Genomic DNA, 55395 nt, shown 5'->3' with positions numbered 1-55395 from the left:
CCACGCTAATTTGATCGAGTATCAGGAACATTACATGATCGCTTGCCTGCGGCTGTTCTCTGCCCTCTGCCTCGCTGCTCTGTTGGCGGCTTGCGCCAGCTCGCCCTCCTCCAGCCTTGGCGAACTTCCACGGACTACGGATGCCAGTATCGAGCAACTGCTCGAACAGGCTACCTCCAGCAAAACGCCGGAGAAAGCCGCCCTGTTTCGCCTGAGCGCAGCAGACCTGGCCTACCGCCAGGGAAATGCCGGCCAGTCTGCACAAATTCTTCAGCAGGTCCCGATGGACCAGTTGAAACCCGGCCAACAGGTGTTCGCCAGCACCCTGGCCGCCGAACTGGCGCTGACTCGCAACCAGCCCAAGGCCGCACTGACCGCCTTGAGCCATCCGAGCCTGCAACACCTGGGCGAGATGCCGGTCGAGCAACAAGTGCGCACCGGCACCGTCCATGCCCGCGCCCTTGAAGCCGACGGCCAGACCCTGGCCGCCGCCCGCGAGCGCATCTTTATCGCCCCACTGCTCAAGGATGACGCGGCCAGCAAAAACCACGAGGCCATCTGGGCACTCATTTCGTCCCTGCCGGCCGACCAACTGCAACCCATCACCACCGACGACCTCGGCGGCTGGATGAGCCTGGCGGTGGCGGTGAAAAACGCCGCTACGCTGGAACAGCAGCAGGCCGCTATCGACAACTGGCGCGCACAGCACCCTAAACACCCGGCCGCACTGGTGCTGCCACTGCCTTTGACCAAGCTCAAGGAACTGGCCAGCCAACCGGTCAGCAAGATCGGCCTGCTGCTGCCACAAGACGGTCCGCTGGCGTCGGTCGCCAAGGCACTGCGCGAAGGGTTCATGGCCGCTCACTACCAGGCCCAACAAGCCGGACAGAAGCCGCCTGCCATCGAGTTCTATGACAGCTCGCACCTGACCTCGCTGGACGACTTCTATCGCAAGGCACAAGCCGACGGCGTGCAACTGGTCATCGGCCCGCTGGAAAAACCGCTGGTCAAACAACTCAGCACTCGCCCGCAATTGCCGATCACCACGCTGGCGCTGAACTACAGCGAAGGCGAGCAAGGTCCGGCCCAACTGTTCCAGTTCGGCCTGGCTGCCGAAGACGAAGCCCGCGAAGTTTCCCGTCGGGCACGCGCCGACGGCCTGCACCGCGCCGCCGCCCTGGTGCCGAAAGGCGAATGGGGCGATCGCGTGCTTAAAGCCTTCCGCCAGGATTGGGAAGCCAACGGCGGTACCGTCGTGGGCATTGAACGCGTTGATCAGCCAGTAGCCCTGGCTCAACAAATCGCCGACCTGTTCCAGCTGCGCCAGAGCGAAGGTCGCGCCAAGAGCCTGCAAAGCACCGTAGGCTCGCAAGTCGCTGCACAGCCTTCGCGCCGTCAGGATATCGAGTTCATTTTCCTCGCCTCGACACCCCAGCAAGCCCAGCAGATCAAGCCAACGCTGAACTTCCAATACGCAGGCGACGTACCGGTTTACGCCACGTCCCACGTGTTCAGCGCCAGCGGCGACCAGAACCAGTACAACGACATGAACGGCATTCGCTTCTGCGAAACCCCATGGCTGCTGGACGCCAACGATCCGTTGCGCAGACAAGTGACCGCTCAATGGCCACAAGCCGCAGGCAGCCTGGGCCGTCTCTACGCAATGGGTGTCGACGCCTATCGCCTGGCACCGCGCCTGGGCCAACTCAAGGCACTGCCAGACAGCTCCATCGAAGGTCAGTCGGGCACCCTGAGCATGACCTCCTCGCAACGCATTCAACGTCAGCTGCCGTGGGCACAGTTCATCAACGGCCAGGTTCAACGCCTGCCTGACACACCACGCTGATGCCCGACAGGTCAGGCCAACAAAGCGGTCGAGATGCTGAAAGCCAGGCGCTCAAGCATCTCCAGCAACAAGGTCTGCGCCTCCTGGCGCAGAACTGGTTGTGTAAACGCGGCGAGCTTGATCTGGTCATGCTTGACGGCGATACAGTAGTATTCGTCGAAGTCCGCTACAGACAAAACACCCAATGGGGTGGCGCGCTCGGCAGCATCGATGCGCGCAAGCGTCAGAAATTGATACTCGCCGCGCAGTATTTTCTGCAGCGCGAGTCGCGCTGGGCCAACTCCCCCTGCCGTTTCGACGTAGTTGCCATAGACGGCAGCGCGGCTCATTTGAACTGGCTAAGGAACGCCTTTGACAGCTGACTGCTCAAAGGCAAGGCCGATCTTCACTCAACACTTTTGCTCTTTGCTTTGCGGGCCGCACATTGCTGTGCCACCAAGCCGCGCTACTTAAGGTCACACAGATGGACATGCAATCGCGAATTCGCCAGCTTTTTCAGGCCAGTATCGATACCAAGCAACAGGCGATGGACGTACTTGCACCGCACATCGAGCAAGCCAGCCAGGTGATGGTCAACGCCCTGCTCAACGAAGGCAAAATGCTCTCGTGCGGCAACGGCGGTTCAGCCGGTGACGCACAACACTTCTCCTCCGAACTGCTCAACCGCTTCGAGCGCGAACGCCCGAGCCTGCCAGCCATTGCGCTGACGACCGACAGCTCGACGATTACCTCGATCGCCAACGACTACAGTTACAACGAGATCTTCTCCAAACAGATCCGCGCGCTCGGCCAGCCCGGCGACGTGCTGCTGGCGATTTCCACCAGTGGCAACTCGGCAAACATTATTCAAGCGATCCAGGCCGCACATGATCGCGAAATGATTGTCGTAGCATTGACCGGACGCGATGGCGGCGGCATGGCATCGCTGTTATTGCCCGAAGACGTCGAAATACGCGTCCCGGCCAATGTCACCGCACGTATTCAGGAAGTCCACCTGCTGGCGATCCATTGTCTTTGCGACTTGATCGACAGCCAATTGTTCGGGAGTGAAGAATGACCCTTAATCGCCTTGGCCTTCTGGCCTTGACTCTAAGCCTGGGCATCAGCGGCTGCACCTCGGTACTCACCGCGACCCGCGACGCCCCCATTGAAGACGATCGCGGCACTCGCACCTTCGGCAGCAAGATCGACGACTCCCTGATCGAAACCAAGGTCGGCGTGAACGTGGCCAAGGCCAGCCCGGACCTGGATAAAGGCTCGCGCATCATCGTCACCAGCTTCAACGGTGTGGTGCTGCTTGCCGGGCAAACGCCACGCCCCGACCTCAAGGAACTGGCCGGACAAGCCGCTGCTGCAGTTCAGCGGGTAAAGACCGTGCACAACGAACTGCAGGTGATGCAACCTTCGTCGATACTGGCCCGCAATAACGATGCCTGGCTGACCACCAAGATCAAAACCCAGATGATCGCCGACGCCAGCATCCCGGGCTCACGCATCAAGGTCGTGACCGAGAACGGCATCGTCTACTTGCTGGGCCTGCTGACCAAACAGGAAGCGGACCAGGCCACCAACCTGGTGCAGGGCGTTTCCGGCGTACAGAAGATTGTGAAGCTGTTCGAGTACATCGACTGATCCACAGCTCCTGCGCAACAAAAAAGGCGATCCTTGCGGATCGCCTTTTTTATTACTTCACAACCTTCAAGCTTGGCCGGCCGCTGGGACGCGGCGGCTCGCTGTCGGGTGGTGGAAGATCATCATCCGGCTCGATCTCTTCCTCGTCCTCCATAGGCGATTCCAGATCGAACACCATGCCTTGACCGTTCTCCCGGGCGTAAATGCCGAGGATCGCAGCGATAGGCACATACAGCGTATGCGGCACGCCACCGAAGCGCCCTTCAAAGCTGACCGCATCGTTGTCCATGTGCAGATGACGCACCGCCGCAGGCGATACGTTCAGGACAATCTGTCCGTCGCTGGCAAAGCCTTGCGGCACCTGCACCGACGGATATTCGGAATTGACCAGCAGGTGCGGGGTGCAATCGTTGTCCACAATCCACTCGTAGAGCGCGCGGACCATATAAGGTCGACTGGAGTTCATAGCGGCTCCTTAAGCCTTAGCGCATATCGCGTTCGACACCAGACAGACTCGCCTGGAAAGCCTCACGCGCAAACTGGCGCTCCATGTAATCAAGCAGCGGCTTGGCAGGCCGCGGCAGTTCAATACCCAGAATCGGTAAACGCCAGAGTATTGGCAGTAGGCAACAATCCACCAGACTTTGTTCCTCACTCAAGAAAAACGGCTTGTCGGCGAACAGCGGCGAAACGCCCGTCAGGCTTTCACGCAATTCCTTGCGAGCCTGCACACGCGCAGGCTCCTTGGTCCGCGAATCCAGAATCAGATCCACCAGAACACACCAGTCACGTTGAATACGGTGAATCAGCAGGCGACTGTTGGCACGCGCCACCGGATAAACCGGCAGCAACGGTGGATGCGGGTAACGCTCATCCAGATATTCCATCACCACGGTCGACTCCCACAACGCCAGGTCACGATCGACCAGGGTGGGCAAGCTGCCGTAAGGGTTCACTTCGATCAGCTTTGGCGGCTGACGGCCCGCCTCCACACTGATGATCTCGGCGCTGACACCCTTCTCTGCCAGTACGATACGCACTCGGTGGGAATAGTGGTCGGCGGGGTCGGAGTAACAGGCCAACCGATTGGTCACGCCCATGGCGGTCCTCCTCGCTTGTAGAAATTATCGGGAGCGGAAAAACGAGCGCGCCCAGAGGGCGCCTCCCGTAACGCCTGGCTGACCAGACTCGTTACACGTTCAGAGACGCCCTTGGGCGCGCGCGATTAACAGCAATTGCTTAAAGCTTTATCAATGCACGTCTTTCCAGTATTCACGCTTGAGCAAGTAAGCGAATACGAAGAAGAACGCCAGGTACAGCAACACATAGGTACCGATGCGCTGATGCTGCAGCTTCACCGGGTTGGCCGAATAGGCCAGGAAGGTCACCAGATTCTTGACCTTCTCGTCGAACTGCTCTTCGTTCAGTGCACCGGTTTTTGGCACGATGGTCAGCTGATCGCACGCTTCATGAGTCAGCTTCGCGCCGGTCAGCGGATCATACTGCTTCTTGCCGTCTTCGACGATTTGAACTTGTTTGCAGCCTACCACCTGACGACCCTGCAGGCCGACCAGAACGTTAGGCATACCGACGTTCGGGAACACCTTGTTGTTCACGCCCCAAGGACGACTCGGGTCTTCATAGAACGACCGCAGGTAGCCGTAGAGCCAGTCAGTACCACGAACGCGAGCCACCAGAGTCAAGTCGGGCGGCGCAGCGCCGAACCAGGTCTTGGCGTCTGCCGGCTGCATGCCGATGCTCATGTGGTCACCGATCTTGGCGCCCGTGAACACCAGGTTCTTCAGCATCAGATCATGAGGAATCCCCAGATCATCGGCAACGCGCTCATAGCGCTGGAACTTGGCACTGTGGCAGCCCATGCAATAGTTGGCGAACGTACGCGCGCCATCTTGCATTGCCGCTTTATCGGAGACGTCGATATCGACTTTTTCGAGCTCTGGACCACCGTGCTCGGCCGCGAAGGACAAGACAGGCAATGCAGCAAGAATCAGTACAGCAAATAGCTTTTTCATCAGCCAGTCACCCTTTCCGGAACCGGTTTGGTCTTCTCGAGCCTGGTGTAGAACGGCATCAGAATGAAGTAGGCGAAGTACAGGAAGGTACAGACCTGCGACAGCAACGTACGCTCCGGAGTAGGCGCCATGACGCCCAGCCAGCCTAGAATCACGAAGGAGATGCAGAACACCCAGAGCCAGATCCTGCTCAGCCAGCCCTTGTAGCGCATGGACTTGACCGGGCTACGGTCGAGCCACGGCAGGACGAACAGCAAGGCAATCGAAGCACCCATGGCCACAACGCCCAGGAGCTTGTCCGGAACCGCACGCAGAATCGCGTAGAACGGGGTGAAGTACCAGACCGGGGCAATGTGTTCCGGGGTCTTGAAGGCGTTCGCCACTTCGAAGTTCGGCTTCTCGAGGAAGTAACCGCCCATTTCCGGGAAGAAGAACACGATCGCGCAGAAGATGAACAGGAACACCACCACGCCGACGATATCTTTCACGGTGTAGTACGGGTGGAAGGCAATGCCGTCCAGCGGTACGCCGTTTTCGTCCTTGTGCTTCTTGATGTCCACGCCGTCCGGGTTGTTCGAACCGACTTCGTGCAGTGCCAGAACGTGCAGCACCACCAGACCGAGAATCACGATCGGCAAGGCCACGACGTGCAGGGCGAAGAAGCGGTTCAGGGTGATACCCGAAATCAGGTAGTCACCACGGATCCACTGGGTCAGGTCGTTACCGATGACCGGGATCGCACCGAACAGCGAGATGATCACTTGGGCGCCCCAGTAGGACATCTGGCCCCACGGCAGCAGGTAGCCCATGAAGGCTTCAGCCATCAGTGCCAGGTAGATCAGCATGCCGAAGACCCACACCAGCTCACGCGGCTTCTGGTACGAACCGTAGAGCAAGCCACGGAACATATGCAGGTAAACCACGATGAAGAACGCCGAAGCGCCGGTGGAGTGCAGCAGACGCAGGATCGAGCCGTACTCGACGTCGCGCATGATGTATTCGACGGAGGCGAATGCCTCTTCCGCCGACGGGGTGTAGCTCATGGTCAGCCAGACGCCAGTTACGATCTGGTTAACCAGAACCAACAGCGCCAGGGAGCCAAAGAAATAGAAGAAGTTGAAGTTCTTCGGGGCGTAGTACTTGCTGAGATGGTCTTCCCACATTTTAGTGGCGGGAAAGCGCGCATCAACCCAATCCATGAACTTGCTCATCACGCTTTCTCCGTATCGACGCCGATGACAATGATGTCGTTCGACTCATAGGAATGCGGGGGAACTGGCAGATTCAAAGGCGCGGGTTGCGACTTGAAGACGCGGCCAGCCAGATCGTAGTGGGAACCGTGGCAAGGGCAGAAATAACCACCTACCCATTTTGGGCCAAGATCGGCAGGCGCTACTTCTGGACGGAAGGTCGGAGAACAACCCAAGTGCGTGCAAATACCGATCAGCAGCAGAACTTCTGGCTTGATCGAACGCGTCTTGGGGTCCACGTAAGTTGGCTGTACCGAATTCTTGGAGTCTGGATCAGAGAGATCACCCTCGATCTTTGCAAGATTCCCCAAAATCTCCTGCGTACGGCGGACGATGAATACCGGCTGACCGCGCCATTCAGCAATCATCTGCTGACCTGGTTCGATTTTACTGACATTCACTTTCACCGGTGCACCTGCGGCTTTCGCCTTGGCACTGGGAAACCATGACCCCACGAACGGGACCGCAGCCCCCACCGCTCCTGCAGCACCCACCACGGATGTGGCTGCTACCAAGAAGCGACGCCGGCCTGCATTCACGCCGTCATTGCTCATTCAGTCCTCTCCCATCAGCTTTGTGGCCTGTTAAATCAGGCATCTACTAAGTAAAAATCTGAACTTATAAAAATTTTGCAGAATGGTAATGAAAAGCCCCAGTTCTGACAAGGTAATTACCATCCGGGGTCAGCGCTAAGCCTTGTAGTATAGGGGCTCTACGGATGTGGCAAGTTGTCACATCATAAATCTTTAAGCAAAAAAAACGCCCAGCTCCGTGAGGAGACTGGGCGCTTTTGAACGCAAAAGCGAATTAACGCTTCGAGTACTGCGGACGCTTACGCGCTTTACGCAGACCAACTTTCTTACGTTCAACTTCACGTGCATCGCGAGTAACGAAGCCCGCTTTGCGCAGAGCGCTGCGCAGAGTTTCGTCGTACTGCATCAGAGCGCGAGTGATACCGTGGCGGATTGCGCCAGCTTGACCACTTACACCACCACCGATCACGGTGACGTAGATGTCGAACTTCTCGACAGTCTCAGTCAATTCCAGCGGCTGACGAACTACCATGCGGGCAGTTTCGCGACCGAAGAAATTATCCAGGGAACGGTTGTTGATGGAGATGTTACCAGTGCCCGGACGCAGGAAAACGCGTGCGGTTGCGGTCTTGCGACGGCCAGTGCCGTAATTTTGAGTCGCCGACATAATGAACTATTCCGTTAAAACTTCAGTTCTTGGGGCTGCTGAGCAGTATGAGGGTGTGCAGCGCCCGCATAGACTTTCAGCTTACGATACATGTCGCGACCCAGCGGGTTCTTAGGCAGCATGCCTTTGACCGCGGTCTCGATCACGCGCTCAGGGGCTTTAGCGATCAGCTTTTCGAAGTTGATCGACTTGATGCCGCCCGGGAAACCGGAGTGGGAGTAGTAGATTTTGTCGGTGGTTTTAGCACCGGTCACACGAATCTGCTCGGCATTGATAACGACGATGTAGTCGCCGGTGTCAACGTGAGGAGTGTACTCAGGCTTGTGCTTGCCACGCAGACGGCTCGCGATCTCGGTGGCCAGACGACCCAGGGTCTGACCAGCAGCGTCGACGACAAACCAGTCGCGCTTTACTGTTTCCGGTTTAGCAGTAAAAGTTTTCATTCTTTATAGCCTCAGGGGCCGCCCTGTAAATTTAGACGGCGGATCTTACTGAATAGTGCGTACTTTGACAAGTCAAAGGCAGCCGGGTACAGACGCTATCGGGGGCTCGGGTCGGCGCGTCCGTTCAACGGCAAGATTCTTCGGCAGGCGGCGCATCACTTCCACTGCAGAAAGAGGTGCGCAATTATGCAGATTGCGAAAAAAAATTCAACCTGCTTTTATGATTGTTTCCCCCCAAGGACTACCCGATGGACTATCGACAGCTGGGCCGTACCAATCTGAACGTGAGCGCAATCTGCCTCGGGACCATGACCTGGGGTGAGCAAAACAGCGAGGCAGAGGCCTTCGCACAGATTGAACGGGCCAAGAGCGCCGGGATCAATTTCATCGACACCGCCGAAATGTACCCGGTGCCGCCCAAGGCTGAAACCTACGCCACCACCGAGCGCTACATCGGCAACTACTTCAAGAGCCGTGGCGATCGCGCCGACTGGATTCTGGCGAGCAAGATCGCCGGCCCCGGCAACACCATCGACTACATTCGCGACGGCCACCTCAAACACAACCGCGAACACATCGTCCAGGCCCTGGACGCCAGCCTCAAGCGCTTGCAGACCGACTATATCGACCTCTATCAACTGCACTGGCCGGAGCGCAGCACCAATTTCTTCGGTCAGCTGGGCTACACGCACAAGAGCGAAGTCAACCTGACCCCGCTGGAAGACACCCTCGAAGCACTCGACGAGCAGGTCAAGGCCGGCAAGATCCGCCACATTGGCCTGTCCAACGAAACGCCGTGGGGCACCATGAAATTCCTCGCACTGGCCGAAGCCCGCGGCTGGTCGCGTGCGGTGTCGATCCAGAACCCCTACAACCTGCTCAATCGCAGCTTTGAAATCGGCCTGTCGGAAATCGCCATCCGCGAACAATGCGGGCTGCTCGCCTATTCGCCGCTGGCGTTTGGTTTTCTGTCCGGCAAGTACGAAGGCGGGGCGCGCCCGGCAAAAGCTCGCCTGAGCCTTTACAGCCGCTTCAGCCGCTATTTCAACGCGCAGTCGGAAGCTGCGTGCAGCCGTTATGTGGCGCTGGCCCGTGAACACGGCCTGGACCCGGCACAAATGGCCCTGGCATTCGTGACCCGGCAATCGTTCGTCACCAGCAACATCATTGGCGCGACCACGCTGGAACAGCTGGACAGCAACATCGCCAGTTTCGATCTGAAACTGTCGGATGAAGTGCTGGCGGGGATCGAGGCGATTCACAAGGATCACCCGAACCCGGCACCTTGATCGACTCATAAACCCAATCGCGAGCAAGCTCCCACAGGTACAGCGTGATCCATGTGGGAGCGAGCTTGCTCGCGATGGCGTCCGCCCAGCCACCTCAGGTCAAAGCGACCGAGCAATGATCTCCTTCATGATTTCATTGGTCCCGGCATAAATCCGCTGCACCCGCGCATCCGCCCAGGCCCGGGCGATCGGGTATTCCCACATGAAACCGTAACCGCCATGCAGTTGCACGCACTCGTCGAGGACCTTGCATTGCAAGTCAGTGCCCCAGTATTTGGCCATCGCCGCCGTTGGCACATCGAGCTTGCCTTGCAGGTGCAGCTCCAGGCAGCGGTCGACGAAGACCCGACCAATCTGAATCTCCGTGGCCATCTCCGCCAGTTTGAAGCGGGCGTTCTGAAAGTCTGCAATCGCCTTGCCGAACGCCTTGCGCTCACGGGTGTAATCCAGGGTCCACTGCAACGCCGCCTCGGCTGAGGCCAAACCGCCGATGGCGACCGTCAGACGCTCCTGCGGCAATTCCTGCATCAGATAGGCGAAGCCCATCCCGGCCTGCCCCAAGAGGTTTTCCTTGGGCACACGGACGTCCTGGAAGAACAGCTCCGAGGTGTCCTGCGCTTTCATGCCGACCTTCTCCAGACGCTTGCCCTTTTCGAAGCCCGGGGTGTTCGCCTCCACCAGAAACAGGCTGGTGCCCTTGGCCCCGGCCTTGGGATCGGTCTTGGCCACGACAATCACCAGGTCCGCGAGAAAGCCGTTGGTGATGAAGGTTTTCGAACCGTTGATCACGTACTCATCACCGTCCAGCACCGCCGTGGTTTTCACCCCTTGCAGGTCGGACCCGGCACCCGGCTCGGTCATGGCAATCGCGGTAACCATTTCGCCGGAGACCAACTTCGGCAGGTACTTTTTCTTCAGCACTTCACTGCCGTAATGCAGGATGTACGGCGCCACGATGTCCGAATGCAGAGAGAAACCGATACCGGTCAACCCCAGTCGACCGACCTCCTCAATCACCACGGCACTGTAGAGGAAGTCCGCATCGAACCCACCGTACGCTTCCGGCAGATGGGAGCAGAGCATCCCCGCCTCCCCCGCCTTGTTCCACAGCTTGCGATCGATATGACCCTGCTTTTCCCACTGCGCATGAAACGGCACGGCCTCTTTTTCGAGGAAGGTTCGTACGCTGTCGCGAAACTGTTCGTGCTCGGAACTGAACAAGGTTCTGGGGATCATCGGGGCACCTGTGGTTATGGTCGATCGCTAATGATTCCCAGAGCCTAAGCCTCCCGCTGATAACAGGACACTGGACACATCAGACAAAAAATAAGACGATCCAGCCGCTTGGTGACCACTTTCCCCTATAAGAATAAATTGAATATGTCTATCCAACTCTCCACGCCCTTGCGGCGCGTCAGCATTCTGGCTATCGACCGGGTTTTTGCATCCACCCTCATGCAAGCCAAGGATTTCTTCCATCTGGCCAGCCTGCGTTACGGCAAACAACTGGGCCACGGCCTGACCCCGGTGTTCGAAACCCGTCTGGTCAGCCCCGACGGCAAACCGGTCAACAGCTTCAGTGATGTGATCATGCCGGTGGACGGCGGCCTGGAAAACGCCGACATCATCATCCTCCCGGCGTTCTGGGACGATTTCGACACCCTCTGCAAACGTTATCCACAGGTGCTGCCGTGGCTGCGCGAGCAACACGCACGCGGCGCGGTGCTCTGCGGTGAAGCCACCGGGGTGTTCTGGCTCGCCGAGGCCGGCCTGCTCGATGGCAAGGAAGCGACCACCTACTGGCGCTTCTTCAACACCTTCGAAGAGCGCTTCCCCAACGTCCAGCTCAATCAGGACAAGCACCTGACCGACGCCGACAACCTGTACTGCGCCGGCGGCACCACCTCGGCCTGCGACCTCTACATCTACTTGATCGAGCGCTTCTGCGGAGCGAACGTGGCCCAGGCCGTGGCCCGCGACATTCTGTATGAAGTGCAGCGCAGCTATTCGCCCGGGCGTATCGGTTTCGGCGGGCAGAAGCTGCATCAGGATGTGATCATCCTGCAGATCCAGCATTGGCTCGAAGAGCATTTTGCCGACAAGTTCCGCTTCGAAGACGTCGCCCGCGAACACGGCATGAGCATCCGCAACTTCATGCGGCGCTTCCAGACCGCCACTGGCGACAAGCCGCTGCACTACCTGCAACGGCTGCGCATCGAAACCGCCAAGGGCTTGCTGTCTGCCAGCCGCAAAAGCATCAAGACCATCAGCTACGAAGTCGGCTACGACGACGCGAGCTTCTTCGCGCGGCTGTTCCGCCAGCACACCGAGCTATCGCCGAACCAGTATCGGCAGCAGTTTCAGCAAGCCGCGTAGGAAACCGACTCAACACAAATCCCCTGTGGGAGCGAGCTTGCTCGCGATGACGACGGCACATCCAGCATTGATGTGACTGACACACCGCCATCGCGAGCAAGCTCGCTCCCACATTGGTTCCTCAGCGCACAAAAAAGGGCCTGCATTGCAGGCCCTTTTTTCGAGGTATTCGCGTTCGAGTCCGCCCTACCCCTCAATACCGCCCAAACTGCTGCCGGTACTCCAGCGGAGTCAGCGCTGTCAGCTCCTTGAACATCCGACGCAGGTTGGAGTCGCTGCTGAAACCCAACTCGGCACTGATCGTGTTGACTGCTACGGACGTGAGGATGAGGCGTTCGCTGACCTGATTCAGCTTGATGCAGCGAGCATAGGTTGCAACGGCAACACCGGTTTCACTGCTCACCTTACGCGACAGCGTGCGCTCGGACATACCGAGTTGCCCTGCCAAGCGCTGCACGGTTTTCTGCTCAGCCGGCAACTGCTCAACCAGCGCATGCAACTGACGCAGCAGCTTGCTCGACTGCTCAATCAGGCTCATGGCCGCAAAGGCGCTATGTGCCTGGGCCGGACGCGCAAGCACCATAAGCTTGGTAAGGTCGCGAAACACCTCCGGGCTGACATACCGCTCGATCAAGGCCTGAGCGATGGGCAAGTAACCGTTCACGCCGGACGCAGTGGCCGTCCGCTCGTTAATGACGCTGTGGCGTTCGCTTTGCCACTTCACGGCTTTATGCCGCTGCGCCATAACCTCTGCCAGCCACCACGTTACCGTTGCCGGCTGACCGTCCAGCTTCCCGCTTGCAGCCAGCAAACAGACACCACTGCAATAACTCCACAGCTGCTGTTTCTTCGAACGTGCCGACAGCGCCGCGACCAAAGGGGCATTGGTGGCTAGCGCATCGTCGACCTGCTGGGCTGACTCGGCCCAAAAACCAGGGATCAACAGCGCATCAAAATCAGACCCCACCAGGGTGCTGTCCACCTGTAACGACAAGCCTTGAGCACATTCAACCGCACCCGCCTGCACTGCCACGAAGCGCGTTTCAAAGAGCGTGCTGGAGGCACGACGATTGGCCGCATGCAACAAATCGGCAAACGCAAACAGCCCCGCCGGCATGCAACGAGGGAAAAGCAGCAAGCCGATTCGAAGAGGTAGAGTCATGGCTGAAATCGAATTAATTATGTCCGAGCCTGCCATTCTGTGGCGTAACCCGACTCGACACAATGGCGCCTCTCCCCCAGAGGAATCGCCATGAAGATTCATCAGCTACGCAACGCGACGATTATTGTCGAGCTCGGCCCTCATCGTATTTTGGTCGACCCGATGCTGGCGCGAAAACACACACTTCCGCCCTTGCGCATTTTCAGCGCACGAGACCGCAACCCACTGGTCGAGTTACCCGGCTCGGCAACGGCCGCACTGGAGTCCGTCACCCACTGCCTGATCACCCATTGCCAGAAAGGACACTTCGACCACCTCGATCGCGCCGCAAAGAAGTGGCTGCGCGAGACCCGAATTCCGGTCATCTGCACACCGCACGACGCCGCCCATCTGGCCGAGCAAGATTTGAATGTTCAGCCGTTACCGGCCGATCACGAGCAACCGAGCGCCTTCCTCGGCGGCCAGATCCGCACGATTCGCTGCACCCATGGTCGGGGGCTGGTAGGCAAGATGATGGAACATGGTGTGGGTTATTTGATTGAAATGCCCGGCGAGCCCAGCCTCTACCTGACGGGCGATACGCTGCTCACGCCTGCCGTTCAGGCGTTCGTTGCCCTGCATCGGCCAGACGTTTCGGTGGTGCCGGCTGGCGGTGCGCGTTTCGATTTGGGTGGGGACATCATCATGGGAATTGATGAGGTGCTGGCATTTACTCGGCAGTCGTCAGGCACAGTGATCGCCAATCACCTTGAAGCGCTCAGCCACTGCCCGGTGACACGCCAGTCACTGGCCAGCGCCGCCCGACAGGCCGGCGTCGAATCGCGCCTGCGGATTCCGAACGACGGGGACCTGCTGGATTTCCAGATCCCGCTCAATGAGGGCGCAACGTATCCATCAACGCTGAAATACGCTACTGGACTGCTTCCGTAGCAGCTGTCGAGCCTGCGAGGCTGCGTTCGGCTGCGAAGCAGTCGCCGAATCAGGTAACGCGTTCCTTCAGGCAAACCGCGTATGCCGGGTTTGCGAGGACTTCGTCCTCGAACGCAGCCTCGCAGGCTCGGCAGCTGCTACAGGGGGAAGTAGAACGACTAAGCCTTGTACAGACCGTTACGGCTTGTGCGCCCGCGAGAGGAACTCGTGGGACTGCATTTCCAGCAGACGGCTGAGGGTGCGCTGGAACTCGAAGTTCAGGCGACCGCCGGTGTAGAGGTCTTTGAGCTCGACTTCAGCGGAAATGATCAGCTTGACGTTACGGTCGTAGAACTCGTCGACCATGTTGATAAAGCGTCGGGCGATGTCGTCGGTGGTGACGCTCATCTGCTCTACACCGCTGAGCAACACGGCGTGGAAGATCTTGCCGAGTTCGATGTAGTCGTTCTGGCTACGCGGTCCGTCGCACAGTTCGCGGAAGTCGAACCAGGCCACGTCGTCGCACGTACGCACGGCACGAATCTCACGGTTCTCGATGATCAGCACATCATTTTCGATGGCCTGAGTGCATTCCGGCGTGAGGGCGCGGAAGCTTTTACGCAGGCTCTCGTGGGACGCTTCGTCGAGTGGAGAGTGAAACAGTTCGGCTTGCTCAAGGTGACGCAGACGGTAGTCGACGCCGCTGTCGACGTTGACGATGTCAGTGTTCTGCTTGATCAGCGCGATGGCTGGCAGGAACCGCGCACGTTGCAGACCGTCCTTGTACAGACCGTCCGGCACAATGTTCGACGTCGCGACCAGGGTCACGCCGTTCTTGAACAGCTCTTCCATCAAGGTGCCAAGGATCATCGCGTCGGTGATGTCGGACACGAAGAACTCATCGAAACAGATCACCCGCGCTTCGTCGGAGAAACGCTTGGCGATGATGGTCAGCGGGTTTTTCTCGCCGCCGAGAGTCTTCATCTCTTCGTGCACGCGCTTCATGAAGCGGTGGAAGTGAGTGCGGACCTTTTCCTTGAACGGCAGCGCTTCAAAGAAGGTGTCGACCAGGTAAGTCTTGCCGCGACCTACGCCGCCCCAGAAGTACAGGCCCTTGACCGGCGCCTGGTCTTTCTTGCCAAACAGCTTGCCGAGCAGGCCCGGTTTGTTCTGCGAGGCCGCGACCAGATCGTCGTACAGGCGCTGCAAATGGCGCACGGCAGTTTCCTGGGCGGCGTCATGGAAGAATTCCGGGCGTTTCAGATCAGCTTGATATCGTTCTAGGGGCGTCATAATTCGTTAGCAAGGCAACAAAAACGGGCCGACACTGTAGCGACGACCCTTGAGAATGGCAATCAGCCCTTGGTCGGGCCGAACCGATGATTATTCCTGAACAGGCGTCAGCGCAACCCGCAAGGCGTCGATGGCGACATCCCGCGCAGCGCTGTCAGCGAAGGCCGGGCTGTCGGCAACGCACTCGCCTTCAAGCCAGACGCTGAAGCTCAGGTCTTCACTGCGAACGTCCAGCGCTTGGCCGGATTGCAGTTGTTTGGTCACCTGGCCTGCGGTTTTGCCGTCAGCGAAGTTGCGCGACAACAGCAGTTGCTCACCATCGGCCGACAGCAGGCGGAAGCGGAAGCTGCCGTCGTCTTCACGGAAGCTGACGAAACGCGCGGCTTTCGCGGCTTTCTTCTTGGTGGTGGCTGCCACTTGCGTCTGCTTGACGAAAGAGCGCAGGCCGACCGCTTCACGCAGCTCGTTGAGGAACGGCGTGGCCACAGCGCGAGCCTTGGCGGCACCGTGCTGCAGAATGTCTTCGAGGTCTGCCGGGCGCTCGATCAGCTGGTAGTAACGCTCGCGGGATTCGCCCAGTTCGTTGTCGAGCAGTTGGAACAGACGATTCTTCGCCTCACCCCAACCCAGGCCCTGCAACAGTTCGCTGCGGAATTCGTCGGACTGCGCTGGAGTGGCGAAGGCCTGGAACAGCGTGAACAGGTGCGAATTGTCCGGATCTTTCGCTTCGCCCGGCGCACGGGAGTCGGTGACGATCCGCGAAATCGCATCCTTCATCTCTTTGGCGCTGGAGAACAACGGAATGGTGTTGTCGTAGCTTTTCGACATCTTCCGGCCATCGAGGCCCGGCAGCGTGGCGACGCTTTCTTCGATCAACGCCTCGGGCATGGTGAAGAATTCCTTGCCCTGACCAAACAGGTGGTTGAAGCGCTGGCCGATGTCGCGGGCCATTTCCACGTGCTGGATCTGATCGCGACCAACCGGGACCTTGTGCGCGTTGAACATCAGAATGTCCGCCGCCATCAGCACCGGGTAGCTGTACAAGCCCATGGTGATGCCGGCGTCCGGGTCTTCACCGGTTTCGACGTTCTTGTCCACCGACGCCTTGTAGGCGTGCGCACGGTTGAGCAGGCCCTTGGCGGCGACACAGGTCAGCAGCCAGGTCAGCTCAGGGATTTCCGGGATGTCGGACTGGCGATAAAACGTTACCCGATCCACATCCAGACCACCGGCCAGCCAGGTCGCGGCGATTTCCAGACGCGAGCGCTGAATGCGCAGCGGGTCATCGCACTTGATCAGGGCGTGGTAGTCGGCCAGAAAGTAGAACGAATCGGCATTGCTGTCGCGGCTGGCGAGGATCGCCGGACGGATCGCACCGGCGTAGTTGCCCAGATGCGGGGTGCCGGTGGTGGTGATGCCGGTGAGGATGCGCGTACGAGTAGTCATGGGTAATCGCTTATCAGACTGCAATCAATTCGAAAGGCGCGGCAGGATCAGATCCTTGAGATCGGTCAGCTTGCCGTGAAAAAAGTGTCCGCATTCTGCCACTTTCAGCAGCTCATGGGGGCGATCGAGGGCGTCAGACCAATCGTAAACCAGTTGCGGATCGATGACTTCGTCGGATTCTGGCTGGATCAACGTCAGTTCGCCGTGCTGCGGCAGCTGATCCTGATCGCCCAGACGCATCACCGCCGGCGCGACCATGAACACGTGTTTGAGCTGCTCGCCCTTGGCTTCCAGCCGTCCACCGAGACTGGCCGCGACGAAACCACCGAACGAGAAACCGAACAGGGTCATGGGCAAACCAGGGTGTTTGGCGCGGAACCATTCAGCCACGGCTTGAGCGTCATCGACTTCGCCGGTGCCCATGTCATGCGTGCCGGCACTCGCGCCAACGCCACGGTAATTAAATCTTAATGTGATCAAACCGGCGTCACGGGCCGTGCGCTGCAAAGTCGAAACGACTTTATTGAGCATGGTGCCGCCCTGCACCGGGTTGGGGTGACAGATCAGCGCCAGGCCACGTGGCTCGGGGGAGTCCAGGTACAAGGCTTCCAGTTGGCCCACCGGGCCATCAATCAATACAGGGGTTTCACGCATAAGCAAGGAAGGAACTCCGTGACCTCTCGAAGGGTCGACTCGTCTAGCTAAAAGTCTGTGCCTGGCATGATTGCGATCTCGTCGCGGTATACAGCGCAGGTCCGAGCCGTTAACGTAAAGCAAAGCCGTTTATAGAGGAAGGACTCGTGGAACACTCGCTCTTAGTTTGGTTGTTGCCGACTCTTGCCCTGGTTGCCGGTGTCGCCATTGGATTCCTGGTTGCCCGCCTTCTGCCGAATGCCGCGCCTAGCAGCACGCAACGTCAGCTGGATGACATTCAGGAACGTTTTGACAGCTATCAGAATGAAGTGGTCACCCACTTCAACAGCACCGCAACGCTGGTCAAGAAGCTCACTCAGAGCTATCAGGAAGTGCAAGACCACCTCGCCGAGGGTGCCAACCGCCTGGCCCTGGACGAACAGACTCGCCAACGCCTGCTGGCCTCCCTGCACTCCGACGCCGCCGTGCAAGCGCCACGGGAACGCCTGACGCCGCCACGCAATCAGGAGCCACCACGCGATTACGCGCCGAAAATGCCAAATTCTCCAGGCATGCTCGACGAGCATTACGGCTTGAAGAAGTAACCCGGTTTCACGCGATATAAAAAAGCCCTCGGACAGGTGATGTCCGAGGGCTTTTTTGTTGCTGAGGATTTGATCGCCTGTGGGGGCCTCATCGCGAGCAAGCTCGCTCCCACACTGGACCGCATAGGGCACAGATTTTGTGTCCACTGAAGATCAAATGTGGGAGCGAGCTTGCTCGCGATGAGGCCCCCACAGGCAACAAAAAAAAGCCCACCCGATCTGCTGAGAATCGGGCGGGCTTTTTACACCTGGGGTTCAGTCAGGTTTTTTGTTACTGGTACTGCTGACCTTGCTGCTGGGCAGGCTGGCCATACTGCTGACCCGGAATCGCCTTGAGGTTAACCTCCACACGACGGTTCTGCGCCCGACCATTCACATCGCCATTGCTGGCAATCGGGTTATCCGGACCGGCACCACGCGCCGACAGGTTGGCACCGCTGACACCTTGCGACGTCAGGTAGGTTGCCACGCTTTGAGCACGACGCTGGGACAGGTCCATGTTGTGCTGACGGCTGCCGGTGCTGTCAGTGTAGCCGACGATTTCAATCTGGTTCTGATTGAACTCTTTAAGCGAACCGGCCAGGTTGTTCAGTGGCTGGTAGAAGCTTGGAGCAATGTTCGCCGAGTCGGTACCGAAGGTGATGTTGCCCGGCATGATCAGCTTGATCTGATCGCCCTGACGCTGCACTTCAACCCCGGTGTTGGCCATGCTGGCGCGCAGTTTCTTTTCCTGCTGGTCGGCGTAGTAACCGTAACCGGCGGCGGAAGCACCACCGATAGCAGCACCAATCAGCGCGCCCTTGCCACGGTTGTTGTGGTTGATGGCAGCACCGGCCACCGCACCAGCCAGCGCACCCAGGCCACCGTATTTGGCGGTTTTGCTCATGCCCGTGGAGCCGCTGTCGGCCTGACCCTGGTTGTCATACGGGTTCTGGTTCGCACAGCCAGCCAGCATGGCCACGGCAGTAGCGACAATAATCAAACGACTCGAGGTGAACATGGAGGAGCTCCTACTTTTACATTCTGTGGTGCAACGGACGTTGGCAATAGCCCCCTGCGGGCGTTGGAACACGACCTGTGGCAAAAATTCCATCAGGTCCTTCCACAGCCTGGAAAATCAGGCCCGCACAAAAGGATTTTCACGCATTTCATCGCCCAGACGAGTATCGGGACCGTGTCCGGTTATGACTGTCGCCTCTTCATCAAGGGTGTACAAACGCTGCTTGATCGAACGCACGATGGTCGCCTGATCACCACCCCACAAGTCCGTACGCCCTACCCCGCGACGAAACAGCGTGTCGCCGGCAATCAGCAGCTTAGCCTCGGAAAACCAAAAGCTCATGGAACCCGGCGTATGCCCCGGCGTGTGCAACGCCACGCCACAACCGCAGGCCAGTTCTTCATCATCGGCCAACCAACGATCCGGCGACGGCACCGGCGTGTACGGCACACCGAACATCTGGCACTGCATCTCCAGATTGTCCCAAAGGAACTGATCCTCTTTATGCAGGTGCAACGTTGCGCCGGTTTTCTCCTTCAACTGACCCGAGGCCAGAAAGTGATCCAGGTGCGCGTGCGTATGAATGATGCTCACCACCTTCAACCCCAACGCATCGAGCCGCGCCAGAATCAACTCATGATTGCCACCCGGATCGACAACGATGGCCTTCTTGGTGATCGGATCACCGATGATCGTGCAGTTGCACTGCAACGGCCCAACGGGAAAGGTTTCGCGAATCAGAGCGGGTTTGGCAGCGTCCATGGGCGTTCCTGAAAAAATGGATCGCCTATTCTGGCACACCCCACCCATCCCGCCGATTGCCATCCTGTTACAAAACGGACAACCCGAATGGGGAATACCAAGCCCCCCAAAGACTGAACACCCAACCTGTAGCAGCTGCCGAGCCCGCGAGGCTGCGTTCGAGGACGAAGTCCTCGCAAATCCTGCCGACACGGAATGCCTGAAAGAACGCGCCGCCTGATTTTACGACTGCTTCGCAGCCGAACGCCGGCTTCGCCAGCTGCTACAAATCGCGTAACGGCCTAACTAACCGGCATCCGGACAACACGCGACTACGGCACCTCCGGCTGATCAAAACTATCCAACGCCCGATTCACCAACAACTCCCCCAACGAAATCATCTGCTGAATCGCCAACGCCACATGCCGACGCGTGCCCTCCAGCTCAAACGCCAAATCACTGGCCAGCACATTCAACGACGCCAACGTTTCCGAGGCATGCGCCAACAGCGTCTCGTTATCCAGATCAGGAATCACCGTAAAAATATTGGAAGGACGCTTATCGGACAGCGGCGCCTCAACAAACGGCGGCTTGAGGTAATGGTCCAGCGCCCGCTCGGCGGCGTCGTGGAGTTTTTTGGAGTCGCTGGAGGCGTAAGGGGAAGTGCCTGGGGTTTCTACGGAATCGGGAGTGACCTTGTGCATGGTGAAGCTCCTAAACAAAGTTATGGATGCTGTATCACCTATACCTGTTCAGGTCGCTAAACCCGATCGCTGAATTGCCAGCGACACCCGGAGGTTATCCGCAGACCTTCCCACTCGGCAACCTTGAAAAGGTGTCGGAAAATTCCTCCAAAATGGAGATCTTTGTAGCCGACTCCTAGGACTGAACCGTTAATACGGGTCCCGATATAGATTTAGCCAATCCGTTGCATCAACGGGTTGAATCCACAGCCCAAAGCAGACATTTGTCTTCCCTGCAAAGCGCCTGTATGAGGACTTCTGGCACGGTTGCTTTCCTTTCGTGCCCAGCGCTACCCTCAACACCTGTCGAATGTCACACGCAAAGGAGTTGCCGTCATGAACCGCCGTTCCTCCACACCTCCTTCGCAAATACCTCACTCGATAGCGGTAAAAAATCCTCATTCCGGAATATTACCTACTAAACCCGCACAAGTTCGTAGTGAAGGGCTTTGTATCTATTCTTAATTTAAATACAAACAAGAGAAAACAAAATGCCATTTAATGATTTTCTGACAGATATCGTGAGTTTACTCAAGCAAAATGGTGAATCTTTTGAGCAAGTCAAGGCCAGCGTTCAAAAGAACAAGATATTCATACACAGAGCCGACTTACTCATAGAGCCTGGTGATTTAATTAGGCGCTTCATGAGTAACGGTGCAGAAGAGACGTACAAGGTCATTGACCCAGGATTTCATGAACAATTTCACGGAATTCCTGCCGGTTATCAAATGGATGTTGTTAAACTTGGATTACCGGACGCAAAAAGTGCTATCCAGCACATCACTTACAACATATCTGGAGCCAACAATCGAATAAATCAAAATTCAACTGATAACTCAGTTAACATTGTGAATTCTAATCCTGACCTACAAGCACACATAGCGGAGCTACGCGAAGAGATCAAGAAACTAAAACTACAAAGCGAGGAGGCCACAGCCTCTTATGAAGTCATTGATGCAGTAGAAGCCCAGTTAAATAACAAAAACCCGAGCAAAGCGGTCATAAAAACTCTCTTAGCTGGACTACCAAGCGCAGGCAACATCGCCTCTATCGGCTCTCTTATAGCATCTTTCCTTGGATAAAAAATGAAACTAGATGATTTCGTTGCAGAGACTTTAAAGCAAATAATAAAAGGGGTTGTTTCTGCTCAAGAATTTGGTAGCGAATACAACGCAAAAATCAACCCTAACACAGCAAGATTCTATAAATCAGCAGAAGGTCAGGCTTACTGCTTAGAAACAGGAGTCCCATTACAACAAGTAGTATTCGACGTTGCGGTGACTGTTTCCGAAGAGCACACATCAAATGATGGAAATAAAACTGTAGGTTCCATCTCAGTTTCACCAACCGGCTCCAGCAGCGCGCAAAACAGCTCGACAAACAGAATAAAATTTCAAGTACCAGTGCTCCTACCAACAACTATTGGAAATCACAAAAAATAGTACACTGACAAGATATTTACTGCGAAAAATTAACGATTTTATTTATTCACCAAATTACCTTAGCAAACAATAGACCTGTCCCTTTCCGCTGTATAAACCAAGTGTGTTCCACCACTAAACAAAAGGAAATCAAAAATGGAACCTACAGTATTTATTTCTTATTCGCACGATGATCAATCTCACAAAGATTGGGTTTTACAGCTAGCCACAAGACTACGTTCAAATGGTGTAAATGTACTTCTAGACCGCTGGAATCTAAAGTTAGGTCAGGACCTAGCAGCGTTCATGGAACGAGGATTATCAAAATCAAATAGAGTTCTTTGCATCTGCTCTCAAACATATATTAAAAAAGCAAATGAAGGTCAAGGCGGAGTTGGTTATGAGAAGCAAATCATAACAGCAGAGTTACTTTCTGACCTTAACACGAACTGGGTTGTACCCATAATTAGAAATAACCCAACACAAAAAAAGGTTCCCACATTTCTAGGCGGCCGGCTTTACATAAGCTTTGAAGTTGAAAATCTGTATGAAAGTCAGTATGAAGAACTTTTGAGAGAGATTTTAGATGAGCCTGCATTGCCAATTCCTCCTATTGGAGCAAATCCATTTAAAACCGCCAAATACTTCGCAGAGCAAAAATTCATACCAAACAATGAAAAGTACGTTTCACCTGCAATGAAAGGCAGGGTTACTTTTGACTACTCCAACAATAATGGCCATTTCTGCATTGGTCAAAGCGAGTTACTGTTCGAGCTAGAGTTCATAAAATCAAGCGATAGCTGCATTCAGATTTATAATGACCCAGCGAGCATCAAGACAGTAGCAGTAGTAAAAGATAAAAACATTATTACAGATATTGATGACGCAAGAAACTACGATAGCTCATCGAGATCAAGACGTCCGAAAACCAATCAGATCGCGATCTTACAGAACGTCAATGGATTTTATGCGGCAATCAAGATCCAAGACATCAAAGATGATACTCGCGGCGCAGACTTTGATGAGATAACTTTTGAATACATCATCCAGACCAATGGAAGCCCTAACTTCACATCTTTACGTTAGTTTGTTAAAAAGAGGAAGATATGAGGAGAGACCACAATTATATTTTTAACAAACCATGATCTACCCCAAAGACTTTCAAGGTAGTAGCTAGAAACCACCGGAAAACTAATATGGATAAAGAAGTTTATGCTTTTGATCTGAAAATGATTTGTGGTGGGTATGTGTACTTCTCCACATATACGTCATTTGAGCGATTCGGCAAAAATCATCGTGAATTCAGGAAGCCCTGCACCGTTTCTAAGGAGCTTTTTTCAGAAGCTGCACGAGAACTGGGCCATAACCCTATAAAAATTGAAAATGATCACTCCTTTAACATCTGGCTTAACGCCAGAGGATGGGCAATTATAGAAGAAAATTTTGTTCGCAAGTCAATGCAGCAATGGCTGAAATCTAAAGAGTGCATAAACTCTGCAACCGGTGTTTTTACAGATATTGAGATTTCGTCACCTAGCACATTGAAGAGAACTTATTCAGGAGTAAAAAAGAAGCAAATATTGGCCCGAGATGGCGGGAGATGTTTAAGATGCGGCGCAGAAACAAAACTAACAATGCAGCATGTGATACCTTATTCAAAGGGAGGGGAAAGCACATCAAGAAACCTAGTCACCCTTTGCGAACCTTGCAATCAGTCACTTGCAGACGAGATGGATTTGAGTCTTTTTTCTGCCGCTGGGTTGCACTATGACTACGACAGGGCACTGATAAATCATCGGTGGTTTTCGGATGAGCAAAGATTTAAAGCATCGCTGATCTCAGATAATCTCATGCAAACTAGGTGTGAGGTATGGTAGTAGCTAATAAAGGATTAAAAACGTCCACTCGGGATACCAGCAACAAAAGGCATCCCCATTAGATTACCGCTACAGAGATGAAAGGTCAGGTTAAAATATAAAAAGGTCGCAACATACCGCCCCTCCTTCAACCTACTCAGATAACTTCCCAGGGAAAACAAGATATGCTGAAAATCTTTCTAAGCTATGCCAAAGAAGACTACGAGCGCGTCAATCCCTTCTATAAAAAGTTGCTATCGCTTGGTTTTGAACCTTGGATTGATGCAGCAAAACTTATGCCCGGTCAGAACTGGGAGGTTGAAATCGAACGAGCTTTCTCTGAAGCAAATGTAGTATTTCTTTTTTTAAGCAAATGCAGCGTAAACAAGCGAGGTTTTGTACAAAGAGAAGCAAGCCAAGCTTTTGACAACTTGAGATACAAACTCCCATCAGACATCTACATAATCCCAATCCTATTAGAACAATGCGAGGTCCCTGTAAACATCAGTAAACGCCTACAGTTTATTAACGCTTCTATTCCAGATTTATGGGAGAAAATATCCATATCGCTCAATCAAGCGGCTATTGAGCAGGAGATAATTCTACAGCAAGGCGGTATTTATGGACCATTTCGCGTCTTCGACAATGAAATAAAAGAGGAATGGGTAGGTAGACCAGGACATAAAGTTCAAATCCCCTACCCCAGCTTTTCTTCCGAGCAATATCCAGAAATTGCAACCACTCTTTCAAAACTCTTTGAAGGAAGAGCTCATAACGCTTTGATCGAAAGCAGGTCAACACCTTGGACACAAGATGCCCCCAATGGTTTTAATTCCCTTGACAATGAACGATGGGATACGTATGCGATCACATATGCAACAGATCATATATTGAGCATCTATTACAACGTGGGTTGGTATGGTTCAGGAGCTGCGCACTCAAACAACCACTTCGAGAATTTTAATTACGTTATAAGTGACGGGAAAATATATCCATTTACATTATTTGAATTATTCCAAGATCCCGATAGTGCGCACCAGACAATCTCAAAAATTTGTCAAAAATGCATTGAGAAAGAATACTGGGAAAAGACAGGACAAGTACCTAATACACACAACATCCAAGAAATAGAAAATGGTGTTAACCAAAGAGAAAACCTCCAGCATTTTTCGCTTTCCCAAGAAGGTATTACTTTTCTATTTAGCCCTTATTCCGTAGCCTGTTACGCACTTGGCAACTTCACGGCAACTGTATCTTTTTATGACTTACTCCCTTTCATTAAACATGATGGTATTTTCAAATCCATCAAGAGAGAATCAACTACACTTTGAATCGCCACCGCTTTCGTAAACATACTGGAACGTTCTGCAATAGTTGGTTTCCGGCCGATTACAACAAGCAGAAACCCGCTGACAATAGTAAGTATGGGGAGAGACCACGATTATAGGTTTTAACAAACGTGGTCTATTCCTGAGCCCCCTTAAGCACAGTTGCTAGCGTCACTCGTCGTACATCAACTCCAAACTGCTTATCCACTCATCTGCGGCATTGTACCTTGCGTAAAAAATTTGCCTCTCTATTTCGCTTAAACCTTTGAAAAACCTTAAGAAATAGTTATCGCTGTAGTAACCCTGTGCGCCTTGCATATTTCCGCCCCACCATGATGGGTTGTACCCATCAAAAGCTATCCAGGGTGGAGGTACAGAGAATTTCTCACTGTGAATAGCATTCAGAAAATCAGTGCTGTTCGTAACCAACCGTGCGGTGACAGAGTTGAATTCTCTAGTGGATACAGAAAAAATCAAGTGTTCATTCTTTTTAGTGCTCTCATACCGCTTCACGGGTAGATCGTCGAACATTTTCTCGTTTACAAATTTGAAGCTTGATTCCACGATCGCCCAAAACGTATGTATGTCGCCTCCATCGATCAGGAGCGAAGCGTAATAAGCTGGAATACCTACATCTTCCAAAGACACCGCTCTCAGCTGGCCAAACTGAGTGTGGGTCGTGTGCAACAAAGGCTCAGTAAAAACTGATTTGAGCTCTGCTATGGAATACCCGACAACTTGTTCCTTGGTGTCTTGCCTTACAAAGGTCTTGATACGGCTAAAAAAGCTCATAACCCTCCTCATTCCTTGAGATATTCAATTAGCCAAGTCGCCCCGCGATAATCGGCTGCGGCCCCACAACACATCAAAAAGCCAACTGCAACGTCTCCTTCCCCTCCAACCCCAACAAAAACTGCTTCGCCCCCAACCCACCCGCAAAACCGGTCAAACTCCCCGAAGCCCCAATCACCCGATGGCACGGCGCAACAATCGAAATCGGATTCTTCCCATTCGCCGCCCCCACCGCCCGAACTGCCTTCGGATTACCAATCTGCTGGGCAATCTGGCTATAACTGCGCGTCTCCCCAAACGGTATCGTCAGCAACGCCTGCCAAACCTTTTGCTGAAACTCCGTCCCGGCAAAATCCAGTTCCAGCTCAAAGCAATCACGCTCTCCCGCAAAGTGCTGATTGAGTTGGCGCTCAGCCTCCAGCAACACCGGGCTGTGGATATCTTCGTGCAACGTGCCGAGGCGAACCCGGTCGGGCTTATCGTTCTCCCACAGGATCGCGCAGAGTTTGTTGTCTTTGGCGACCAGGGTGAGGGTGCCGACGGGGGATTTCATCAGTTTGAATACGTACGACATGGTTGACTCCTTGATCCGACGGGGGCTTCAGACGTCGCTGGACGTTGAAGGCGATCGTTCATCTGTGTCAGAGGACGTATTCAGAGTAATTGTGGGTTCGAACGCAAGAACTACGTTTCTTGCGATTGAATTTCGCCGGCTGATGCCACCGGCGTTTGGCGCTATTGATCTTCAGCGTCCTCGGTCTCTTCAACAAAATAGCAATCACGGCGTTTGCCGCTGGGGTCGATGATGAAGACGCCCTGCCCTCTGCCGCACTCAAACGAGTGGGGGGTTGAATAGGCTCTTCTCTTGTCGATCCAGGCATTCAGTTGGGAGATGTAGATGGCCATGCCAATGGCGATGCCCAGCACCAGCAGCAAGCAAAAAATAAACTGTGCGGTGTAGTGGTCGCTTTCCTTTTCCGAGCCTGCGGGTTGCATGTCGAGGTCCTGTTGTTGAAACACGCCGTCACGATAAGGAGCAGCGGGTTAACGTCAGGTGAACATTGTCGCGACGCAAGGTAACTCCGCTATCCTCTGCCCCACTAGTGAAAAACCGTGGGTCTGTGCGTGCATATTCATCTGTTGTTGGTCGAAGACAACATCGACCTGGCGAACACTGTCATCGAGTACCTGGAAATTACCGGGATCGTCTGCGACCACGCCAGTGATGGGCAAATGGGTTTGAACCTGGCGCTCGCTCAGCACTATGACGTGATCTTGCTGGACATCATGCTGCCGCGCCTGGACGGCCAGCAGGTGTGCAAAAAGCTGCGCGAACAGGGCAATCAGACGCCGATCCTGATGCTTACCTCCCTGGATGCCCTGGCCGACAAACTCGCCAGTTTCTCGGTCGGGGCCGACGATTATCTGGTCAAGCCGTTCGAGCTGCCTGAACTGGTTGCACGGATTCGTGCCCTGAGCCTGCGCCGCAGTGGTCAGGCCAGCCGCTTGCAAGTCGCTGATCTGATCATGGACCTTTCAACGCGCAAGGTCAGTCGCAACGGGCAGGAACTGCACCTGTCACCGACCGGCTGGACGTTGCTCGAATGCCTGATGCGCGCCAGCCCCGCCACCGTCAATCGCGAGCGTCTCGAAGCGGCGATCTGGGGTGACGAATTGCCGGACAGCAACACGCTCAAGGTGCACATGCACCGTCTGCGTAAGGCGGTCGATAAAGACTTCGACGTGGCGCTGATCCACACCTTGCCCGGTATAGGCGTTCAACTGGGGGCGACATGCGCAAAGGCCTGAGCCTGAAGTGGGTGATCAGCGGCAGCCTGCTGTTGATCATTGCCGTGGTGCTGATCATCTATAACCAGCTGCTGCCGGTGTACACCATGCGCGGGTTGCTGTTTACCGCCAGCGCGATGATGGAAGAGGAAGCGCAGTACTTCGCCCGGCATTACCAGCAGGACCCGACGACCCCGCCGCCCGATAATTACTTTCTGAAAAGTGCTGTCGGTAAGGAGGCCCTGCCGAAAGAGGTCCGTGACCTGCTCGACACCAAACCGAGCCTGGTGTTTGGCGCCGTGCAGTTCTTCGGCGACATCGATTCCGATGACGATAATGACGGCACGGCTATCCTGATCCACCCGTTGTACGACGGTAAAACGCTGTATATGTACGACACCGACCACGACCATGAAGAAGGCGGCGTGGTGGAGACGCCGTTGTCCGATGCCTACCTGGAACACGAGTTGGCGATGATCAGCATGATCGGTTTGGCGGTGTTTATTCCCGCGCTGATCATCATTGCCCTGCTGGTGTGGTGGGTGGTCCGGCCGCTCGGTCGGCTGACGCAATGGTCGACCACTCTGGAAAGCGTTGGCGCGGCGCCGAATGGCCGACCGCATTTCATCTTTCGCGAGTTCAATGTGCTGGCCGATTCACTGGCCCACAGCGTGCACCAGGTTAAAGCCGCGAGCCTGCGTGAAGAGCGTCTGCTGCGCTACACCAGCCATGAACTGCGTACGCCGCTGGCGGTGCTCAAGGCCAATGTGGAATTGCTCGCCGTGCAGTCCGGCGGCGAACTGCCGCCGCCTTTGCAGCGGATCGAGCGCTCGGTGCTGAACATGCAGCGGATTGCCGAAACCTTGTTGTGGATGAGCCGCGAGAGCCCGGAAGCGCTGCCGGAAGAACCACTCGACATGCGCCTGTTGCTCAATGAACTGATAGAAGAACATCGCTACCTAATCGGCAAACGCGATATCGAGTTGATCCTGCGCATCAGCGACGAACCTTGCCGGCTGCCCCTGACCGCGTGCCGCATCGTTGTCGGTAACTTTCTGCGCAACGCCCTGCAATACGCCGACGATGGCAGCGTCGAGATTACCTTCGAACAGTTGCAACTGCGCATCGTCAACCGGATACGCGACACCCCACAGCATCAGGAATCTACCGATTTCGGCTACGGCCTCGGGCTCGAACTGATGCGCCAGCTCTGCGCAAAACTGGGCTGGCACATCGAGGTCGCGCCGAAGAAGAACCGCTTCACGGTTACCCTAAATTTTTCGGTTCAGGCGCCGCAACAGCTCAATCCGTAGCAGCTCAATCTGTAGCAGCTGCCGAGCCTGCGAGGCTGCGTTCGAGGACAAAGTCCTCGCAAATCCTGCATACGCGGTTTACCTAAGAGAACGCGTTGCCTGATTTTACGACCGCTTCGCGGCCGAACGCAGCCTCGCGGGCTCGGCAGCTGCTACGGGTCGTGTGTTGCGCCGAATCTCATCACCGCCGCAAGCTCCCTCATCTGGCCCGCCTTGCTCGCACCTGGCGGGCAGTCGATTAATGCGCCTCCTCCAACTCGTCATGCAGCAAGCCGAAGATCTCCCGCTTCATCTCGATAAACGAACGCTCCATGACCATGTCCAGGGTGCGGGGTCGTTCGATCGGCACATCGAGAATCTGTTTGATCCGCCCAGGCTTTGCGCCCATCACATAGACCCGGTCGCCGAGCAGAATCGCTTCGTCGATGTCGTGGGTGACGAACAGCACGGTCTTCTTGCTGTTGCCCCAGACCCGCAGCAGCAGTTGCTGCATTTGCAGGCGGGTCTGGCTGTCGAGGGCGCCGAAGGGTTCGTCCATCAGCAGGATTTGCGGGTCGTTGGCCAGGGCGCGGGCGATGGCCACGCGCTGCATCATGCCGCCGGAGAGTTGCTTGGCGTAGTTGTCGGCGAAGCCGGCCAGGCCGACTTCGTTGACGTAGTAGTCGACGATTTCCTTGCGCTGGGCCGCTGGCATGCCGCGACGCTTGAGACCGAACTCGACGTTTTGCCGCACGGTCAGCCAGGGGAACAGCGTGTAGCTCTGGAAGACCATGCCGCGATCCGCGCCGGGGCCTTCGACGTGCTGGCCGCCGACGTAGATCTCGCCTTCGGTGGGTTCGGCCAGGCCGGCGGTCAGGTACAGCAGGCTGGATTTACCGCAGCCCGAAGGCCCGACCAGCACCGCGAACTGCTGGTCCGGCACTTCGAACGAAACTTTTTCCAGCGCGGTGAAGATCCCGCCGTCAGGCTTCTGGTAACGCAGGCTGACCTTGTCCACTTGCAGCCGTGGCGCGGCGTGCACCGGGGCGGCAGTGGGTGTGGTGAAGCGATGATTGGCAGCGGTTACTGAGCCCATGCGGCGATCCTCAGTCGAAGGAAACGGAACAGTTGATCGGTGACCAGGCCCAGCAGGCCGATGATCGCGATCGCCAGAAAGATCACATCCACCTGAAAGCCGCGCATGGCTTTGAGGCTCAGGTAGCCGAGGCCGCTGGAAGCGGCCACCAGTTCGGCGACCACCAGGTAGGTCCAGGCCCAGCCCATGGTGACGCGCAAGGTGTCGAGCACACCTGGCAACGAGGCTGGGGCGATCACATGCAGCACCGCGTCGCGGCGGTTCGAACCGAGGGTGTACGAAGCGTTGATCAGGTCCTTGGAGATGCCTTTGGAGACATCGGCAATCATCACCAGTTGCTGGAAGAACACCCCGAAGATGATCACCGAGACCCGCTGCTCCAGACCGATGCCAATCCACAGGATGAACAGCGGCACAAAGGAGGTCACCGGCAGGTAGCGAATGAAGTTGACCATCGGCTCGAGGAAGGCCTGGACGATGCGGAAGCTGCCCATCAGCAGCCCCAACGGCACCGCCACCAGCGACGAGACGACGAAGCCGACCATCACCACTTCCAGGCTCGCCCAAACGTGGACCCCGAGTGTGCCGTCGCGCGCCAGGCGTATGGCGGCATCAAGCACCGCGCCGGGTGTCGGCAGGAACATGCCCGGCACCACGCCGCCGTAAGACAACCCGGCCCAGAGACCGACCAGCAGCACCCAGGCCAGGCCGCTGGCGCTCCAGATCACCTTGACCGGCAAGCCGGTCTTGGGCGTGATGCAGCGGCTCAACCATGAATTTCGCTTGAACATGGCCACCTCCTACAGTGGGCTGACGAAGCGGTTGTCGACCAGTTCGTCGTGGCTGACGTTGTAGGGCTTGCCTTGCAGTTCGCTGGCGGTTTCATTGGCGATTTTGATCAACGCTGCGCTGTCACCCGGCTTGCCCGGCGAGCCAAGGAGTTTTTCGCTCATGGCCTGATCGTAGAAGCGCACGCCTTTGGCGGCCGCGGCCAGTTCCTTCGGATCGGCGAGGTAACCGCCGACGCCTTTGGCCATGATCGCGTAAGCCTCGTCCGGATGCTCCTGGGTGTATTTCACCGCTTTGTACAAACCGGCGACCAGGGCTTTGACGTCTTCCGGTTGTTTCTCGATGACGTTGCAGTTGAGCGCCACCACGTCGACGATCACGCCGGGGGTGGTGCTGCTGTCAATCAGCACCTTGCCTTGTTTCTTGTCACGGACCATCGACAGATGGGGTTCCCAGGTCACGGCGGCCGGCACACGACCGGCGATGAACGCGGTGGCGGCATCGTCGGCAGTCATGTTCTGCACAGTGATGTCGCTCATTTTCATGCCGTTCTTTTTCAGCAGGTAAGAGAGCCAGAACTGCGAGGTCGAACCTTCGTTCACCGCCACGGCTTTGCCTTTGAGCTCTTGCAGGCTCATGACGTCCTTGCCCACCAACACACCGTCGCCACCATGGCTGTCATCCAGAGCCGCTACCGCTTTGAAGCAGAACTGCGGGCGATACTTGAGCACTTCATCGATGGTCGAGGCCGAGCCGGACAACTGGCCGGAGGCCTGGGCGGCCATGTACATCGAGGCTTCCTCTACCACTGGCAGTTCGACGGTCAGGCCGTTTTCCTTGAAGTAGCCCAGGTCCTGGGCGAGGTAGAGGGTGCCGTAACCGACCCACGTGGTGTGGCCGATGGACAGGGTGCCGGCCTGGGCGCTGGTGGCGACCCCGGCAGCGATGGCGGTGATCGCGAGTGGCTGAGCGAAACGGGTTAGCAAGGACTTGATCATGGAGCACTCCCACAGCTGTTGATTTAGTTTTGTCTTGCGGGGCAGTACGGCCAGTGGCCTCGAACAGGTACAGCAAGCGGTCTCTGAATGGACCTTGAGGTGGTCAGCGTTCGGCTGACTGGCGAGGTTGATGTTGGCCCAAGGGCGACCATAGGAAAACGAGGAAATATGTCGCCGCGAATGAAGAAAAACCTCGGTAGCGCGCACTGCAAAAGGGCGCCGTGGGCGGGGGTGCCCGGGGTGGGTGCAAGGCGTGGGAGAGGGGTTGAATGGGCAATAGCTATCGCGAGCAAGCTCGCTCCCACAGGGGTTCTATGTCGACCCCATTACCGAAGTCGACGCAGTTCCAATGTGGGAGCGAGCTTGCTCGCGATAAGGTCCGCAGGACCTTCCAGCAATATTAGAGCCGGCCGTAGAGCGCACAGCAAAGGGCGCCATGGGCGGGGTGGGTGCAAGGCGTGGGAGAGGGGTTGAATGGGCAATAGCTATCGCGAGCAAGCTCGCTCCCACAGGGGTTCTGTGTCGACCCCATTACCGAAGTCGACGCAGTTCCAATGTGGGAGCGAGCTTGCTCGCGATAAGGTCCGCAGGACCTTCCGGCAATCTCAGAGGCGGTCGTATTCCTGCGCCGTACGATCCACTGCGCGCAAGGTTTTGCCGACCAGTTCATCCACTTCTTCACGCGTGGCAATCAACGCCGGGGCCATGATCATTCGGCCCAAGGTCGAGCGAATGATCACCCCTTCTTCGAAGCCAATCGTGCGGCAGCGCCAGGCGATGTCGTTCTCGTTGGCGAAGCGTTTGCGGCTGGTTTTGTCCTCGGCCAACTGCAAGGCCGCGACCATGCCCACGCCCTGGATATCACCGACCAACGGGTGATTGCCGAACACTTCGCGCAGGCACTTTTGCAGGTACGGGCCTATGTCGTCCTTGACCCGCGTGACCACGCCTTCATCACGCAAAGCCTTGAGGTTGGCAATCGCCACCGCTGCCGCCACAGGGTGCCCGGAATAAGTCAGGCCGTGGGCGAATACCCCGCCCTGCTCCACCAGTACCTGGGCCATTTTTTTCGACAGAACCAGACCGCCCATGGGGATGTAGCCCGAGGTCAGGCCCTTGGCGATAGACAAGGTGTCGGGCTCGAAACCGAAGTGCTCGTGGGCGAACCATTCACCGGTGCGACCGAAGCCGCCGATCACTTCATCGGCGCACAGCAGCACGTCGTACTTGCGGCAGATCCGCTGAATTTCCGGCCAGTAACTCTCTGGCGGAAAGATCATCCCGCCAGCGCCCTGGAACGGTTCGGCGATGAACCCGGCAACCTTGTCGGCGCCCAGTTCAAGAATCTTCTCTTCGAGTTGCTGCGCCGCCCGCAGGCCAAATTCGGCCGGCGTGAGGTTGCCTTCATGGGCGAAGAAATACGGCTCATCGATGTGCGCGATGTCCGGAATCATCCCGCCCATTTCGTGCATGAATTTCATTCCGCCCAGCGCCGTCGCGGCCAGGGTCGAGCCGTGGTAACCGTTCCAGCGGCCGATCATGACTTTCTTCTCGGGCTTGCCGAGGATTGTCCAATACCGCCGCACCGTGCGGATCAGCACCTCGTTGGCCTCGGAGCCGGAGTTGGTGTAGATCGCGTGGCTGTAGTGCCCCGGCAGCAGGCTGAACAGCAGCTCGGAGAGCTCGATCACCTGCGGGTGGGTGGTGTGGAAAAACATGTTGTAGTAAGGCAACTGCTCCAGTTGCTGGCTCGCCGCAGCCGCCAGATCCTTGCGCCCGTAACCGAGGTTGGTGCACCACAGTCCGGACATGCCATCCAGATAACGCCGACCGTCGTTGTCCCACAGATGCAGGCGGTCGCCACGGACCATCACCCGTGGCCCTTCGTCGTTGAGGGCTTTCTGATCGACGAACGCGTGGATGTGGTGCGCAGCATCGGCGGCCTGGTAGTCGCGGGTTTCACGTGGGGTGGTCATCGCCAGTTCTCCGTTTTTATTGTCAGCGCAGTTGAAACCAGGTGGTCTTCAACTGGGTGTATTTATCGAATGAGTGCAACGACAGGTCACGGCCAAAACCGGACTGCTTGCCGCCACCAAAAGGCACCGTCACGTCGAGCGCATCGACGCTGTTGACCGACACCGTCCCGGCACGCAATTGACGCGCCACGCGGTGGGCGCGGTTGAGGTCGTCGGTCCACAGTGACGCGGCTAATCCATAGACGCTGTCGTTGGCCAGTTGCAGTGCGTGGGTTTCGTCATCGAATGCCGTGACGGCCAAGACCGGGCCAAACACTTCGTCGCGAAACAGCGGCATGTCCGCCGTCACGCCGGTAAAAATCGTCGGCTGAATGAAGTTGTCCGAACCGTTGAAAATCGACTGCTGACCACCGCACACACGCTTGGCTCCCTTGCGCTCAGCCTGCTGGATGAACTTCATGATCCGCGCCGTTTGCCGGCTGTCGACTATCGCCCCTGCGGTACTCGACGGGTCCAGCGGATCACCCGGCTGCCAGCGCTCGACCTGAACCTTGAGGCGCTCAACGAACTCGTCATGAATCGAACGCTCCACCAGCAGCCGCGAGTTGGCCGAGCAGACCTCGCCCTGATTGAAGAAGATCCCGAACGCGGCTTTCTGCGCTGCCAGGTCGAGGTCCTGACAATCGGCGAACACCAGATTGGCACTCTTGCCGCCGCACTCCAGCCACACCTGTTTCAGGTTCGACTGCGCCGAGTACTGCATGAAATATTTGCCGACTTCGGTGGATCCGGTGAACACCAGGCAATCGATGTCCGGGTGCAAACCCAAGGCCTTGCCGGCCTGTTCACCGAGGCCGGGCAGCACGTTCAGCACGCCTGCCGGCACACCCGCTTCCAGCGCCAGCTCGCCCAGACGCAAGGCGGAGAATGGCGATTGCTCGGCCGGTTTGAGGATCACCGAATTGCCTGCGGCCAGCGCCGGTGCAAGTTTCCATGCGGCCATGTCCAGCGGAAAATTCCACGGCACCACCGCGGCCACCACGCCAAGGGCCTCGCGGGTGATGGTCGCCAGTACGTTCTGCGCACTTGGGGCGATCTGGTCGTAGAGTTTGTCGAGGCTTTCGGCGTACCAGCGAAACACCCCGGCGGCGCCTGGCACATCAATGGTGTAGGCGTCCATCACCGGTTTGCCCATGTTCAGCGAATCGAGTAGCGCCAGTTCTTCGCGATTGGTCATGATCAACTCAGTCAAACGCAGAAGCACCTGTTTGCGCTCACTGGGTGAGCGCGCCGACCAGACGCCCGACTCAAACGCCTGCCGCGCGCTGATCACCGCTGCATCGACATCTTCACTGCCGCACGCGGCCACCTCGGCCAACACGGTGCCCGTGGCAGGGTTGATTGCGGCAAAGGTTTGCCCGGACTGCGCCGACCGCTGTTTTCCATCAATCAACGCCTGGGTACGAAACTGCAGCGCGGCAGCCTGGCCTTGCCAATATTCAAGCTCGAACACGTTCGGATGCTCCTTGGACTTTTTATTGTGCAATCGATGGTGGCTTAGCCGGCTGCAGGGGAAAAATAGTAAATATGTGGTCGCAGGCCATGAAAAAACTGGGCAGCCAAACTCCCCGCGTGCGCGCCATGTGGTTATTGTTCAAGCACAACAAGACCGTCGCCCCAGTGGATAAGGGCGGTGCGCACATTGCTTGGGTTCAACGGTCGAGACTGGCGTCGAATCCATCCACCCCGAGGTTTGCTGTGGCTGCCTACAATCTGCGTCAATTGAAATACTTCATCACCACCGTCGAGTGCGGCAGCGTCGCCGAAGCGTCACGCAAGCTGTACATCGCCCAGCCGTCGATTTCCACGGCGATCAAGGGCCTGGAAAACAGCTTTGGCGTGCAGTTGCTGATTCGTCATCACGCCCAGGGCGTTTCCCTGACACCCAGCGGCGCACGCTTCTACCGCAAGGCTCAGGAGCTGCTGCGCATGGCCAAGGAGTTCGAACAGAACGCCCTGGCCGACAACGACGTGGTGTCCGGGCAGATCGATATCGGCTGCTTTGAAACGGTCGCGCCGTTGTACCTGCCGCAATTGATTGCCGGGTTCTCGGCGTTGTATCCGGGGGTGGAAATCCGCATCCGCGACGGCGAACAGCAAGAGCTGGTACAGAATTTAACGTCGGGTGCTTTCGATCTGGCGATCCTTTACGAGCACGACCTGGACGCCACCATCGAAACCGAACCGCTGATGCCGGCGCAACGGCCTTACGCGCTGCTGCCGGCCGATCATCGGTTTGCCCAGCAAGCGCAAGTGTCCCTGCGCGACCTGTGCCTGGAACCGATGATTCTGCTGGACGTGCAGCCGAGCCGAACCTACTTCGTCAGTTTGTTTGAGGAACTCGGATTGACGCCCAGAATTGCCTTCAGCTCACCGTCGATCGAGATGGTGCGCGGGATGGTTGGCCAGGGTTTCGGCTTTTCGATTCTGGTTACCCGACCGCATTCGGAATGCACCTACGACGGGCAGAAAGTGGTGTGCGTCGACATTGTCGAAGAGGTGACCGGTTCGGGGCTGGTGGCGGCCTGGCTCAAACGCGGGCAACTGACCAAACCGGCGCAGTTGTTTGCGGATTATTGCCGGGAGCAACTGACCGCCAAGGCCCGGCCCTGATTGCAGGACGTTACGCCAACAAGCCCAGTTCCTTGGCCCGAGCCACGGCTTGGGTGCGGCGTTCGACACCGAGTTTGCTGTTGATGTGGCTGGCGTGGGTTTTGACGGTGTGCAGCGAGATAAACAGCTGATCGCTGATTTCCTGGTTCGAGCAGCCTTGGGCGATCAATTGCAGGACTGCCTGCTCACGGACGCTGAGGGCTTCACCGGGGTGCTGCGGCTCAACCGTCTCGCGGGCAGCGACTTGAGGCAAGCGCTCGAGCAGACTCTCACGCAGCGCACCGGCGGGACACTGCGCCAGTTGCTCACGCAACCAGTCCGGGCGTTCGCGTAGTAACCCGTCAAAGGGTTGCAGGACGCCACCGGCCGCCGCCTCGAAGGCCAGCCCCAAGGCTTGGCGCGCTTCAGCTTCACGGCCATTGTTCAGCAGCAGCGCCACCTTCTGACTCAATGCCATCACGCAGAGCATCTGCCTTCCGGTCTTCTGCCCATGTTCCAGCAGTACATTCAACCGCCCCTCAGCCAGCATCGGCTGCCCCTGGATGGACTCCAGCAGCGCTTGCTGCAATTCGATGTGCAGCGGCATTTGCGGATGAAACTCCGGCGGCGCCGCGGCGTGCTCGCCGTTGTAGGTCTGACCGAGTCGCGCCAGCCAGGCTTCTGCCAGGTCGGTACGGCCCTGAGCCAGCCACAGCTCGCATTTCACCAGCGTGATCATCGCCAGGTAGTAAATCGGCGGCACGTCCCAGATGTGCATCAGCCGTTCGGCCTCGGCCAGTTCGGCAAACGCCCGGGCGAACTCGCCTTTGCTGCCTTCAAGCTTGGCGATCACACAATGACCGATCAGCACGCTGATATCGCGGCAGGCCCGTGCTTCGTTCAATCCCGTGCGCAAACGCGCCAGCCCGGCTTCGGGCTGCAGGCGTAGGGTCAGCAGAAAACCTTCGTACAAGGTCAGGCGTGCGCGAATCGCATACAGCCGCTGCGACGAAAGCCCCTGCAAACGTTGCTGGCCCTGATGCACTTCATCCAGCGAACGGAGAATTTCCCCACGCGCTTGCAGCACTCGTGCGCGGTCGTAATGGGCCAGCGCCTCGAACAGCGGGTTACCGACCCGTTGCGCCAGTTCCAGCGACTCACGGTTCAAGCCCCGGGCGCGCCACAGATCCGCGTCGGCGATCGCCAGGTTGGACAAGGTCGACAGGCACATCAAGCGCTGCCCGTAGCGTTTGTGCGGCAGGCTCTCCAGCGCTTCGGTGCAATACAGCAGCGTCAGTTCACGCTGGCCGCGACCACGGGCGATGATCCCGCTGAGCGCCAGCCACTGCGCCAGCATGGATTTCTGCGCGGTGGCCGACGGTGCCGGCAGGAAGCGACTCAAGTGGCTGGCCAACTCTTCAGCCGCATCGAGTTGGCAGGCCAGCCCCAGTGCCCAGCTGTACAACACGATCAGCCGCGGGGTGCTGATCAGCAGGCTGTCGGGCAAGTCCATTTTCCAGCGCAGCAGCATGCCGACGTTCTGTTCGGCCAGCAGTTGTTCTTCGGAAAGGTTCTGTACCAGGTTAGCCGCGACATCCAGGTGTCCGGCGCGCAATGCCTGCTCCACCGCTTCATCGAGCAAACCCTGGGCATTGAACCAGCGACAGGCGCGCAGGTGCAGGCTGGCGGTGGGCACCATGGCATTGGCGGTCGGCCGGCTGCGCAACAGATCGGAAAACAGATGGTGATAACGGTACCAATGGCCGTGCTCGTCAAGCGGCACCAGGAACACTTGATGTGACAGCAGAAAGCGCAGGATCTCGGCGCTGTCATGGGCTTCGCGCACGGCGTCGCAGAGCTCGCTGCAGAAGCGCTCTTGCGGTGCGGTGTCGTATAGAAACGACTGCACTTCAGCGGGCAGGCAGTCGATGACTTCTTCAAGCAAATAGTCGCGTATCAAGCCTTCGCCACCGTGCAGCGGCTGCGGTAACGCGCCGCCATGGCGCGCTTCAGAGGCGGCCAGCAACCAGAAACGCAGCCCCGCGACCCAGCCCTCGCTGCGCTGGATCAGACTCTCCAGCGCCTCGCCACGCAATGAACTGCTGTGTCGATCAAGCAGCGCCAGGGACTCGTCGTGGGTCAGGCGCAGGTCCTGTTCGCTCAACTCAAGCAATTGTCGCGACAGGCGCAAACGCGCCAGGTGCCAGTCGGGACGCTGGCGACTGGTCACCAGCACCAACAGGCCATCGGGTAAATGATTGAGGAAAAATTGCAGGCAGCGATCGAGCACCGGGCCCTGGGCCAGATGGTAGTCATCCAGAACCAGCAGCAACGGCGCACTCGGTGACAGGTGAGTCGCCAGCTCATCGAGCAGCCCGTCCAGCCATTCTTCGAAGGCGAACGGTTGATGGCGTTGACGCATTTTCAGCAGGCCAAGGGCCTGGCTGCCCAGCTGAGGAAAATAGTTTTGCAGGCCTTCAAGCAGCCGTTCGAGGAAGCGTCCGGGGTCATTGTCGCGTGGGCTCAACCCCAGCCAGAGACTTTGCCAATGCGCCGGCAGGCTCTGACAGAACTCCACCGCCAATGAGCTTTTACCGAACCCCGCCGGCGCGCTGACCAACAGCAATCGCCCTTGCAACCCGGCACTCAGCCGCTCGCACAGACGAGGCCGCAGCACATAGCTGTCGGGCAAGGGGGGCCGGTAAAAACGCCCTTCCAGCACAGGCATTGCCGCGCCGGATGGCCTTTGGATTCGGAACAGGTCAGTCATAGCCAACTCTTGTTTAGGTGCTGTTGTCGGCATTGCAGATGTCCGCAGACTAGCGGTAAACCGGAGCGGATTGAAGGTTCCTGCTACAAATGGCTACAAAAAGACTACGAACAAAAGTTGCGGGGCTGGTGATGCACCGATCTTTTTTTGAGACAAAAAAAACGCCCCGAACCAGTCGGGGCGTTTTTCGAGGATGCGGCCTCTGTGTTACGACACGTTAGCGAACGCCGTCCTGAGCCAGTGCAGCCGGGGTGAAATCACTGGTGCTCGCGGTGAAGCCGAAGTCATACGCACGTTTCTCTTCGTTCTTCATGCCCAGTGCCAGGTAGCGGCCAGACTGCAGGTCGTAGAGCGCTTCCAGGGCATACCACGGCACTTGCTTGTCGTAGTAGTTCTCGGAATGCGCCTCGGCCACACGCCAGAGTTGGCCACGACCGTCGTAGTGATCGATGACCGCGGCTTGCCAGGTGTCTTCGTCAATGTAGAAGTCACGCTTGGCATAAATGTGACGCTGACCTTCCTTCAGGGTGGCAACCACATGCCAGACGCGACGCAGTTCGTAACGCGTCAGGTCCTGGTTGATATGACCGGCCTTGATGATGTCGTCGTACTTGAGCGTTGGCGAGTCGAGTTTGTAGCTGTCGGAGGCGATGTACATCTCTTTCTTGCCTTCGAGCTTCCAGTCGTAACGATCCGGTGCACCGTTGTACATGTCCAGGTTATCGGAAGTACGCAGGCCATCGGCAGCCGTACCCGGACCGTCATAGGACACTTGCGGGGCACGACGCACACGACGTTGACCGGCATTGTAGACCCACGCCGAACGCGGCTCCTTCACCTGGTCGAGGGTTTCGTGGACCAACAGTACGCCACCGGCCAGACGCGCCGGCGCAGTCACTTTCTGCTTGAAGTAGAACAGGATGTTGCCCGGGTTTTTCGGGTCGTAATCCTTCATTTTGTCGCGGAATACGAACTGGTCCTGGAAGTACACCATGCTGTACGAGCCGTTCGGCTGCGGCGTGGCCTGGGTCACCAGACGGGTCACGCTGCCACCACGATAGCGAGTGATGTGGTTCCAGATGACTTCGACGCCGCTTTTCGGAATCGGGAACGGCACGGCCGTTTTGAAGTTCTCCAGACCGTTGCCGCCGGACACCAGGTTGGTGTTGGTGGCGTTTTCCTTGATGGCGGCGAACACGTCATCCGGCACGGTCGCGCCGCGATGAGACGGGTAAACCGGCATTTTGAAGGTGTCCGGGTAACGCTTGAACATCGCGTATTGGCCCGGCGCCAGTTTGTCTTTGTACTTGTCGACGTTTTGCGCGGTGATGGTGAACAGCGGTTGCTCACTGGCATACGGGTTCGACAGGAAACCCTTGCTGTCGACGCTGCCGGCGTTTTTCTCCATGGGTTTCCAGGCCGGGATCGAGCCATCGGCATTGCCTGCCATTTCCGCGCCCATCGGCGTCAGGCTCTTGCCCAACTTGTCCGCTTCAGCAGCCGGAACCGCTGCCATGACCGCGGTTGCCAGCAGCGAAAGCCCAAGGACACCCGCTTGCAAAAGACTTTTGGTTACTTTCATATTCTTGTTTGTCCTGAAGATGCAGTGCTTAGAAGTTCACGCCGACGCTGAGCGCAACGAAGTCGCGATCATCCACGGTGCTGTACTTGCCGCCAAAGAAGTTGGTGTACGCAAGGCTCGCGGTGTAGGTGTTCTGGTACTCGGCATCGAGCCCCAGGCTGACCGCCTTGCGACCTTCCTCGAAGTTGCCGCCAGGGCCTGGCGAGTAACCGCTGACGTCATGGGACCAGGCGACGTTCGGCTTGAGGTTCACACCGGCGAAGACGTCCGGGTATTCCCAGATGGCGCGGGCGCGGTAGCCCCAGGAGTTGGCGGTGGTGAAGCCGTCGTTGTTGCAGTTGGTGCTGCGGTTGTTGGCCGACGCACCTGGCCCGGCACCGTTGATGGTGGAGGTGTTGAGGACCTGCGAGCAGGTGTCCAGACCACCCGTGGCGGGCAGTTCGCCTGGGCCGAAGACCGGATCGCGACCATAGCGGACATCGGACGTGCTTTCCAGGCCACCGACGTGAGTCAGACCGACTTCACCCACCAGGGTCAGACGCTGGGCGCCCATGACCTGATCGAAGAAGTGCGTGAAGGTGGTCTGGATCTGGGTAATTTCCTTGCGGCGATAGCCATGCAGGTCTTCCCCTGGAACACCCTGGAGCAAGGAAGCGTTGGTCAGCGCGCCACCCAGCGGACGAACACCGGCGAACAGGATATCGGTGGAGTTCAACTGCACCGGCGCATTCGGCCGGTAGCTGATCTCACCACTCCACGCCGTACCGGTAGGCAGGGTGGTGGAGAAGCTCAGGCCATAGAGGCGGATGTCTTCCGGGTACTCGACGAAGTACTGCGAGTTACCCGCGACTACCAGCGGCCCCAGGGCCTTGAATGGACCCGGCAAGGCTGCGACGCCGTTATAGATCGACTGCGGAGCACCGGTCGCACTGAAGATCGGCGCACGGCTGTGGTAGTTCATGAAGTAGGCGCCGAACTCGGTGTCCAGCGGATCGAACATGTACTTGAAGGCCGCGCCCCACTGGCCGCCGTTGCTCGCCTCACGGTCCCGACCACGACGCACCAGTACACCCTCGTTGTTGACGTCGACACCATTCGCGGCCAATGGCCCCAAGGCGATGGCCGGGATGGTCGAGCGCTTGTTCAGTACGCGCAGATTGTCGGTGCAACCGTTGGCAATGATGTCTGGCTGGGAGAAGAAGGTACCGCAGTTGTCGACAACGGTCTGGTCCCAGCCGATCTGGTAGAACGCTTGAGCCGACAGGTTCTCGGTCAGGCTTTGCGAGATGTAGAACATGTTGACCGGGATCAGGCCTTCCTTGATCTCGGCACCGGGACGACGGAATGCGGACACGTCGATCGGGTTGATCGAGTTGATGCCGCCACCGATGAAGGTACTTTCACCCCAGTTGACCACCTGTTTGCCCAAGCGCACGGAACCCGGCTCATCGGCAATGGAGTAGTTGTGGTAGACGAAAGCGTCGAGGATTTCCCCACCCGACGACCTGGCGCCTTCCTTGCGTCCATCATTGCTGACGTTCTTGAATTCCAGGTCCTGGTTTTGCAGCGCGAAGTCGTACCAGTATTTACCGCGTACGAAGACGCCGGTATCGCCGTATTTCAATTCAAGGTCATGGATGCCCTTGAAGATTTTTGAAAAGGCTTGCCCGCTCTTGAAGTTCAAATGGCCGTCATCGGAGGTCTGGGACAGGCCCTTGCCACCGTTGTTGACACCGATCAGGTTCTTGTTCGGTTGTTGGGTAGACACACTCATGCCCAGGGAGAGGGACGAGTCGAACTGACCTTCGATTTCACCGATGTTGAAACTGACGCCGAATGCGGGTCCGGCGAGCGTAGAGGCGAGACTGACCGCCAGAGGCAATTTCGCCCGGCGCCAGAACTGGTTTACTGATGTCATCGACGCTACTCCATGTGCTTTTATTGTTATGGCAGTGAGCACTTCTAAAAACGCTCTGAATGGTAGGGAGCCCATGTCGTCCCGAAGTCATTCAAAGTTGCATCGCCCCGTTTTGTGCGTTTGCCCCGTTCTTAAAAATCCTTGAGCGGACTATAGCCAGCAGGTGGTACTGCTTGATCCCTCTAAAGTGTGATTTGCAGCCCCCGACCACCCTGGAACAGTCCTGTGCCAGCCCGACAGATGTCGGCCCGGCAAGGATGGCTGAAAATTCGGAATAAACAAGTCAAGCGCTTGCTTGGTGGGCTTGCCGGGCCCTTTCGGGCACGGCAAAGGACGCTTAAAGCGTCGAGAGGAAGGTGCTGTTGCTGGCCTGCCATTGCGCGATGTCGACGCGGATACGCTTCTTGTCGAGCTTGCCGACACTGGTCTTGGGAATTTCAGTAACAAGAGCGATCTGGCTCGGGATGGCCCACTTGCTCAGGTGCCCCAGTTCGACGAAAGGCTTGAGGTGTTCCTTGAGCTCCCTGGCGCCTATCGCGTGGCCTTCACGGAGTACCAGCAAGGCAAACGGGCGCTCGCCCCATTGCGGGTCAGGGATACCGACCACTGCTACTTCCCGTACCCCCGGATGACGGCTGATCAGGTCTTCGAGGTCCAGGGAGGAAATCCACTCGCCACCAGTCTTGATCACATCCTTGATCCGGTCACGGATGTCGATTACCCCCATGCTGTCCAGGGTCGCCACATCGCCAGTGTGCAGCCAGCCCCCGGCCCAGAGCTCTCTGCCCTTCTCGGGTTCGTTGAAATAACCTTCGGTGAGCCACGGCGCACGCAGTACCAGTTCGCCCTGGGATTCCCCGTCCGCCGGCAAGAAGTTGCCGTCAGCGTCAACGATCGCCGCTTCCACCAAGGGGCCCGGCACGCCGGCCTTGATGCGATACGTGGTGCGTTCGTCTTCGGTGCCGGCCATCAGCTCATCGTTAAGGTGGGCGCAGGACACCAGCGGCCCGGTTTCCGACATGCCATAGGCGGCGGTCAGTTGAATGCCCTTGGCCTTGGCCGCATCGTACAGCGCGCGGTTCAGGGCGCTGCCACCGATGACGATTTTCCAGCCGCCGAAATCCGTACCTTGCGCGGACTTGGCGTTGAGGACCATTTGCAGGATGGTCGGCACGCAATGGGAGAAGCTGACCTTCTCCTTGCGCCACAACTCCACCAGGTATTCCGGGTCGTAGCGGCCGGGGTAAACCTGCTTGAGCCCCAGCATGGTCGCCACGTACGGCAAGCCCCAGGCATGCACGTGGAACATCGGGGTGATCGGCATGTACACGTCGTTGGTGCCCAGCAGGCGCACGCTGTCGATGCTGCCCATGATCGTCGACACGCCCATGGTGTGCAGCACCAGTTGCCGATGGGTGAAATACACGCCCTTGGGATTACCGGTGGTGCCGGTGGTGTAGAAGGTGGTGGCGACCGAGTTTTCGTCGAAATCTTCGAAGGTGTACTGGGTGCTCGCGGCAGCCAGCAGTTGCTCGTACTCGCCGACCAGGTTGGGCAGGTCGGCGGTTTTTTCCGGCAGGTCGGTGAGCAGCAGGGTTTTCTCGACCGTGGTCAGGTGCCCGGCAATCGCCTGGTACAGCCCGACGAACTCGCTGTTGACCAGCACGAAGCGGTCCTCGGCGTGGTTCATGGTGTAGAGGATCTGTTCGGGCGACAGGCGCACGTTGATGGTGTGGATCACCGCACCGATCATCGGGATGGCGAACATGCATTCAAGGTAGCGATGGCTGTCCCAGTCCATCACCGCCACGGTATCCCCGGCCTTGACCCCGGCCGCCGTGAGCACGTTGGCCAGCCGCGCGACACGCTCGATGAGGGTCGGGTAGCTGTAGCGTAACTGGTCGCGGTAGACAATCTCGCGGGTTTTCTCGTAACGGCTGCCGGACATCAGCAGCCGCTTGATCAACAGCGGGTATTGATAAGCGCCTTCGGCTGGCGGAATAACACGCGTCTCCAACATAAGCATCCCTTTATCTGACTACACGGTCGTGACTGAAAAGATAAGCACTTTAGTCAGCCGGAGCGCCAGCTAAATCAGCCAAAGGGATGATTTGCAGAGCTGTACAAATGCTAGCTTTGCGCCAGCATTCGTTTCCAAGAGTGGATCAATGCATTTCGGTCAGGGCCAGCTTCACGCCGATGGCGATCAGTACCACGCCCATCGTGCGGTCGAACCAGTGGCCCATGCGGGCAAAACCGGCCCGTACACGCTGTTGGCTGAACAGCATCGCCACCAGGCAGAACCAGATCGCGGTGGCCACTGCCAGGTAAACACCGTAACCGGCCTGAATTGCCAGCGGCGTGTGCGGGTTGATCACCACGGTGAACAGCGACAGGAAAAACAACGTGGCTTTCGGGTTCAGGCCGTTGGTCACGAAACCTGAGGTAAAGGCGCCGCGTGCGGTGCGCTCGCCGGCTTCCTTGTGCAGGTTTTCGGTGGCCGGTTTTGCCGGTTGCGCACGCAGGGCCTTGAAGCCGATGTACAGCAGGTAGGCGGCCGCCAGCCATTTCAGCGCGTTGAACAGCATGATCGACTGCGAGACGATCAGACCAATACCGAGCAACGAGTAGCCCACGTGCAGGAAGATCGCCGAGCCGACACCCAGCGCCGTCCAGGTCCCGGCGCGACGACCGTGGGTCACGGCCTCACGCACCACCACGGCAAAGTCCGGACCCGGGCTTGCCACGGCAAGCAGGTGAATCAGGGCGACGGTCAAAAACTCTGTCCAGTACATGGGGGGGCTCCTTTAGGCCAAGCGTAACGACTTGTTTCATCTGGTAGGCTCGGCAGATTACGCCTTCAGACTCTCGTGCAAAAGGTACAGTTAATGACGAACAATCGCCGCGCCGTATTCCTCGACCACAGTTCGCTGGACCTCGGCGACCTTGACCTCAGTGGATTGCAGCAATGCTTCGATGACTTGCAACTGCGCTCGCTGACCACGCCCGACAACATCGTCGAACGTCTGCAAGGCGCCAGCGTAGCGATCAGCAATAAAGTCCTGCTGAACGCCGAAACCCTCAAGGCCTGCCCCGAACTGAAGCTGATCCTGATCGCCGCCACGGGCACCAACAACGTCGACCTGGCCGCCGCCCGCGCCCAAGGGATTACCGTGAGCAACTGCCAGGGTTACGGCACGCCGTCGGTGGCGCAGCACACGATCATGTTGCTACTGAACCTCGCCACCCGCCTGAGCGACTATCAGAAAGCCGTCGCTGAAGGTCGCTGGCAGCAGGCCAAACAGTTCTGCTTGCTGGATTTCCCGATCGTCGAGCTCGAAGGCAAAACCCTCGGACTGCTCGGCCATGGTGAATTGGGTGGCGCTGTCGCGCGGCTGGCCGAGGCCTTTGGCATGCGTGTGTTGCTCGGTCAATTACCAGGGCGCCCGGCCCGCGCCGACCGCTTGCCGCTGGATGAACTGCTGCCGCAAATCGACGCGCTGACCCTGCACTGCCCGCTCAACGAACATACCCGCAACTTCATCGGTGCCCGTGAACTGGCGCTGCTCAAACCCGGCGCCTTTGTGGTCAACACCGCACGCGGTGGGCTGATCGATGAACAGGCCCTGGCCGATGCCTTGCGCACCGGGCATCTGGGCGGCGCGGCGACTGACGTCCTGAGTGTCGAGCCCCCCACCGCCGGCAATCCGCTGTTGGCCGCCGACATCCCGCGCTTGATCGTCACCCCGCACAACGCCTGGGGCAGCCGCGAAGCGCGGCAGCGGATCGTCGGTCAACTGACCGAAAACGCTCAAGGCTTCTTCAGCGGTACAGCGCGGCGGGTCGTCAGTTGATAAACTGCCGCACTTTTTTTCAAGGAGCAGAGTATGGATCCGCGCAGTGAAGTACTGCTTCGTCAGGCCGAGTTGTTTCAAGGCGAGTTGTTGCTGGCCGGTTTGCCCGCCGATGACTTGCTCGGCAAATTGCCCAACGCTCACGGCTGGTGCTGGCATGCAGGCGACCAGGCGGCGCTGGACGCACGCTTTGCCGAGCGCAGCCACTTTGGCGTGAATGCTCCAAGCCGCGAGTTTGAAACAGCCGTGGTGTTCCTGCCCAAATCCAAGGATTTGACCGATTACATCCTCAACGCCCTCGCCTCGCGCCTGGCCGGTCGTGAGCTGTACCTGGTGGGTGAAAAACGCAGCGGCATCGAAGGCGCGGCCAAACAGCTGAACCCCTTTGGCAAACCGCGCAAGCTCGACAGCGCACGCCACTGCCAGCTCTGGCAGGTCACCGTGGCCAACGCGCCCGAGGCCAAATCGCTGGAAAGCCTGGCGCAGGAATACGAACTGCCGCTGGCTGAAGGTCCACTGAAAGTCATCAGCCTGCCCGGCGTGTTCAGTCACGGTCGACTGGATCGCGGCAGCGCCCTGCTGCTCGAACACCTGGACAAACTGCCAAGCGGTCACTTGCTCGACTTCGGTTGTGGTGCCGGTGTGTTGGGCGCGGCGGTGAAACGGCGTTATCCACACAACACCGTCACCCTGCTCGACGTTGATGCGTTCGCCGCCGCCAGCAGTCGCCTGACATTGGCCGCCAACGGTCTGGAAGCCGAGGTGCTGACCGGCGATGGCATCGACGCTGCGCCGATGGGTTTGAGCGCAATTCTGAGCAATCCGCCGTTCCATGTCGGGGTTCATACCGATTATCACGCCACGGAGAATCTGCTGCGAAAAGCAGCCAAACATCTGAAAAACGGTGGCGAACTGCGCCTGGTGGCCAACAGCTTCCTGAAATATCAGCCGCTGATCGAGGAGCATCTCGGTGTGTGTGCGATCAAGGCCGAAGGTCAGGGTTTCCGGATCTATCGGGCCAAGCGCGGCTAGAAATTAGCGCTTGCCGAATGGATTTTGCCTAGGCAGAATCCGCTCCGTCCTAGGGGAGTAGTCTCCCACGAGCGCCATGCTCGTCCGGCATACGTCAACATACTTGGTCCTCAGACCATGGCGTATGCGACCCAAGCGACCGCACAGACGGATCGCAGGGTTTGACAAGACCTATGACACGCACACCTTACCCGGGGCGGGGAGGCTGTACGTGTCATAGCCGTGTCGACCCGCCCCTTAGGAAAACCCTGATGCTGGATTCTCTGCTCGTTCCCACCGCAGTCGTTGCCTTGGCCGAAATCGGCGACAAGACGCAATTGCTCGCGCTTATTCTCGCCGCACGCTTTCGCAAACCCTGGCCGATCATCGCCGGTATCGTCGCTGCAACCCTGGCCAACCACGCGGCTGCGGGGGCTGTAGGTGCCTGGTTCGGGAGTTTTTTCTCGGATGCGACGTTGCACTGGATCCTCGCCGCAAGCTTTACCGCGACGGCGCTGTGGACCCTGGTGCCGGACAAGATGGATGAGGACGAAGCCAGCACCGCACGCAAATTCGGGCCGTTCCTGACCACGCTGATTGCGTTCTTCCTCGCCGAGATCGGTGACAAGACCCAGATCGCCACTGTGATGCTCGCCGCTCAGTACCCTGAGCTGTGGCTGGTGATCATCGGCACCACGCTCGGCATGCTGATTGCCAACGTGCCGGTGGTGCTGGCAGGTAATTTTGCCGCGGACAAACTGCCCCTGACCCTGATCCGCCGCCTGGCAGCGTCGGCGTTCTTCATCCTGGCCATCGTGGCGGTGTACAAGGCGATGCAGAGTAGCGGGTGGGTGTAATGCGATAGGTCAGTAAGACCGCGTCATCGTTCATCGCGAGCAAGCTCGCTCCCACACTGGATCTCTATCATTCGCGGATTTTGTATCCACTGAAGATCAACTGTGGGAGCGAGCTTGCTCGCGATGAGGCCATTACTGACGATATAAAACCATCAGGACTTTTTGGCCTTCAGGTAAAGCGGCATGACTTTCGGAATCGCTGCCTTTAGCGACTCAACCCGGCTGCTGGAGGACGGGTGAGTGCTCATGAACTCTGGCGGCGAACCTTCGGAAGCCTTGTTCATTTTGTCCCACAGAGTAATCGCCGCGTTCGGGTCGTAACCGGCACGGGCGGCCAGTTCCAGGCCAATCAGATCGGCCTCGTTTTCATTGGCGCGGCTGTTGGGCAAGGTCATGCCGTAGTTGGCCACAGTGTCGGCCAATGCCAGGGTGTCCTGCCCCAACCCGAGCAAGGCACCCGCGCCCTGCTTGGCCATCTCAATGCCATAGGCCTTGGACATCGCTTCACGACCATGCTCGCGCAGGGCGTGAGCGATTTCATGGCCCATGACCGCAGCGATTTCATCGTCGGTGAGCTTCAGGCTGTCGATCAGCCCGGTGTAGAAAATGATCTTGCCGCCAGGACCACAGTTGGCGTTGAGCTCGTCACTCTTGATCAAGTTGACTTCCCACTGCCACTGCGCCGAATCCGGCCGGAAGACCGGTGCCTGCGCAATCAGCCGATTGGCAATCGCCTGGACCCGTTTGGTCTCGCTGCTGTTCTTGTCCAGCACACCCTTGTTGCTCGCCTCACCCACCGTCTTTTGGTAGGACTGGGCATACATCTGGTTGACCTCATCGCTCGACAGCATGCTGAACATGTACTGCTTGCGCTCCACGCCCACCGCGCCGCCGTTGGTGGTGTTGACCGATTGGCAACCACTGAGCAGCAGACTTGCACCCAGCGCACACAAAACCAAACTCTTGCTCATGAAAACACTCCCTGAAAACATGCCGCGTATCCTAGGCGGTGCATTGTATCGGCGCCAGATACAACAGACGTGTTGCACGGCATTTACCGATACATTCCATTTTATTGTCGCAATAAATTCATAACCCCCCGCGCGCCCGAAGCACGCGGGCCTGACACCTGTCTCTATGCGACCTGCACAGATCAAAAACAGTCATCGACAAAAAACCTGCTCATGGACCGCCCTATCTCCGCCGATACAGCTCGGCAGACGTCATCCTGCGTCCGGAGCCCCTATGAAATTCAAGTCGATCCAGTTTTCCGTCGCCGCGCTTGCCGGCGCCATCGTGCTCAGCGTGGTGGCTGCGCTGGTGCTGTATGCACTGTTTTCCGGCGCGCGCACCCAGGAAATGGTCCAGCAGCGGACCCAGGCGCAATTCGAGCAAGTCATCGAACAACGCCTGCGTGGACTGGCGCAAACCCAGGTCAGCCAGATCCAGCGCGAACTCGAAGCGCCCCTGCTGATCGCCGGCGGGCTGGTTCGGGTCAACGCCTTGATCGGCTCCCAGGATGCCGACGGCAAACCGGCGCTTACCCTCAGCCGCGAGCAGTTGATCAGCCTGATCAAGGAAAACGTCGCGAAGAATCCGAAGATTCTCGGCACCTACATCGGCTGGGAACCGAACGCACTGGATCACAATGACGCGGCCTACATCGGCAGCAAAACGGTCGGCATCGACGCCACCACCGGGCGCTTCCTGCCGTGGTGGTTCCGCAACGACGACGGTACTCTGGGCGTCGACAAGCTGGCGGACGTCAACGACCGCACCGTGTTGTCCACGGGTGTGCGCTCCAGTGAGTACTACCTGTGCTCCCAGGAAAACAAAAAATCCTGCGTGATCGACCCGGCGCCTTACAAGGTCGGCGACAAGATCGTCATGCTCGCCTCCTTTATTGAACCGATCATGCTCAACGGCACCTTCCAGGGCATCGTCGGCGCTGACCTGTCGGTGAACTTCATTCAGGAAATGCTCCTGGCTGCGAACCAGAAGCTTTATAACGGTGCCGGTGAAATGGCCCTGATCGGCGGCAACCAGCGCCTGGTCGCCTACACCAAGGACCCAAGCAAGTTCGGCGAAAAGGTCAGCGACATCCTCGACGCCACTCAGGTTGCCAACCTCGGCAAGCTCAACCGCGGCGAAGTGACCTATAACGTCGACAAGGCCAACGGCAAGATCGAGCTGTACCTGCCATTCGGCATCGGTCAGACCGATGCACGCTGGACCCTGCTACTGCAATTGCCGCTGAACGCGGTCATGGCCGACCTGCAACAACTGCAGGGCGACCTGAACACCCAGCGCAAGGCCGACACCTTTGGCATGGCCATGGTCGGTCTGGTGATTGCCGGCCTGGGCTTGCTGGTGATCTGGCTGGTGGGCCACGGCATTGCCCGTCCGCTCAAGCAGATGGTCGCGATGCTCGATGACATCGCTCAAGGCGAAGGTGACCTGACGCGCCGCCTGACCAGCGACCGTGCCGACGAACTCGGCTCGATCGCCAAGGGCTTCAATACCTTCCTCGCCAAGTTGCAGGCGATGATCACCCAGGTGGTGACCTCGGTGCAGAGTGTCAGCGATTCGTCCGAACACACCGCCGACATCGCCATTCGCACCAACCTCGGCGTACACAAGCAAATGGCCGAGATCGATCAGGTGGCCACCGCGGTGCAGGAAATGACCGCCACCGCCCAGGACGTAGCGCGCAACGCGACCCAGGCGGCACAAGCCGCCAGCCATGCCGACCAGGCTGCCGCCCAAGGCATGCAGATCGTGCGCGACACCTCGACCTCGATTGGCGTCCTCGCGGTGGAAATCGGTAAGGCGGTCGGCGTGGTACAAACCCTGGCCAAGGACAGCGAGAACATCAACGCGATCCTGATTGCCATTCGCGGGATTGCCGAACAGACCAATTTGTTGGCGTTGAACGCAGCCATCGAGGCCGCACGCGCGGGTGAGCAAGGCCGGGGCTTTGCGGTGGTGGCCGATGAAGTGCGCAACCTGGCACAGAAAACCCAGCAGGCGACTGAAGAAATCCAGTCGATGATTCAGCAGTTGCAGCAAGGCACGCGCGACGTGGTGCGGGTGATGGAAGACAGCCAGAACAAGACCGACGAAAGCGTGCAGCACGCGGCCAAGGCGGCGCAGGCGCTGGAGACCATCACTCAGGCGGTGTCGGTGATCAATGACATGAACACCCAGATCGCCAGTGCCGCCGAAGAGCAAAGCGCGGTTGCCGATGACATCAACCGCAATGTGATCAATATCGGCCAGGTGGCCAATGAAGTCGCGGGCGGCGCGGATGAGTCGAGCGCGGCCAGTGCCGACCTGACCAAACTTGCCGAGCAGCAGCGGCGGTTGATCAATCAGTTCAAGGTTTGATCCCAAGGCCCCATCGCGAGCAAGCTCGCTCCCACACTGGTATCCACTGGAGATCAAATGTGGGAGCGAGCTTGCTCGCGAAGGCGTCCGAACAGACAACCCATCAACCCGGCGTCAAACACTCCGGCGCATTGAGTTTCGGATCATTCACCAGGTTCGCCAGCACCCGTTCGCGCAAGGCGGCAGGTTCGCTGGCGAGCAGCGCCTGCAAGGTGTGCAACGGGGTTTCGGGGTTGAGCCAGGCTTCTTGGCCTGCTGCATCGAGAATCAACGGACGACGCTGATTCGAGGCCGCCTGAGTCACCACCGCCGTGCTCAGCCACACCTGCTCCTGCACCGGATACGCTTCCCAGATTGCCGCAAAAAACAGCGCCGAACCTTCGCCCGGCGTCAGCCAGTACGGACGCTTGCGGGTGGTGCCGCGCCATTCGTAAAAGCCGTTGGCCGGTAACAGGCAACGGCGCAGACGGAAAGCTTCACGAAACATCGGTTGCTCGGCGACGGTCTCTGCCCGGGCATGGGCCGGGGTTTTCGACAGGTCGGTCAGCCACGGCGGCGTCAGCCCCCAACGCGCGCGGGCAAGCGTGCGCTGCCCCGCCTCGGCGCGCAGGATCAGCACCGAATCATTGGGCGAAATATTCCACTGCGCCTGCTGATCGGCCGGGAAGCCGGGCAAGGCCGCAAACGCGGGGTTCCAACGAAACAGGGCAAAACGTCCACACATGGGGCAACACGACTCTGAACGAAAACAGCCGCCAGCCTAACAGACCAGGACGTCGGGAAAGCTATCCGGTTCGTCGCCGGGCATCGGCAGCGCGGCATTGTACGCAGCGATCAACTCGCGTGCGTATTGCGCCTGATCGTTATCCACCGCCAGTCCCAGCAGGCCGAATACCGGCAACTCGCCCGCGCCGCCCAGCAGATCGCGCCCCACCAGATGCGCCTCGACCCCTTCGCTGGCCAGCATGCCCTGCAACAACTCGCCTTCCATCAGGTTTTCCGGTTCGTAGATGCGCTGCATAGCCGCCACCCTTCACTCGTTTTCGCTGTGAACTTCGAGCATCCATTCATGACCATCGGTCTGCAGAGTAAATTTGATCGGCCGACAGCACACGGGGCAATCCTCGATATACGTCTGGTCCCCTCCCGACAAATCCAGAACTGCCTCTGACTCTTCACCACAATAAGGACATTCGTAGCGCTCGGTTTCCAGCATCGCGGTCTCCCAAGTGACTTGTGCGTATAATCGCCGGTCTATTTGCAGGGCCATTTTTGTTTGAGCGTATTTTTCAGACTGTACACCTGCCGTAATCGATCCAATCCATTACTTACCCTAGCCGTTTCTAACAAGAGAGCATGATGGGCGAATTCGATGCCATCCGACCTTACGACGACAGCGAAGTCCCAGCGGTGCTGGCACGGTTGCTGGGCGACAAGGCGTTTCTAGATATCCTCACCCACTTCCGCTTCCCGCGTTTTGCCGGTGCCTTCGGCTGGATGCTCAAACCACTTATAGCTTATCGGCTGCGCCGTGAGTTTGCCGGCGTCCGTTCGGTTGCAACCTTGCAGGACAAGGTCGAGTTTTATGTCGACCACACGATCGAGCGGGCCACCGACGGCGTGACCTACACCGGGGTCGAACAATTCAAGTCCGGCAGCGCTTATCTGTTTCTGGCCAACCACCGTGACATCGTGATGGACCCGGCCTTCGTCAACTACGCGATCTACCACGCCGGCCTGCCGACGCCGCGCATCGCTATCGGCGACAACCTGCTGCAAAAGCCCTTCGTCAGCGATCTGATGCGCCTGAACAAGAGCTTTATCGTGCACCGTTCCATCAACGGTCGGCGCGAGAAGATGGCGGCGTATCAGTTGCTCTCGGCCTATATCAATCACTCAATCCTCAACGACTGCCAGTCGATCTGGATCGCCCAGGCCGAAGGCCGCGCCAAGGACGGTGACGACCGTACCGAGTCGGCGATCCTCAAGATGTTCCACATGAGCCGCAAGGACGAGCCGTTTGGCGAAGTCATCAAGTCGCTGAACCTGACGCCGGTGTCGATCAGCTACGAGTACGACCCGTGCGATCAGGCCAAGGCCCGCGAGCTGTACATCCGCGCCACCACCGGTAGTTACACCAAGGTGCCCGGCGAGGACGATGTGAGCATCGCCAAAGGCATCACCGGCTACAAAGGCCGGGTCCACGTGAACTTCGCGGCACCGATCAGCGAACTGTTCGAAGACACCAAGCAACTGGCAATCGAGATGGACCGGCAGATCCTCGGCGGTTACCGGTTGTTCCCGGTGCACTACCTGGCGTACGCCCAATGGAGCAACGCCGACCCGCAACTGCAGGTGCCGAGCGCAGCCACACTGTTCTCGACCGAGGAACTGGCCAAGGCCCAGCAAGAGTGGCAAAGCCGCCTCGATGCCTGCCCCGAGGAACATCGACCGTTCCTGGTGCTGCAATACGCAACACCGGTGCGCAATCAGTACCGGGTCAAAGCGGGTTTGCCGCTGTAAGGTTTCGACTGGATACAAAAACGGCGCCTCGGGGCGCCGTTTTCATGTGCGATGTAAACCTCAAAAATGCCGGCTGATCCACGACAGCAGTAGCGCCAAGGCCAGGCAGGCAAAGCCGAAGCGGTAGCAAAACCGGTTCAGGCGCAGCGTCGCGATGTCGAGAAACAGCAGCGGTTCATCGATCGCCCGTACCGCGCTTTGTGCCGCCAGGTTCTTCAGCGCCAGCCGTTCGCGACGACGGGTCACGTGCAACAGCCAGGCACCGGGCAAGGCGATCAACAACGCAAAAAAATTCATCAGGCTCCCAGGATGAGCGCTGACAGCAGACCAGCTCATATGCAGCGACATCATCCCCCTCACGTAAAAAACAGCACTTGTGGCCTGAAAACAGCGGCAAGTGGCCAGACGCTTTTTACGCCCTGCGCTTTGCACTCCAGTGACCGGTAATTTACTGATTAATGCGCGCTGTCACCTGAACGTCACCTTAACAAGCCAGTCTGTCGCCCCTCGAAACCGACACGGAGCCTGTCATGCTGCACGCAGAAATCCAGGATCGCCTCTACCTCATCACCCCCAGTGACGAACAACAAAACCTCGTCGGCAGCCTCGCCTTCAACGTCCAGGACCGTCACTGGCTCGTCTACTGCGCCCTGGGCGGCCACCAACACGCCGACCTGCCGGAAACCGACCTGTTGACCGGCGTGAGCATGCTGGATTTTTATGTAGAAGCCGCCTAAAAGCCGCGCCCCTCCCCCACCACTCAGGCCGGCCGGCAGGCCGCCGTGCTGTTGCTGTTGATCTTGATCCACCCGCCCCTATCGGGAGGCCGAGTGGAGGTGTTCATCAGGGGGTGGGCGCGCAGCGCCGTACGGCGCAGCCGGACACATCGAGAGGAGGTCGTCGC

General features: G+C 57.9%; 56 protein-coding genes and 1 riboswitch. Of the genes, 23 read left to right on the top strand and 33 right to left on the bottom strand.

Annotated features, from left to right (window positions below; genetic code table 11):
* The first annotated feature begins 34 nt into the window (after positions 1 to 34).
* The 4 genes from AC1DIG_RS15615 (at position 35) to AC1DIG_RS15600 (ending at position 3478) form a co-directional block, all read left to right on the top strand.
* On the top strand, positions 35 to 1846 hold the full coding sequence (locus tag AC1DIG_RS15615; protein WP_477768017.1) for a penicillin-binding protein activator: 1812 nt from the start codon (positions 35 to 37) through the stop codon (positions 1844 to 1846).
* Positions 1846 to 2208 (top strand): YraN family protein, encoded by a 363-nt coding sequence (locus AC1DIG_RS15610; RefSeq protein WP_477768016.1) that lies wholly within the window; start codon positions 1846 to 1848, stop codon positions 2206 to 2208. Before AC1DIG_RS15615 ends, AC1DIG_RS15610 begins: the two co-directional genes overlap by 1 nt.
* A 101-nt stretch (positions 2209 to 2309) precedes the next feature.
* Positions 2310 to 2903, top strand: a complete 594-nt coding sequence (locus tag AC1DIG_RS15605) for a phosphoheptose isomerase (RefSeq protein ID WP_007904374.1) — start codon at positions 2310 to 2312, stop codon at positions 2901 to 2903.
* Positions 2900 to 3478, top strand: coding sequence for a BON domain-containing protein (locus AC1DIG_RS15600; RefSeq protein WP_123425021.1), 579 nt, complete (start codon positions 2900 to 2902; stop codon positions 3476 to 3478). Before AC1DIG_RS15605 ends, AC1DIG_RS15600 begins: the two co-directional genes overlap by 4 nt.
* A gap of 52 nt (positions 3479 to 3530) precedes the next feature.
* On the opposite strand, the gene AC1DIG_RS15595 is transcribed toward AC1DIG_RS15600, so the two are convergent.
* The 7 genes from AC1DIG_RS15595 to rplM form a co-directional block, all read right to left on the bottom strand.
* Complete coding sequence (locus tag AC1DIG_RS15595; protein ID WP_477768015.1) at positions 3531 to 3944, bottom strand: ClpXP protease specificity-enhancing factor; 414 nt, start codon at positions 3942 to 3944, stop codon at positions 3531 to 3533.
* 16 nt (positions 3945 to 3960) lie between these two features.
* Positions 3961 to 4578: a glutathione S-transferase N-terminal domain-containing protein gene (locus AC1DIG_RS15590; RefSeq protein WP_019693572.1), complete on the bottom strand. Its 618-nt coding sequence runs from the start codon at positions 4576 to 4578 to the stop codon at positions 3961 to 3963.
* A 150-nt stretch (positions 4579 to 4728) separates the two neighbouring features.
* On the bottom strand, positions 4729 to 5511 hold the full coding sequence (locus AC1DIG_RS15585; RefSeq protein WP_477768014.1) for a cytochrome c1: 783 nt from the start codon (positions 5509 to 5511) through the stop codon (positions 4729 to 4731).
* Positions 5511 to 6722, bottom strand: coding sequence for a cytochrome b (locus AC1DIG_RS15580; RefSeq protein WP_054595702.1), 1212 nt, complete (start codon positions 6720 to 6722; stop codon positions 5511 to 5513). The genes AC1DIG_RS15585 and AC1DIG_RS15580 overlap by 1 nt, the downstream gene beginning before the upstream one ends.
* Entirely contained in the window at positions 6722 to 7315 is a 594-nt protein-coding gene (petA, locus tag AC1DIG_RS15575; RefSeq protein ID WP_019693575.1) for a ubiquinol-cytochrome c reductase iron-sulfur subunit, read from the bottom strand. Before petA ends, AC1DIG_RS15580 begins: the two co-directional genes overlap by 1 nt.
* Before the next feature lie 253 nt (positions 7316 to 7568).
* On the bottom strand, positions 7569 to 7961 hold the full coding sequence (rpsI, locus tag AC1DIG_RS15570) for a 30S ribosomal protein S9 (protein WP_102591612.1): 393 nt from the start codon (positions 7959 to 7961) through the stop codon (positions 7569 to 7571).
* Between the two features lie 14 nt (positions 7962 to 7975).
* On the bottom strand, positions 7976 to 8404 hold the full coding sequence (gene rplM / locus AC1DIG_RS15565) for a 50S ribosomal protein L13 (protein ID WP_019693576.1): 429 nt from the start codon (positions 8402 to 8404) through the stop codon (positions 7976 to 7978).
* Positions 8405 to 8652: 248 nt separating this feature from the next.
* Here rplM and AC1DIG_RS15560 point away from each other — a divergent pair, with 248 nt between their 5' ends.
* On the top strand, positions 8653 to 9693 hold the full coding sequence (locus AC1DIG_RS15560) for an NADP(H)-dependent aldo-keto reductase (RefSeq protein WP_477768013.1): 1041 nt from the start codon (positions 8653 to 8655) through the stop codon (positions 9691 to 9693).
* A gap of 99 nt (positions 9694 to 9792) precedes the next feature.
* On the opposite strand, the gene AC1DIG_RS15555 is transcribed toward AC1DIG_RS15560, so the two are convergent.
* Positions 9793 to 10929 carry an acyl-CoA dehydrogenase family protein gene (locus AC1DIG_RS15555; RefSeq protein WP_477768012.1) on the bottom strand — a complete coding sequence of 379 codons (1137 nt, stop codon included), beginning with the start codon at positions 10927 to 10929 and terminating at the stop codon, positions 9793 to 9795.
* Positions 10930 to 11172: 243 nt separating this feature from the next.
* Here AC1DIG_RS15555 and AC1DIG_RS15550 point away from each other — a divergent pair, with 243 nt between their 5' ends.
* The gene (locus AC1DIG_RS15550; RefSeq protein WP_187682481.1) at positions 11173 to 12069 is read left to right on the top strand and encodes a GlxA family transcriptional regulator; all 897 of its coding nucleotides are present in this window, start codon (positions 11173 to 11175) and stop codon (positions 12067 to 12069) included.
* Positions 12070 to 12262: 193 nt separating this feature from the next.
* On the opposite strand, the gene AC1DIG_RS15545 is transcribed toward AC1DIG_RS15550, so the two are convergent.
* Complete coding sequence (locus tag AC1DIG_RS15545; RefSeq protein ID WP_477768011.1) at positions 12263 to 13333, bottom strand: GlxA family transcriptional regulator; 1071 nt, start codon at positions 13331 to 13333, stop codon at positions 12263 to 12265.
* Here AC1DIG_RS15545 and AC1DIG_RS15540 point away from each other — a divergent pair.
* Entirely contained in the window at positions 13322 to 14161 is an 840-nt protein-coding gene (locus AC1DIG_RS15540) for an MBL fold metallo-hydrolase (protein ID WP_477768010.1), read from the top strand. The genes AC1DIG_RS15545 and AC1DIG_RS15540 overlap by 12 nt on opposite strands.
* A 177-nt stretch (positions 14162 to 14338) precedes the next feature.
* On the opposite strand, the gene zapE is transcribed toward AC1DIG_RS15540, so the two are convergent.
* From zapE to AC1DIG_RS15525, 3 genes are all read right to left on the bottom strand, one after another.
* Entirely contained in the window at positions 14339 to 15433 is a 1095-nt protein-coding gene (gene zapE / locus AC1DIG_RS15535; RefSeq protein WP_145015017.1) for a cell division protein ZapE, read from the bottom strand.
* Between the two features lie 90 nt (positions 15434 to 15523).
* The gene (locus AC1DIG_RS15530) at positions 15524 to 16879 is read right to left on the bottom strand and encodes a tryptophan--tRNA ligase (protein WP_477768009.1); all 1356 of its coding nucleotides are present in this window, start codon (positions 16877 to 16879) and stop codon (positions 15524 to 15526) included.
* 24 nt (positions 16880 to 16903) lie between these two features.
* Positions 16904 to 17533, bottom strand: coding sequence for an alpha/beta hydrolase (locus AC1DIG_RS15525; RefSeq protein WP_054595690.1), 630 nt, complete (start codon positions 17531 to 17533; stop codon positions 16904 to 16906).
* A 146-nt stretch (positions 17534 to 17679) separates the two neighbouring features.
* On the opposite strand from AC1DIG_RS15525, the gene AC1DIG_RS15520 reads away from it, so the two are divergent.
* Positions 17680 to 18117, top strand: a complete 438-nt coding sequence (locus tag AC1DIG_RS15520) for a Z-ring associated ZapG family protein (protein WP_477768008.1) — start codon at positions 17680 to 17682, stop codon at positions 18115 to 18117.
* 271 nt (positions 18118 to 18388) lie between these two features.
* On the opposite strand, the gene AC1DIG_RS15515 is transcribed toward AC1DIG_RS15520, so the two are convergent.
* From AC1DIG_RS15515 to AC1DIG_RS15505, 3 genes are all read right to left on the bottom strand, one after another.
* Complete coding sequence (locus AC1DIG_RS15515; protein ID WP_477768007.1) at positions 18389 to 19117, bottom strand: YiaD family glycine zipper/OmpA-like lipoprotein; 729 nt, start codon at positions 19115 to 19117, stop codon at positions 18389 to 18391.
* 117 nt (positions 19118 to 19234) lie between these two features.
* On the bottom strand, positions 19235 to 19879 hold the full coding sequence (locus AC1DIG_RS15510) for an MBL fold metallo-hydrolase (RefSeq protein WP_401123500.1): 645 nt from the start codon (positions 19877 to 19879) through the stop codon (positions 19235 to 19237).
* Between the two features lie 311 nt (positions 19880 to 20190).
* The gene (locus AC1DIG_RS15505; RefSeq protein WP_477768006.1) at positions 20191 to 20562 is read right to left on the bottom strand and encodes a DUF6124 family protein; all 372 of its coding nucleotides are present in this window, start codon (positions 20560 to 20562) and stop codon (positions 20191 to 20193) included.
* 530 nt (positions 20563 to 21092) lie between these two features.
* Here AC1DIG_RS15505 and AC1DIG_RS15500 point away from each other — a divergent pair.
* The 5 genes from AC1DIG_RS15500 (at position 21093) to AC1DIG_RS15480 (ending at position 25209) form a co-directional block, all read left to right on the top strand.
* On the top strand, positions 21093 to 21683 hold the full coding sequence (locus AC1DIG_RS15500) for a hypothetical protein (RefSeq protein WP_477768005.1): 591 nt from the start codon (positions 21093 to 21095) through the stop codon (positions 21681 to 21683).
* A gap of 3 nt (positions 21684 to 21686) precedes the next feature.
* On the top strand, positions 21687 to 22043 hold the full coding sequence (locus tag AC1DIG_RS15495) for a hypothetical protein (RefSeq protein WP_477768004.1): 357 nt from the start codon (positions 21687 to 21689) through the stop codon (positions 22041 to 22043).
* Positions 22044 to 22178: 135 nt separating this feature from the next.
* Complete coding sequence (locus AC1DIG_RS15490; RefSeq protein ID WP_477768003.1) at positions 22179 to 23108, top strand: toll/interleukin-1 receptor domain-containing protein; 930 nt, start codon at positions 22179 to 22181, stop codon at positions 23106 to 23108.
* A 110-nt stretch (positions 23109 to 23218) separates the two neighbouring features.
* Entirely contained in the window at positions 23219 to 23899 is a 681-nt protein-coding gene (locus tag AC1DIG_RS15485; protein ID WP_477768002.1) for an HNH endonuclease, read from the top strand.
* Positions 23900 to 24063: 164 nt separating this feature from the next.
* Entirely contained in the window at positions 24064 to 25209 is a 1146-nt protein-coding gene (locus AC1DIG_RS15480; RefSeq protein WP_477768001.1) for a TIR domain-containing protein, read from the top strand.
* Positions 25210 to 25377: 168 nt separating this feature from the next.
* On the opposite strand, the gene AC1DIG_RS15475 is transcribed toward AC1DIG_RS15480, so the two are convergent.
* Positions 25378 to 25998: a hypothetical protein gene (locus AC1DIG_RS15475; RefSeq protein WP_477768000.1), complete on the bottom strand. Its 621-nt coding sequence runs from the start codon at positions 25996 to 25998 to the stop codon at positions 25378 to 25380.
* A gap of 73 nt (positions 25999 to 26071) precedes the next feature.
* On the bottom strand, positions 26072 to 26572 hold the full coding sequence (locus tag AC1DIG_RS15470) for a methylated-DNA--[protein]-cysteine S-methyltransferase (protein WP_477767999.1): 501 nt from the start codon (positions 26570 to 26572) through the stop codon (positions 26072 to 26074).
* Here AC1DIG_RS15470 and AC1DIG_RS15465 point away from each other — a divergent pair.
* A complete protein-coding gene (locus AC1DIG_RS15465; protein ID WP_477768134.1) occupies positions 26571 to 26804 on the top strand; it encodes a hypothetical protein in 234 nt (77 codons plus the stop codon). The genes AC1DIG_RS15470 and AC1DIG_RS15465 overlap by 2 nt on opposite strands.
* Here the strand turns inward: AC1DIG_RS15465 and AC1DIG_RS15460 are convergent.
* Complete coding sequence (locus AC1DIG_RS15460; RefSeq protein ID WP_477767998.1) at positions 26734 to 26994, bottom strand: hypothetical protein; 261 nt, start codon at positions 26992 to 26994, stop codon at positions 26734 to 26736. The two genes, AC1DIG_RS15465 and AC1DIG_RS15460, sit on opposite strands and share 71 nt — an antisense overlap.
* Positions 26995 to 27123: 129 nt before the next feature.
* Between AC1DIG_RS15460 and AC1DIG_RS15455 the strand changes: the two genes are divergently transcribed.
* Both AC1DIG_RS15455 and AC1DIG_RS15450 read left to right on the top strand, forming a co-directional pair.
* Positions 27124 to 27807, top strand: a complete 684-nt coding sequence (locus AC1DIG_RS15455; protein WP_477767997.1) for a response regulator transcription factor — start codon at positions 27124 to 27126, stop codon at positions 27805 to 27807.
* Entirely contained in the window at positions 27792 to 29099 is a 1308-nt protein-coding gene (locus AC1DIG_RS15450) for a sensor histidine kinase (protein ID WP_477767996.1), read from the top strand. The genes AC1DIG_RS15455 and AC1DIG_RS15450 overlap by 16 nt, the downstream gene beginning before the upstream one ends.
* A 238-nt stretch (positions 29100 to 29337) precedes the next feature.
* On the opposite strand, the gene AC1DIG_RS15445 is transcribed toward AC1DIG_RS15450, so the two are convergent.
* From AC1DIG_RS15445 to AC1DIG_RS15425, 5 genes are all read right to left on the bottom strand, one after another.
* Positions 29338 to 30174: an ABC transporter ATP-binding protein gene (locus AC1DIG_RS15445; protein ID WP_477767995.1), complete on the bottom strand. Its 837-nt coding sequence runs from the start codon at positions 30172 to 30174 to the stop codon at positions 29338 to 29340.
* A complete protein-coding gene (locus AC1DIG_RS15440; protein WP_477767994.1) occupies positions 30162 to 30965 on the bottom strand; it encodes an ABC transporter permease in 804 nt (267 codons plus the stop codon). The genes AC1DIG_RS15445 and AC1DIG_RS15440 overlap by 13 nt, the downstream gene beginning before the upstream one ends.
* A gap of 9 nt (positions 30966 to 30974) precedes the next feature.
* A complete protein-coding gene (locus AC1DIG_RS15435; protein ID WP_477767993.1) occupies positions 30975 to 31961 on the bottom strand; it encodes an ABC transporter substrate-binding protein in 987 nt (328 codons plus the stop codon).
* Positions 31962 to 32566: 605 nt separating this feature from the next.
* The gene (locus AC1DIG_RS15430) at positions 32567 to 33937 is read right to left on the bottom strand and encodes an aspartate aminotransferase family protein (protein ID WP_477767992.1); all 1371 of its coding nucleotides are present in this window, start codon (positions 33935 to 33937) and stop codon (positions 32567 to 32569) included.
* Between the two features lie 22 nt (positions 33938 to 33959).
* A complete protein-coding gene (locus tag AC1DIG_RS15425) occupies positions 33960 to 35450 on the bottom strand; it encodes an aldehyde dehydrogenase (protein WP_477767991.1) in 1491 nt (496 codons plus the stop codon).
* A 245-nt stretch (positions 35451 to 35695) separates the two neighbouring features.
* On the opposite strand from AC1DIG_RS15425, the gene AC1DIG_RS15420 reads away from it, so the two are divergent.
* Positions 35696 to 36610, top strand: coding sequence for a LysR family transcriptional regulator (locus AC1DIG_RS15420; RefSeq protein ID WP_477767990.1), 915 nt, complete (start codon positions 35696 to 35698; stop codon positions 36608 to 36610).
* A 10-nt stretch (positions 36611 to 36620) separates the two neighbouring features.
* Here the strand turns inward: AC1DIG_RS15420 and AC1DIG_RS15415 are convergent, their stop codons facing one another.
* The 5 genes from AC1DIG_RS15415 to AC1DIG_RS15395 all read right to left on the bottom strand — a co-directional run bounded on the left by AC1DIG_RS15415 (position 36621) and on the right by AC1DIG_RS15395 (position 45654).
* Positions 36621 to 39359, bottom strand: a complete 2739-nt coding sequence (locus AC1DIG_RS15415; protein WP_477767989.1) for a winged helix-turn-helix domain-containing protein — start codon at positions 39357 to 39359, stop codon at positions 36621 to 36623.
* Positions 39360 to 39576: 217 nt separating this feature from the next.
* Positions 39577 to 40941 (bottom strand): DUF1329 domain-containing protein, encoded by a 1365-nt coding sequence (locus tag AC1DIG_RS15410; protein ID WP_477767988.1) that lies wholly within the window; start codon positions 40939 to 40941, stop codon positions 39577 to 39579.
* Positions 40942 to 40969: 28 nt separating this feature from the next.
* Positions 40970 to 42859, bottom strand: coding sequence for a DUF1302 domain-containing protein (locus AC1DIG_RS15405; RefSeq protein ID WP_477767987.1), 1890 nt, complete (start codon positions 42857 to 42859; stop codon positions 40970 to 40972).
* A 337-nt stretch (positions 42860 to 43196) separates the two neighbouring features.
* Positions 43197 to 44879, bottom strand: a complete 1683-nt coding sequence (locus AC1DIG_RS15400; RefSeq protein ID WP_477767986.1) for a fatty acid--CoA ligase — start codon at positions 44877 to 44879, stop codon at positions 43197 to 43199.
* A 145-nt stretch (positions 44880 to 45024) separates the two neighbouring features.
* The gene (locus AC1DIG_RS15395; protein ID WP_477767985.1) at positions 45025 to 45654 is read right to left on the bottom strand and encodes a LysE family translocator; all 630 of its coding nucleotides are present in this window, start codon (positions 45652 to 45654) and stop codon (positions 45025 to 45027) included.
* A gap of 93 nt (positions 45655 to 45747) precedes the next feature.
* Between AC1DIG_RS15395 and AC1DIG_RS15390 the strand changes: the two genes are divergently transcribed.
* The 3 genes from AC1DIG_RS15390 to AC1DIG_RS15380 all read left to right on the top strand — a co-directional run bounded on the left by AC1DIG_RS15390 (position 45748) and on the right by AC1DIG_RS15380 (position 48581).
* Positions 45748 to 46713, top strand: coding sequence for a 2-hydroxyacid dehydrogenase (locus AC1DIG_RS15390; RefSeq protein WP_477767984.1), 966 nt, complete (start codon positions 45748 to 45750; stop codon positions 46711 to 46713).
* A 33-nt stretch (positions 46714 to 46746) separates the two neighbouring features.
* Complete coding sequence (locus tag AC1DIG_RS15385; protein WP_123582786.1) at positions 46747 to 47745, top strand: class I SAM-dependent methyltransferase; 999 nt, start codon at positions 46747 to 46749, stop codon at positions 47743 to 47745.
* Positions 47746 to 47784: 39 nt separating this feature from the next.
* Positions 47785 to 47908, top strand: a riboswitch (yybP-ykoY riboswitch).
* An 88-nt stretch (positions 47909 to 47996) separates the two neighbouring features.
* On the top strand, positions 47997 to 48581 hold the full coding sequence (locus tag AC1DIG_RS15380) for a TMEM165/GDT1 family protein (protein ID WP_071553377.1): 585 nt from the start codon (positions 47997 to 47999) through the stop codon (positions 48579 to 48581).
* Between the two features lie 152 nt (positions 48582 to 48733).
* Here AC1DIG_RS15380 and AC1DIG_RS15375 read toward each other — a convergent pair whose 3' ends face one another.
* On the bottom strand, positions 48734 to 49552 hold the full coding sequence (locus AC1DIG_RS15375) for a M48 family metallopeptidase (RefSeq protein WP_477767983.1): 819 nt from the start codon (positions 49550 to 49552) through the stop codon (positions 48734 to 48736).
* A gap of 274 nt (positions 49553 to 49826) precedes the next feature.
* On the opposite strand from AC1DIG_RS15375, the gene AC1DIG_RS15370 reads away from it, so the two are divergent.
* Positions 49827 to 51968, top strand: coding sequence for a methyl-accepting chemotaxis protein (locus tag AC1DIG_RS15370; protein WP_477767982.1), 2142 nt, complete (start codon positions 49827 to 49829; stop codon positions 51966 to 51968).
* 103 nt (positions 51969 to 52071) lie between these two features.
* Here AC1DIG_RS15370 and AC1DIG_RS15365 read toward each other — a convergent pair whose 3' ends face one another.
* From AC1DIG_RS15365 to AC1DIG_RS15355, 3 genes are read right to left on the bottom strand one after another with little or no spacing between them, the layout of a single operon-like run.
* Positions 52072 to 52692, bottom strand: coding sequence for an SOS response-associated peptidase (locus AC1DIG_RS15365; protein ID WP_103320210.1), 621 nt, complete (start codon positions 52690 to 52692; stop codon positions 52072 to 52074).
* Positions 52693 to 52728: 36 nt separating this feature from the next.
* Positions 52729 to 52989 (bottom strand): putative signal transducing protein, encoded by a 261-nt coding sequence (locus AC1DIG_RS15360; RefSeq protein WP_054595657.1) that lies wholly within the window; start codon positions 52987 to 52989, stop codon positions 52729 to 52731.
* Positions 52990 to 53001: 12 nt separating this feature from the next.
* Positions 53002 to 53184, bottom strand: coding sequence for a CPXCG motif-containing cysteine-rich protein (locus AC1DIG_RS15355; protein WP_123424980.1), 183 nt, complete (start codon positions 53182 to 53184; stop codon positions 53002 to 53004).
* Between the two features lie 143 nt (positions 53185 to 53327).
* On the opposite strand from AC1DIG_RS15355, the gene AC1DIG_RS15350 reads away from it, so the two are divergent.
* The gene (locus tag AC1DIG_RS15350) at positions 53328 to 54491 is read left to right on the top strand and encodes a 1-acyl-sn-glycerol-3-phosphate acyltransferase (protein ID WP_477767981.1); all 1164 of its coding nucleotides are present in this window, start codon (positions 53328 to 53330) and stop codon (positions 54489 to 54491) included.
* Positions 54492 to 54551: 60 nt separating this feature from the next.
* Here AC1DIG_RS15350 and AC1DIG_RS15345 read toward each other — a convergent pair whose 3' ends face one another.
* A complete protein-coding gene (locus AC1DIG_RS15345) occupies positions 54552 to 54839 on the bottom strand; it encodes a hypothetical protein (protein ID WP_477767980.1) in 288 nt (95 codons plus the stop codon).
* A gap of 182 nt (positions 54840 to 55021) precedes the next feature.
* Between AC1DIG_RS15345 and AC1DIG_RS15340 the strand changes: the two genes are divergently transcribed.
* The gene (locus AC1DIG_RS15340) at positions 55022 to 55228 is read left to right on the top strand and encodes a hypothetical protein (RefSeq protein ID WP_477767979.1); all 207 of its coding nucleotides are present in this window, start codon (positions 55022 to 55024) and stop codon (positions 55226 to 55228) included.
* Positions 55229 to 55395: the final 167 nt, after the last annotated feature.

The sequence above is a fragment of the Pseudomonas sp. 05N431 genome, from assembly GCF_056397005.1.
This window is presented reverse-complemented; position numbering and strand designations above follow the sequence as displayed.

What these genes read in the sequence shown, in the direction of transcription:
- AC1DIG_RS15360 (WP_054595657.1), bottom strand. Translation starts at nt 52,989, where the DNA reads ATGCAGCGCATCTACGAACCGGAAAACCTGATGGAAGGCGAGTTGTTG.
- AC1DIG_RS15555 (WP_477768012.1), bottom strand. Translation starts at nt 10,929, where the DNA reads ATGATCCCCAGAACCTTGTTCAGTTCCGAGCACGAACAGTTTCGCGAC.
- AC1DIG_RS15475 (WP_477768000.1), bottom strand. Translation starts at nt 25,998, where the DNA reads ATGAGCTTTTTTAGCCGTATCAAGACCTTTGTAAGGCAAGACACCAAG.
- AC1DIG_RS15450 (WP_477767996.1), top strand. Translation starts at nt 27,792, where the DNA reads ATGCGCAAAGGCCTGAGCCTGAAGTGGGTGATCAGCGGCAGCCTGCTG.
- AC1DIG_RS15590 (WP_019693572.1), bottom strand. Translation starts at nt 4,578, where the DNA reads ATGGGCGTGACCAATCGGTTGGCCTGTTACTCCGACCCCGCCGACCAC.
- AC1DIG_RS15460 (WP_477767998.1), bottom strand. Translation starts at nt 26,994, where the DNA reads ATGCAACCCGCAGGCTCGGAAAAGGAAAGCGACCACTACACCGCACAG.
- AC1DIG_RS15515 (WP_477768007.1), bottom strand. Translation starts at nt 19,117, where the DNA reads ATGTTCACCTCGAGTCGTTTGATTATTGTCGCTACTGCCGTGGCCATG.
- AC1DIG_RS15510 (WP_401123500.1), bottom strand. Translation starts at nt 19,879, where the DNA reads ATGGACGCTGCCAAACCCGCTCTGATTCGCGAAACCTTTCCCGTTGGG.
- AC1DIG_RS15560 (WP_477768013.1), top strand. Translation starts at nt 8,653, where the DNA reads ATGGACTATCGACAGCTGGGCCGTACCAATCTGAACGTGAGCGCAATC.
- rplM (WP_019693576.1), bottom strand. Translation starts at nt 8,404, where the DNA reads ATGAAAACTTTTACTGCTAAACCGGAAACAGTAAAGCGCGACTGGTTT.
- AC1DIG_RS15530 (WP_477768009.1), bottom strand. Translation starts at nt 16,879, where the DNA reads ATGACTACTCGTACGCGCATCCTCACCGGCATCACCACCACCGGCACC.
- AC1DIG_RS15395 (WP_477767985.1), bottom strand. Translation starts at nt 45,654, where the DNA reads ATGTACTGGACAGAGTTTTTGACCGTCGCCCTGATTCACCTGCTTGCC.
- AC1DIG_RS15345 (WP_477767980.1), bottom strand. Translation starts at nt 54,839, where the DNA reads ATGTCGCTGCATATGAGCTGGTCTGCTGTCAGCGCTCATCCTGGGAGC.
- AC1DIG_RS15435 (WP_477767993.1), bottom strand. Translation starts at nt 31,961, where the DNA reads ATGATCAAGTCCTTGCTAACCCGTTTCGCTCAGCCACTCGCGATCACC.
- AC1DIG_RS15340 (WP_477767979.1), top strand. Translation starts at nt 55,022, where the DNA reads ATGCTGCACGCAGAAATCCAGGATCGCCTCTACCTCATCACCCCCAGT.
- AC1DIG_RS15540 (WP_477768010.1), top strand. Translation starts at nt 13,322, where the DNA reads ATGAAGATTCATCAGCTACGCAACGCGACGATTATTGTCGAGCTCGGC.
- AC1DIG_RS15605 (WP_007904374.1), top strand. Translation starts at nt 2,310, where the DNA reads ATGGACATGCAATCGCGAATTCGCCAGCTTTTTCAGGCCAGTATCGAT.
- AC1DIG_RS15485 (WP_477768002.1), top strand. Translation starts at nt 23,219, where the DNA reads ATGGATAAAGAAGTTTATGCTTTTGATCTGAAAATGATTTGTGGTGGG.
- AC1DIG_RS15385 (WP_123582786.1), top strand. Translation starts at nt 46,747, where the DNA reads ATGGATCCGCGCAGTGAAGTACTGCTTCGTCAGGCCGAGTTGTTTCAA.
- AC1DIG_RS15495 (WP_477768004.1), top strand. Translation starts at nt 21,687, where the DNA reads ATGAAACTAGATGATTTCGTTGCAGAGACTTTAAAGCAAATAATAAAA.
- AC1DIG_RS15585 (WP_477768014.1), bottom strand. Translation starts at nt 5,511, where the DNA reads ATGAAAAAGCTATTTGCTGTACTGATTCTTGCTGCATTGCCTGTCTTG.
- AC1DIG_RS15400 (WP_477767986.1), bottom strand. Translation starts at nt 44,879, where the DNA reads ATGTTGGAGACGCGTGTTATTCCGCCAGCCGAAGGCGCTTATCAATAC.
- AC1DIG_RS15365 (WP_103320210.1), bottom strand. Translation starts at nt 52,692, where the DNA reads ATGTGTGGACGTTTTGCCCTGTTTCGTTGGAACCCCGCGTTTGCGGCC.
- AC1DIG_RS15355 (WP_123424980.1), bottom strand. Translation starts at nt 53,184, where the DNA reads ATGCTGGAAACCGAGCGCTACGAATGTCCTTATTGTGGTGAAGAGTCA.
- AC1DIG_RS15405 (WP_477767987.1), bottom strand. Translation starts at nt 42,859, where the DNA reads ATGACATCAGTAAACCAGTTCTGGCGCCGGGCGAAATTGCCTCTGGCG.
- zapE (WP_145015017.1), bottom strand. Translation starts at nt 15,433, where the DNA reads ATGACGCCCCTAGAACGATATCAAGCTGATCTGAAACGCCCGGAATTC.
- rpsI (WP_102591612.1), bottom strand. Translation starts at nt 7,961, where the DNA reads ATGTCGGCGACTCAAAATTACGGCACTGGCCGTCGCAAGACCGCAACC.
- AC1DIG_RS15600 (WP_123425021.1), top strand. Translation starts at nt 2,900, where the DNA reads ATGACCCTTAATCGCCTTGGCCTTCTGGCCTTGACTCTAAGCCTGGGC.
- AC1DIG_RS15480 (WP_477768001.1), top strand. Translation starts at nt 24,064, where the DNA reads ATGCTGAAAATCTTTCTAAGCTATGCCAAAGAAGACTACGAGCGCGTC.
- AC1DIG_RS15415 (WP_477767989.1), bottom strand. Translation starts at nt 39,359, where the DNA reads ATGACTGACCTGTTCCGAATCCAAAGGCCATCCGGCGCGGCAATGCCT.
- AC1DIG_RS15465 (WP_477768134.1), top strand. Translation starts at nt 26,571, where the DNA reads ATGGTTGACTCCTTGATCCGACGGGGGCTTCAGACGTCGCTGGACGTT.
- AC1DIG_RS15500 (WP_477768005.1), top strand. Translation starts at nt 21,093, where the DNA reads ATGCCATTTAATGATTTTCTGACAGATATCGTGAGTTTACTCAAGCAA.
- AC1DIG_RS15580 (WP_054595702.1), bottom strand. Translation starts at nt 6,722, where the DNA reads ATGAGCAAGTTCATGGATTGGGTTGATGCGCGCTTTCCCGCCACTAAA.
- AC1DIG_RS15610 (WP_477768016.1), top strand. Translation starts at nt 1,846, where the DNA reads ATGCCCGACAGGTCAGGCCAACAAAGCGGTCGAGATGCTGAAAGCCAG.
- AC1DIG_RS15470 (WP_477767999.1), bottom strand. Translation starts at nt 26,572, where the DNA reads ATGTCGTACGTATTCAAACTGATGAAATCCCCCGTCGGCACCCTCACC.
- AC1DIG_RS15370 (WP_477767982.1), top strand. Translation starts at nt 49,827, where the DNA reads ATGAAATTCAAGTCGATCCAGTTTTCCGTCGCCGCGCTTGCCGGCGCC.
- AC1DIG_RS15525 (WP_054595690.1), bottom strand. Translation starts at nt 17,533, where the DNA reads ATGCGTGAAACCCCTGTATTGATTGATGGCCCGGTGGGCCAACTGGAA.
- AC1DIG_RS15615 (WP_477768017.1), top strand. Translation starts at nt 35, where the DNA reads ATGATCGCTTGCCTGCGGCTGTTCTCTGCCCTCTGCCTCGCTGCTCTG.
- AC1DIG_RS15595 (WP_477768015.1), bottom strand. Translation starts at nt 3,944, where the DNA reads ATGAACTCCAGTCGACCTTATATGGTCCGCGCGCTCTACGAGTGGATT.
- AC1DIG_RS15490 (WP_477768003.1), top strand. Translation starts at nt 22,179, where the DNA reads ATGGAACCTACAGTATTTATTTCTTATTCGCACGATGATCAATCTCAC.
- AC1DIG_RS15445 (WP_477767995.1), bottom strand. Translation starts at nt 30,174, where the DNA reads ATGGGCTCAGTAACCGCTGCCAATCATCGCTTCACCACACCCACTGCC.
- AC1DIG_RS15505 (WP_477768006.1), bottom strand. Translation starts at nt 20,562, where the DNA reads ATGCACAAGGTCACTCCCGATTCCGTAGAAACCCCAGGCACTTCCCCT.
- AC1DIG_RS15545 (WP_477768011.1), bottom strand. Translation starts at nt 13,333, where the DNA reads ATGAATCTTCATGGCGATTCCTCTGGGGGAGAGGCGCCATTGTGTCGA.
- petA (WP_019693575.1), bottom strand. Translation starts at nt 7,315, where the DNA reads ATGAGCAATGACGGCGTGAATGCAGGCCGGCGTCGCTTCTTGGTAGCA.
- AC1DIG_RS15430 (WP_477767992.1), bottom strand. Translation starts at nt 33,937, where the DNA reads ATGACCACCCCACGTGAAACCCGCGACTACCAGGCCGCCGATGCTGCG.
- AC1DIG_RS15350 (WP_477767981.1), top strand. Translation starts at nt 53,328, where the DNA reads ATGGGCGAATTCGATGCCATCCGACCTTACGACGACAGCGAAGTCCCA.
- AC1DIG_RS15410 (WP_477767988.1), bottom strand. Translation starts at nt 40,941, where the DNA reads ATGAAAGTAACCAAAAGTCTTTTGCAAGCGGGTGTCCTTGGGCTTTCG.
- AC1DIG_RS15440 (WP_477767994.1), bottom strand. Translation starts at nt 30,965, where the DNA reads ATGTTCAAGCGAAATTCATGGTTGAGCCGCTGCATCACGCCCAAGACC.
- AC1DIG_RS15390 (WP_477767984.1), top strand. Translation starts at nt 45,748, where the DNA reads ATGACGAACAATCGCCGCGCCGTATTCCTCGACCACAGTTCGCTGGAC.
- AC1DIG_RS15380 (WP_071553377.1), top strand. Translation starts at nt 47,997, where the DNA reads ATGCTGGATTCTCTGCTCGTTCCCACCGCAGTCGTTGCCTTGGCCGAA.
- AC1DIG_RS15375 (WP_477767983.1), bottom strand. Translation starts at nt 49,552, where the DNA reads ATGAGCAAGAGTTTGGTTTTGTGTGCGCTGGGTGCAAGTCTGCTGCTC.